General features: G+C 52.7%; 49 protein-coding genes and 1 tRNA gene (2 of these 50 only partly in view). 18 read left to right on the top strand and 32 right to left on the bottom strand.

Annotated features, from left to right (window positions below; all coding sequences use genetic code 11):
- Positions 1–907 carry the 5' portion of a M61 family metallopeptidase gene (locus BLR09_RS14860; RefSeq protein ID WP_093203757.1) on the bottom strand. 833 nt of this gene lie to the left of the window's left edge, so only the first 907 of its 1,740 coding nucleotides appear in the window; it begins with the start codon at positions 905–907; its stop codon lies beyond the left edge, outside the window.
- A gap of 262 nt (positions 908–1,169) precedes the next feature.
- Between BLR09_RS14860 and BLR09_RS14855 the strand changes: the two genes are divergently transcribed.
- The 5 genes from BLR09_RS14855 (at position 1,170) to BLR09_RS14835 (ending at position 9,696) form a co-directional block, all read left to right on the top strand.
- Complete coding sequence (locus tag BLR09_RS14855) at positions 1,170–4,178, top strand: tetratricopeptide repeat protein (protein WP_176785561.1); 3,009 nt, start codon at positions 1,170–1,172, stop codon at positions 4,176–4,178.
- A 48-nt stretch (positions 4,179–4,226) separates the two neighbouring features.
- Positions 4,227–5,927 (top strand): TonB-dependent receptor, encoded by a 1,701-nt coding sequence (locus BLR09_RS14850; RefSeq protein WP_093203751.1) that lies wholly within the window; start codon positions 4,227–4,229, stop codon positions 5,925–5,927.
- Positions 5,928–6,200: 273 nt separating this feature from the next.
- A complete protein-coding gene (locus BLR09_RS14845) occupies positions 6,201–7,301 on the top strand; it encodes an HU domain-containing protein (protein WP_093203749.1) in 1,101 nt (366 codons plus the stop codon).
- Between the two features lie 127 nt (positions 7,302–7,428).
- Positions 7,429–8,352, top strand: a complete 924-nt coding sequence (locus BLR09_RS14840) for a hypothetical protein (RefSeq protein WP_143011103.1) — start codon at positions 7,429–7,431, stop codon at positions 8,350–8,352.
- Positions 8,353–8,409: 57 nt separating this feature from the next.
- Positions 8,410–9,696 (top strand): bifunctional folylpolyglutamate synthase/dihydrofolate synthase, encoded by a 1,287-nt coding sequence (locus BLR09_RS14835; RefSeq protein WP_093203744.1) that lies wholly within the window; start codon positions 8,410–8,412, stop codon positions 9,694–9,696.
- 185 nt (positions 9,697–9,881) lie between these two features.
- On the opposite strand, the gene gap is transcribed toward BLR09_RS14835, so the two are convergent.
- Entirely contained in the window at positions 9,882–10,877 is a 996-nt protein-coding gene (gene gap / locus BLR09_RS14830) for a type I glyceraldehyde-3-phosphate dehydrogenase (protein ID WP_093203741.1), read from the bottom strand.
- Between the two features lie 473 nt (positions 10,878–11,350).
- Here gap and BLR09_RS14825 point away from each other — a divergent pair, with 473 nt between their 5' ends.
- From BLR09_RS14825 to BLR09_RS14815, 3 genes are all read left to right on the top strand, one after another.
- Complete coding sequence (locus BLR09_RS14825; RefSeq protein WP_093204255.1) at positions 11,351–12,169, top strand: 2,3,4,5-tetrahydropyridine-2,6-dicarboxylate N-succinyltransferase; 819 nt, start codon at positions 11,351–11,353, stop codon at positions 12,167–12,169.
- A gap of 311 nt (positions 12,170–12,480) precedes the next feature.
- Positions 12,481–12,912 carry a helix-turn-helix domain-containing protein gene (locus tag BLR09_RS14820; RefSeq protein ID WP_093203738.1) on the top strand — a complete coding sequence of 144 codons (432 nt, stop codon included), beginning with the start codon at positions 12,481–12,483 and terminating at the stop codon, positions 12,910–12,912.
- A 785-nt stretch (positions 12,913–13,697) separates the two neighbouring features.
- Positions 13,698–14,171, top strand: a complete 474-nt coding sequence (locus BLR09_RS14815) for a pyrophosphohydrolase domain-containing protein (protein WP_093203736.1) — start codon at positions 13,698–13,700, stop codon at positions 14,169–14,171.
- A 212-nt stretch (positions 14,172–14,383) separates the two neighbouring features.
- Here BLR09_RS14815 and BLR09_RS14810 read toward each other — a convergent pair whose 3' ends face one another.
- Positions 14,384–15,466, bottom strand: coding sequence for an AAA family ATPase (locus BLR09_RS14810; RefSeq protein WP_176785559.1), 1,083 nt, complete (start codon positions 15,464–15,466; stop codon positions 14,384–14,386).
- A gap of 229 nt (positions 15,467–15,695) precedes the next feature.
- On the opposite strand from BLR09_RS14810, the gene BLR09_RS14805 reads away from it, so the two are divergent.
- The gene (locus BLR09_RS14805) at positions 15,696–16,205 is read left to right on the top strand and encodes a GNAT family N-acetyltransferase (RefSeq protein WP_093203730.1); all 510 of its coding nucleotides are present in this window, start codon (positions 15,696–15,698) and stop codon (positions 16,203–16,205) included.
- Positions 16,206–16,581: 376 nt separating this feature from the next.
- On the opposite strand, the gene BLR09_RS14800 is transcribed toward BLR09_RS14805, so the two are convergent.
- The 6 genes from BLR09_RS14800 to BLR09_RS14775 form a co-directional block, all read right to left on the bottom strand.
- Positions 16,582–17,139 carry a DUF4256 domain-containing protein gene (locus tag BLR09_RS14800; protein ID WP_093203728.1) on the bottom strand — a complete coding sequence of 186 codons (558 nt, stop codon included), beginning with the start codon at positions 17,137–17,139 and terminating at the stop codon, positions 16,582–16,584.
- A gap of 13 nt (positions 17,140–17,152) precedes the next feature.
- A complete protein-coding gene (locus tag BLR09_RS14795) occupies positions 17,153–17,599 on the bottom strand; it encodes an SRPBCC domain-containing protein (RefSeq protein ID WP_093203725.1) in 447 nt (148 codons plus the stop codon).
- Between the two features lie 204 nt (positions 17,600–17,803).
- Entirely contained in the window at positions 17,804–18,385 is a 582-nt protein-coding gene (locus tag BLR09_RS14790; RefSeq protein WP_093203723.1) for a YdeI/OmpD-associated family protein, read from the bottom strand.
- A gap of 7 nt (positions 18,386–18,392) precedes the next feature.
- Positions 18,393–18,776 (bottom strand): DoxX family protein, encoded by a 384-nt coding sequence (locus tag BLR09_RS14785; protein ID WP_093203720.1) that lies wholly within the window; start codon positions 18,774–18,776, stop codon positions 18,393–18,395.
- A gap of 3 nt (positions 18,777–18,779) precedes the next feature.
- Complete coding sequence (locus BLR09_RS14780) at positions 18,780–19,247, bottom strand: SRPBCC domain-containing protein (RefSeq protein ID WP_093203718.1); 468 nt, start codon at positions 19,245–19,247, stop codon at positions 18,780–18,782.
- Positions 19,244–19,579: an ArsR/SmtB family transcription factor gene (locus BLR09_RS14775; protein WP_093203715.1), complete on the bottom strand. Its 336-nt coding sequence runs from the start codon at positions 19,577–19,579 to the stop codon at positions 19,244–19,246. Before BLR09_RS14775 ends, BLR09_RS14780 begins: the two co-directional genes overlap by 4 nt.
- A 690-nt stretch (positions 19,580–20,269) precedes the next feature.
- On the opposite strand from BLR09_RS14775, the gene BLR09_RS14770 reads away from it, so the two are divergent.
- Positions 20,270–20,584: an isochorismate lyase gene (locus tag BLR09_RS14770; RefSeq protein ID WP_093203713.1), complete on the top strand. Its 315-nt coding sequence runs from the start codon at positions 20,270–20,272 to the stop codon at positions 20,582–20,584.
- Between the two features lie 71 nt (positions 20,585–20,655).
- Here the strand turns inward: BLR09_RS14770 and BLR09_RS14765 are convergent, their stop codons facing one another.
- From BLR09_RS14765 to BLR09_RS14755, 3 genes are all read right to left on the bottom strand, one after another.
- A complete protein-coding gene (locus BLR09_RS14765) occupies positions 20,656–21,942 on the bottom strand; it encodes a spondin domain-containing protein (RefSeq protein ID WP_093203710.1) in 1,287 nt (428 codons plus the stop codon).
- A 170-nt stretch (positions 21,943–22,112) separates the two neighbouring features.
- Positions 22,113–22,628 (bottom strand): transposase, encoded by a 516-nt coding sequence (locus tag BLR09_RS14760; RefSeq protein ID WP_245689933.1) that lies wholly within the window; start codon positions 22,626–22,628, stop codon positions 22,113–22,115.
- A 4-nt stretch (positions 22,629–22,632) separates the two neighbouring features.
- On the bottom strand, positions 22,633–23,097 hold the full coding sequence (locus BLR09_RS14755) for a MarR family winged helix-turn-helix transcriptional regulator (RefSeq protein WP_093203708.1): 465 nt from the start codon (positions 23,095–23,097) through the stop codon (positions 22,633–22,635).
- Between the two features lie 167 nt (positions 23,098–23,264).
- Between BLR09_RS14755 and BLR09_RS14750 the strand changes: the two genes are divergently transcribed.
- Positions 23,265–23,807 (top strand): GNAT family N-acetyltransferase, encoded by a 543-nt coding sequence (locus BLR09_RS14750; protein WP_093203705.1) that lies wholly within the window; start codon positions 23,265–23,267, stop codon positions 23,805–23,807.
- On the opposite strand, the gene BLR09_RS14745 is transcribed toward BLR09_RS14750, so the two are convergent.
- From BLR09_RS14745 to gyrA, 3 genes are all read right to left on the bottom strand, one after another.
- The gene (locus BLR09_RS14745) at positions 23,785–24,471 is read right to left on the bottom strand and encodes an aspartate/glutamate racemase family protein (RefSeq protein WP_093203703.1); all 687 of its coding nucleotides are present in this window, start codon (positions 24,469–24,471) and stop codon (positions 23,785–23,787) included. The genes BLR09_RS14750 and BLR09_RS14745 overlap by 23 nt on opposite strands.
- 227 nt (positions 24,472–24,698) lie before the next feature.
- Positions 24,699–26,174, bottom strand: coding sequence for a tetratricopeptide repeat protein (locus BLR09_RS14740; RefSeq protein ID WP_093203700.1), 1,476 nt, complete (start codon positions 26,172–26,174; stop codon positions 24,699–24,701).
- Positions 26,175–26,336: 162 nt separating this feature from the next.
- Positions 26,337–28,979, bottom strand: a complete 2,643-nt coding sequence (gyrA, locus tag BLR09_RS14735) for a DNA gyrase subunit A (RefSeq protein WP_093203698.1) — start codon at positions 28,977–28,979, stop codon at positions 26,337–26,339.
- 99 nt (positions 28,980–29,078) lie between these two features.
- Here gyrA and BLR09_RS14730 point away from each other — a divergent pair, with 99 nt between their 5' ends.
- A complete protein-coding gene (locus BLR09_RS14730) occupies positions 29,079–30,884 on the top strand; it encodes a metallophosphoesterase (RefSeq protein ID WP_143011102.1) in 1,806 nt (601 codons plus the stop codon).
- A gap of 77 nt (positions 30,885–30,961) precedes the next feature.
- Here the strand turns inward: BLR09_RS14730 and BLR09_RS14725 are convergent, their stop codons facing one another.
- The 3 genes from BLR09_RS14725 to BLR09_RS14715 form a co-directional block, all read right to left on the bottom strand.
- Positions 30,962–31,252, bottom strand: coding sequence for a hypothetical protein (locus BLR09_RS14725; protein WP_143011101.1), 291 nt, complete (start codon positions 31,250–31,252; stop codon positions 30,962–30,964).
- A gap of 13 nt (positions 31,253–31,265) precedes the next feature.
- Positions 31,266–32,582, bottom strand: coding sequence for a GAF domain-containing sensor histidine kinase (locus BLR09_RS14720; protein WP_093203690.1), 1,317 nt, complete (start codon positions 32,580–32,582; stop codon positions 31,266–31,268).
- A 371-nt stretch (positions 32,583–32,953) separates the two neighbouring features.
- On the bottom strand, positions 32,954–33,694 hold the full coding sequence (locus BLR09_RS14715; protein WP_176785558.1) for a CPBP family intramembrane glutamic endopeptidase: 741 nt from the start codon (positions 33,692–33,694) through the stop codon (positions 32,954–32,956).
- A gap of 270 nt (positions 33,695–33,964) precedes the next feature.
- On the opposite strand from BLR09_RS14715, the gene BLR09_RS14710 reads away from it, so the two are divergent.
- Entirely contained in the window at positions 33,965–35,683 is a 1,719-nt protein-coding gene (locus BLR09_RS14710; protein ID WP_143011100.1) for a tetratricopeptide repeat protein, read from the top strand.
- Positions 35,684–35,772: 89 nt separating this feature from the next.
- Here BLR09_RS14710 and BLR09_RS14705 read toward each other — a convergent pair.
- The 3 genes from BLR09_RS14705 to BLR09_RS14695 all read right to left on the bottom strand — a co-directional run bounded on the left by BLR09_RS14705 (position 35,773) and on the right by BLR09_RS14695 (position 39,306).
- Positions 35,773–35,845 (bottom strand) — tRNA-Thr (locus tag BLR09_RS14705).
- A 181-nt stretch (positions 35,846–36,026) separates the two neighbouring features.
- Positions 36,027–36,845: a hypothetical protein gene (locus BLR09_RS25310; protein WP_143011099.1), complete on the bottom strand. Its 819-nt coding sequence runs from the start codon at positions 36,843–36,845 to the stop codon at positions 36,027–36,029.
- Between the two features lie 352 nt (positions 36,846–37,197).
- Positions 37,198–39,306: a DUF349 domain-containing protein gene (locus tag BLR09_RS14695; protein WP_093203680.1), complete on the bottom strand. Its 2,109-nt coding sequence runs from the start codon at positions 39,304–39,306 to the stop codon at positions 37,198–37,200.
- A gap of 165 nt (positions 39,307–39,471) precedes the next feature.
- On the opposite strand from BLR09_RS14695, the gene pdxH reads away from it, so the two are divergent.
- Together pdxH and BLR09_RS14685 are read left to right on the top strand one after the other, a co-directional pair.
- Positions 39,472–40,116, top strand: coding sequence for a pyridoxamine 5'-phosphate oxidase (gene pdxH / locus BLR09_RS14690; RefSeq protein WP_093203677.1), 645 nt, complete (start codon positions 39,472–39,474; stop codon positions 40,114–40,116).
- 89 nt (positions 40,117–40,205) lie between these two features.
- Positions 40,206–41,330 carry a glycoside hydrolase family 88/105 protein gene (locus BLR09_RS14685; RefSeq protein ID WP_093203674.1) on the top strand — a complete coding sequence of 375 codons (1,125 nt, stop codon included), beginning with the start codon at positions 40,206–40,208 and terminating at the stop codon, positions 41,328–41,330.
- 112 nt (positions 41,331–41,442) lie between these two features.
- On the opposite strand, the gene BLR09_RS14680 is transcribed toward BLR09_RS14685, so the two are convergent.
- A complete protein-coding gene (locus BLR09_RS14680) occupies positions 41,443–42,540 on the bottom strand; it encodes a glycosyltransferase family 4 protein (protein ID WP_093203671.1) in 1,098 nt (365 codons plus the stop codon).
- Between the two features lie 109 nt (positions 42,541–42,649).
- On the opposite strand from BLR09_RS14680, the gene ygiD reads away from it, so the two are divergent.
- The gene (gene ygiD / locus BLR09_RS14675; protein ID WP_093203669.1) at positions 42,650–43,477 is read left to right on the top strand and encodes a 4,5-DOPA-extradiol-dioxygenase; all 828 of its coding nucleotides are present in this window, start codon (positions 42,650–42,652) and stop codon (positions 43,475–43,477) included.
- A 133-nt stretch (positions 43,478–43,610) separates the two neighbouring features.
- Here ygiD and bshB1 read toward each other — a convergent pair whose 3' ends face one another.
- The 7 genes from bshB1 to BLR09_RS14640 all read right to left on the bottom strand — a co-directional run bounded on the left by bshB1 (position 43,611) and on the right by BLR09_RS14640 (position 51,476).
- Entirely contained in the window at positions 43,611–44,330 is a 720-nt protein-coding gene (bshB1, locus tag BLR09_RS14670; RefSeq protein ID WP_093203666.1) for a bacillithiol biosynthesis deacetylase BshB1, read from the bottom strand.
- On the bottom strand, positions 44,330–45,406 hold the full coding sequence (locus BLR09_RS14665; RefSeq protein WP_093203663.1) for a peptidoglycan DD-metalloendopeptidase family protein: 1,077 nt from the start codon (positions 45,404–45,406) through the stop codon (positions 44,330–44,332). Before BLR09_RS14665 ends, bshB1 begins: the two co-directional genes overlap by 1 nt.
- 105 nt (positions 45,407–45,511) lie before the next feature.
- Positions 45,512–46,585 (bottom strand): peptidoglycan DD-metalloendopeptidase family protein, encoded by a 1,074-nt coding sequence (locus BLR09_RS14660; protein ID WP_093203660.1) that lies wholly within the window; start codon positions 46,583–46,585, stop codon positions 45,512–45,514.
- A gap of 128 nt (positions 46,586–46,713) precedes the next feature.
- Complete coding sequence (gene trxB / locus BLR09_RS14655) at positions 46,714–47,676, bottom strand: thioredoxin-disulfide reductase (RefSeq protein WP_093203657.1); 963 nt, start codon at positions 47,674–47,676, stop codon at positions 46,714–46,716.
- 116 nt (positions 47,677–47,792) lie between these two features.
- Positions 47,793–49,742, bottom strand: a complete 1,950-nt coding sequence (locus BLR09_RS14650; protein WP_176785557.1) for an OmpA family protein — start codon at positions 49,740–49,742, stop codon at positions 47,793–47,795.
- Positions 49,739–50,320 carry a 7-carboxy-7-deazaguanine synthase QueE gene (locus tag BLR09_RS14645; protein ID WP_093204250.1) on the bottom strand — a complete coding sequence of 194 codons (582 nt, stop codon included), beginning with the start codon at positions 50,318–50,320 and terminating at the stop codon, positions 49,739–49,741. The genes BLR09_RS14650 and BLR09_RS14645 overlap by 4 nt, the downstream gene beginning before the upstream one ends.
- A gap of 130 nt (positions 50,321–50,450) precedes the next feature.
- Entirely contained in the window at positions 50,451–51,476 is a 1,026-nt protein-coding gene (locus BLR09_RS14640) for an FUSC family protein (protein WP_093203652.1), read from the bottom strand.
- 72 nt (positions 51,477–51,548) lie between these two features.
- Here BLR09_RS14640 and BLR09_RS14635 point away from each other — a divergent pair, with 72 nt between their 5' ends.
- On the top strand, positions 51,549–52,478 hold the full coding sequence (locus BLR09_RS14635) for a glycoside hydrolase family 43 protein (RefSeq protein ID WP_093203649.1): 930 nt from the start codon (positions 51,549–51,551) through the stop codon (positions 52,476–52,478).
- On the opposite strand, the gene BLR09_RS14630 is transcribed toward BLR09_RS14635, so the two are convergent.
- The 3 genes from BLR09_RS14630 to BLR09_RS14620 all read right to left on the bottom strand — a co-directional run bounded on the left by BLR09_RS14630 (position 52,475) and on the right by BLR09_RS14620 (position 57,238).
- Positions 52,475–53,209, bottom strand: coding sequence for a class I SAM-dependent methyltransferase (locus BLR09_RS14630; RefSeq protein WP_093203646.1), 735 nt, complete (start codon positions 53,207–53,209; stop codon positions 52,475–52,477). The two genes, BLR09_RS14635 and BLR09_RS14630, sit on opposite strands and share 4 nt — an antisense overlap.
- 86 nt (positions 53,210–53,295) lie before the next feature.
- Positions 53,296–55,569: an NADP-dependent malic enzyme gene (locus BLR09_RS14625; protein WP_093203644.1), complete on the bottom strand. Its 2,274-nt coding sequence runs from the start codon at positions 55,567–55,569 to the stop codon at positions 53,296–53,298.
- 382 nt (positions 55,570–55,951) lie between these two features.
- Positions 55,952–57,238 carry a citrate synthase gene (locus BLR09_RS14620; RefSeq protein WP_093203641.1) on the bottom strand — a complete coding sequence of 429 codons (1,287 nt, stop codon included), beginning with the start codon at positions 57,236–57,238 and terminating at the stop codon, positions 55,952–55,954.
- A 198-nt stretch (positions 57,239–57,436) separates the two neighbouring features.
- Between BLR09_RS14620 and pepT the strand changes: the two genes are divergently transcribed.
- Positions 57,437–57,671, top strand: partial view of a peptidase T gene (gene pepT, locus BLR09_RS14615; RefSeq protein WP_093203639.1) — the beginning only. 1,022 nt of this gene lie beyond the right edge of the window; the window shows 235 of its 1,257 coding nt (coding positions 1–235); its start codon is at positions 57,437–57,439; its stop codon lies off the right edge, out of view.

Below are 57,671 nucleotides of genomic sequence, written 5' to 3'. Positions count from 1 at the left end.
TATAGTTCTCCTCTTCGTAGTTAAACGGGCCGAGTTCTACCGGCCGGATACGTTTGACATTCCACAAATGAAAATACTCATGCGCAACCAGACCCAGAAAGTGGCCATAAGCTGCCTCATTCGCGTAGGTATTGCGGTGGGTATGCAGCGTGGTAGACGAAAGGTGCTCCAGACCGCCGCTTCCGTTTTGGGCCGTATGATGGACAATGAACAGGTACTCCCGGCAGGGATGCGGCCGGTTTACGACTGTCGCCGCGGCCTCACAAATCCGGATATAGTCAGATAAAAGCTTTGACTCTGAGATGGTTGCATATTCACCTACCATCGCGACGCGGTGCGGAATCCCACAGGCCTCGAAAGTCCATTCGGTGTGATTCCCGATTTCAATAGGGGAGTCTGCCAGGATATCGTAGTTCGCAGCGAGGTAGGTATGCATTTTGATCGCCGGCAAGGCGACGGAAACGGTATTCCAACCCTCATACGGGCGGATGGTCAGGGTAGCGGGCTCGTTCCGAAACTCTTCTGCATAGGCAAAAGTGGCCGCTCCGTTGGCGTAACCGTGTTCGCTGTCGAGAAAATTGGTGCGGACGGTCAGCTCGTTGGCATACAACTGATAGGTCACCCGGAGTTGCCCGGCGGTTCCCACCGGAATGCGCCAGGCGTTTTTCCGTATTTTTTTGACTGAAACAGGCAGATCATCCACAAAAGCAGACAGGGAATCAATATGCCGGGCATATTCCCGGATCATATACGACCCGGGAATCCAGACGGGCATCCGCAGATCGAGGTAGCCCTGCGCCTGAATAGCAGGATGTTGGAGATCTGAAAACAGTATTTCCACCTGAAAATAATGGGTGGAAGGCTCAGGCATCGAAAGCGTATAGTGAACGGAAGGCAAATCGTACATGGAACGTTAAAACCGCGGAGAAAAAAGAAAAACGAAAACGACGAAGCGCCGAAACATACGGTTTTGTTTTTCTTTGCGTTAAGAGCGTGAAAATAAGCCATGACATCTGTGTCTCGCCAGTTCGGGTTTCACTTTTTTACTTCTTTTTAACCATCACCGATTAGTTTCGGGCATTTTATTTCCAGGTACCGCGGACGACGAATCCATAATGGCCTGTGTATTTTTGAATTTCGACCGGATGTTTCTAAACCACGATTTTCCTATGCGTGTTCGCCGCTTGTCCCTTTTGGGATCATGCCTGCTGTCTTTCTACTCGGCGGAGACTGTCTTCGCGCAGAATACTACCCAGTATACCTCTTCCGACGCGCTGTATCAGGCAGGCGTCGAGTTTATCGAGAAGAAAAATTACGCTTCAGCATCTCAGGAATTCAAGCGTTATCTCCAGACGAACAAGGGTTTACTGGCGGCAAATGATCTCAACGCCGTCAACGCGGAGTATTACATCGCCATGTCGGCGCTGTACCTGAACTACCCGGAAGCGGAAGTACTGGCCGAGCGTTTCGTCAAAAATCACGGAGAGCACCCGAAAGCGCGGCAATTGTATGGAGATCTCGGCGCATACTACTACAACGCCGGAGACTATGCCAAGGCCATTCCATACTTGCAGAAAGCCTATGGTCCCGACGCCTCCTTTAAGCTCGGCATGTCCCTTTACTACACCAACCGCTACGACGAAGCCCTGAAAGCCTTCGGTCAGGTACTTGGGAGCCAGTCGGAATATGTATCGGCGGCGAGCTACTACTCCGGCGTTATTCGTTTTAAGAATGAGGATTATGCGGGAGCGGTGGAAGATTTCCGGCGAATTGAAAATTCCCGCGAATTCGGAAACGAAGTACCCGGCTGGATTGCGCATTCCTACTACCGCCAGGGACAGTACGACAAATTGGTGGCCTATACCGAGCCGATTCTCCGGCAGGGACCGAAATCGGGCAAGAAACTGGATGAGCTGTCGCTGCTGACGGCCGACGTCTTTTTTCAGAAAGGCAACTACGCCAAGGCCGCTGAATACTACAAGTACCATACCAATCTGAAAGGCGGGCGCCTTCCGGCTGCCGCCGCTTACCGGTATGGCTATTCCCAATACCGCCTCAACGATTTCAATGGCGCTATCGCCAACCTGAAGCAACTCAGCTCCTCTAAAGATACGATCGGGCAGTATTCCTCTTACTACCTGGGAATTAGTTACCTGAATACGGATAACCTGTCGGCTGCAGCCGGCTCGCTTGATCAGGCACGCAAGCTGAACTATAACGCAGCGGTGAAAGAAGATGCCTCGTTCAACCATGCGAAGCTTCAGCTTGATATGGGGAACGGCGCCGGAGCAGTCAGCGAATTCGACGAATTCCTCAAAGCTTTCCCGAATAGCTCTTATGTGCCTGAAAGTAAGGAACTTAGAGGGGAAGGCCTGTTGCTGTCCAACAACTACGCGCAAATTCTGGATTACCTCGAAAAAGAGCGAAACCTGTCTCCGAAACAACGAAATCAGTACCAGCAAGCTGCTTACAACCTGGGTATTAACGCTTTCAATGCCGAGCAGTTTGACAAGGCGATTGGTGCGTTTGACAAAGCCACGAAGTATACCGACAACCGGGATATCGCCGCTGCCGCGAAGTTTTACAAGGCGGAAGCCTATTCCGCTCAGCATAAGTATGAGGAAGTTATCCCTCAGTATAATCAGCTGATTGCCAGTACGGAAAACTCCCGCCTGGTACCGGACTTCCGCATTCGCAGCCGCTATGGTCTGGGGTATGCTTATTACAACACCAAAGACTATGACAAGGCAGCCACGCAGTTGAAGGCTTATACCGACGCCGTACGGGGACTTCCCGCAACCGACCGGCGCAATTATGAAGATGCCATGATTCGCCTTGCCGATACCTACTTGGTAGCCAAGCGGTACGACGAAGCGAACAAGATCTACGATCAGGTAGTAGTAGCCGGCAAGAGCGATAAAGATAATGCGTTGTACAACAAAGGGTTATCGTTGCTTTATGCGGGTAAATACGCCGAAGCGAAAACGACCCTCAGCCAGATGCTGAACCAGTATCCGAACTCACCATATTCGGATGACGCGATGTTCCAGTTGGGGATGGTTGAACTGAATCAGCAGAATTACCCCATTGCGGTTCGTCAGTTTACCCGCGTGATTCAGGAGCGGCCGAATAGTCCGATTCTGCATGCGGCATTCCTGCAGCGCGCAATTGCCAATTCCAACCTGAAGAAGTACGACGAGGCAATTGCGGATTACAAAATTATCCTGACCAAATACGCCGGTTCGAAGAGCGCGGAATCTGCGTTGCTGGGGGTGCAGGACGCCTTGAATGCAGTAGGTCGCCCGGAAGACTTTGCCCAGATTCTGAAAGGGTATGAGCAGGGTAATCCGTCGGATGAATCCCTCGAAAAAATCAAGTACGAAGCAGCGAAGAACCTGTATTTCAGCGAGAAATATCCTCAGGCGGTTGAAGCGCTGCTCGAGTTTTTCCAACGCTATCCGGGAAGCGCCTACCTGCCTGAAGCAAACTACTACCTGGGCGACTCCTACTTCCGGACCGAGGACAAAATCAGCGCGCTCCGCTATTACAACAAGGTAATCAGTGAAAACAAGACCTCATTTGTAAACCGGGCGGCACAGCGCGTCGGCGAAATTGAGTTCCAGAATCAGAATTACCGGGGCGCAGTCCGTGGATACCAGGTATTGTACCGGGCCGCTGCGAATAACAAAGACAAGGTTGCTGCCCAATTAGGTCTGATGGATGCGTACCTCGCGCTGCCGAAGCCGGATTCCGCACTGATTTATGCGAAAGAGGTGATCAACGGGGATAATTCTGTCACCGGCGCCCGCAACCGCGCGCAGTTGACGGCCGGAAAGATTGCACTCGCAAAAGGAGACAACAAACGCGCCATCGAAGAATTCGAGAAAACGGCGAAACTGGGCAAGGATTCGTACGGAGCAGAAGCGATTTACAATGTGGCAGCGATTCTGTTCAAAGAGAAAAAGTGCAAGGAATCCAGAGACAAAATCATCAACGAACTCAAGGAACAGTTCAGCGATCAGAAATGGATCGATCAGGGCTTCCTCCTGCTTTCCGATGTGTATGTCTGCCTCAATGAGGGGTATCAGGCCAAGGCTCTCCTGAACACGATTATCGAGGGAGCTGAAGACAAGGCCGTAGTCGAAGAAGCAAAACGGAAACTGGCGCTTATTAAGTAGTCCCCGCACGAACCGAATCCGAAAACGTATTTAACTGTCTGACATCGAATGTTTTATCATAAAAAAGCTATCCTTCAGTCACTGCGCGTCATGGGGCTGGTGAGCCTGACGGTCTCCGCTTTCGCCCAGACGAAGGGAAAAGTTAATCAGGGAGAAGGGGAGATCCAGTCGGGGGAAATTGACATCGTCCGGGAGCGGAAAATCAACCTGACTACCCAGCACCGGAACATTGAGAAGATTCCTCAGTCACAGAACGCCCGTCCTGACAAGCAGCCGCTGCGGTACCAGTTCACGGATCAAAAACTGATTGTGGGCCCACCCAAATTTAACCCGGTAGCGACGGAACTGCCTAAGTCTCAGAACGAACAGGCGTTGTATAACTCCGAAGTGAAGGTAGGCGCCGGCAACTACGGCCGTTTTCTGGCGGAAGCCAATATCAATTCCCGCGCGGATCTGCCTTATGGCGTCAGTATCAAGCTGAAGCATAATTCGACGGCGAACGGGCCGGTTGACGGCAAAAATTCTGCTACCAGCCAACAATTGATCCAGCTGGGCGGCAAGTATGTCACCAATAATCTCAAGCTGGACGGAAACCTGGGGTACGACCGGAATCAGTTTTACTTCTACGGGTACAAACGGACTGCTGACGTCCCGACGCGGGAGAGCATCAAGCAGGTTCTGAATAACTTTACGGCGGGAGTCGGACTGGAAAACACCAAGAAGGACGCCCTTATCGACTATTCGATCAAAACGAAACTGCGGGCCCTGTCGAGCTTTACGGAAGCGAGCGAATACGACTGGGGTACGAACCTGAAGGCCACTTTCCCGGTAACGGAAAACTTCCTGGCGCACCTTGCCGGAGATGCTTACATTACGCAACGGGCTGATTCTCTGACGAATAACCGGAATCTGTTCCGGATTAAGCCGACGTTTCAGTACCGGACCGACCGCTTCAGTATCATTGGGGGAATCAACGTCGTACACGAGACGGACAACCTCAATACCCTCGCCAAGCCGACGCATGCCTATCCGGTAGTGACGATTGATTTCCAGCCGCTGGAGGATATTCACCTCTTTGCAGGGTATGAAGGGGATGTGCACCGGAATACCCTGGCCAGCCTGCTCGACGAGAATCAGTGGCTGGCTCCGAACGTCACCCTGCTGAATACCGAGAAAGTCCGTGATATCTACATCGGTACGAAGGGCGCGATCAAGGGAGGCTTTAACTATGAAGCGAAAGTGTCATTCGGCGGGTATCGGAACCTGTATTTCTTCAATAACGCCGTGAAAGACACAGCCCGTTTTGATGTTTTGTACGACAGACCGGCGGATAATGGCCTTTCAAACGTGATCAATGTTTCCGGTCAGATCAACTACCAGCACCAGGATTGGTGGCGGTCATTCCTTAAGTTCGATTTCTTCGGGTATGACCTGAAGCAACTTGACAAAGCCTGGCATCGTCCGACCGTGACGGCATCCTGGAATAATACCGTGACGTTCAAGCAGAAACTGATTATCAGCACGGATTTCTACGTGATCGGAGGGCTGAAGGGTCAGAACCCGGTGACCATGGCGGAGCGGAAACTGCCTACGATCATCGATCTGAACCTGAAGACGACGTACCTGGTTACCGATCGGATTTCCGGTTTTGTCGGTGTTAACAACATCATCGGAAAGAACTACGAACGCTACCAGAGCTACCGTCAGCAGGGCGTCAATTTCCTTGCCGGCCTCTCGTATCAGTTCTGAGAAATTTTTCGCCAGAAAAGAGCCGCTTCCGGAGGGAGCGGCTCTTTTTTTGTAACCGGCTGACAAACAGAAAATTACCGGCATTTCGCTCGCGTGATTCTCCGATCTTGCGGAAGTATTTTTCTCTTTTTCTTCTGGGAATGATTGTTTTCCGGATTTGACTTTTGCCGCGGGTTCGTGTACCTTTAAGTATCAGAAGAATTCCCTTCGAAAGAAATCTTTTGATAATCAGTCTGTTACAAAAGTGGTTCAACCTCAGACGCATAGTTGAAGATGACGACGATTCCGGAACATGTGAAAAATTTGCTTTTTGAGCAGGATTGTGTGGTAATACCTGATTTCGGGGGATTTATCGGCAATTTTGATTCGGCTACTTTTTTGCAGGACGGGCAGGTACTTCCTCCCCGGAAACGCTTGGTTTTCAATGAGATGCTTCAGTTCGACGACGGCCTGTTGTCGAGCTATGTAGCGACTGCCGAACATCGTTCCCGGGAGGAAGTCAAAACCCGGCTGCGTGCCTTCGTCGAGCATGTCCGCTCCGAAATCCGTCAGAAAGAACACTACCGTTTTGACCAGCTGGGAATGTTTACGCTCAATTCGGAGGGTAAGCTGGTTTTTGCTCCGGAAGGAAAAATCAATTTCCACGGCGACAGCTTTGGTATGCCCGAGCTGACGCCTGCTTTCGTACGGCAGACGCGCATAGCGCCGGTGGCCCGCCCGGCAGTGCTGGAGCCGGAAATCGAGGAAGTTGAGCAGGAGGCAGTCATTCGCCCGCTACCTACGCGTCGGAAATGGCTTTCCTGGACGGCTGCGTCGCTGGTTGTGGTGGTATTGGGGATCTGGTTTACCGGTCGTACGACCACGCTCTCGAGCATGAACCCTTTTTCGGTGTTTGATTTCAGTTGGGCGGCGAAAAAGAAAGCAGCGGCGCCGGTCGTCGCTCCGAAGGTGGAAAAAGCCAGGCCTAAGGCTATCGTGGCACCGAAGCCGACCGAATCTGCTACTGCGAAGTTCGAAGCGCCGGTAGCGGAAGTACCGAAAGCACCGGAAATCAAAGAAGAAATAGTAGAAAATCATACCAAATTCCTGGTCGTGCCTTCCCGCGTGAAATTTGTCGAAAGCGACGCGGCGGTTGAAAAGGGGTATTATATTGTCGCCGGCAGTTTCGGTGGTGTGAAGTACGCGAACCGGATGAAGACGCAGCTCGAGAAGGACGGTTATGCTGTACGTCTGATCAAACCCCGGACGAAGGGCCTGGTGAAAGTAATTATCGGAGAAAAATTAACTTCAGCGGAAGCAGCGCAACGTGCTGCACAGAAGCTGGGTACCCATTTCCACAACAATCTCTGGATCCTCAAATCGGTCGGAGAATAGTTGCATTTGCCGGATTTGGTTGTATTTTCGAAACCGGACTGTCTGACGGCCCGGTTTTTTCATGCCGGAATACGAATGTCAGCACACATTCGTTGTAAAGGAAAATTCAGGTATCGTGTCTCTTATTATGAACACTACTTTGCTGATCGAAGAAGAAGAACGGAAGAACCGCTCACAAGCATTTTTGTGGACGACGGTGATCTATGTTCTCCTTTTTCTGCTGCTCTGGCTGGTTGGAATGTGGAAGCTGACGCCTCCGCCCGAACCGATGGTAGGCATTGAACTGGCCAATCTCGGCAACGGAGCCCTGGGCAGCGGGGATATTCAGACACATAACAAACCCAGTGCGATCAAAAGCCGGGTGGAGTCAAAGCCGGCAAAGGAAGAAGCCAAAGTCGAGAAAGTACGCCACCGCGAAGAAATAAAGGAGGTTGCTCCGAAACCGACGCCTAAAGCTGTCGAAGCACCTTTGAAAACCTCGAAGGTGGAAAGTCCGGTCAAGGTGGTTCCGAAGCCGGAGCCGAAGGAGGTAAAGGAAGAAGCAAAAGTTTCCGCCCCTCCGAAAGCAGTGGCGAAGCCCGTAGAGCAGCCTAAAGTCGATTCTAAGGGACTTTACGGAAAAGCGAAGTCCAACGGTACGACAGGTACCAGTGACGAGCCTGGAGGCAACAATAACGGCCCCGCCGGTGGCAAGGGAGTAGGTGATTACGGCAGTCCGGATGGAAAGGTCGACGGAAAGGGCCTATATGGAAAAGGCAATGGCGGGGGTGGCGGCAGCGGGGGCTCCTCGCTGAGCATGACCGGGTGGACCTGGACACGCAGGCCGTCTCCTTCGGGGCTGAACTCCGACGGTAAGGCCGTAATACGCATCAAGGTGGATGAGAATGGAAACCTCATTTCGAAAACCGTCGTAGAAGCAACGCTGAGCCCGGCGGATGTACGGAAGTTGTTGCAGGAAATTGAGAAGCTGGATTTCGTTCCGACCAACTCTTCCGGTTCACGGCCGTCCAGTTCTTCCGGAACAATCACGTTTGTGGTACGTTCTCAATAGGAAAAGAACATAATCGAATGCATACCATGCGTACCTTTGCCGGGTACGCATTTTTTTATGACTTACCAGGAAACCATCGATTTTCTCTACCAGCAATTACCGGTGTTTCACCTCATCGGGAAGGAAGCTTTCAAGCCCGGGCTGGCCAATACCGAAGCCCTGATGGAGCTGACGGGCAACCCGCATCGCCGATTCCGTGCGATTCACGTGGCCGGTACGAACGGGAAGGGGAGCACCTCACACATGCTCGCTTCGATTCTGCAGGAAGCGGGGTATAAAACCGGCCTGTATACTTCGCCTCATCTGAAAGACTTCACCGAACGCATTCGGATTAATGGACAACCCATTGAAAAACAGCAGGTTGTGTCATTTGTGGAGACCTACCGAATGTATATTCAATCAATAAATGCATCGTTTTTTGAGTGGACGGTAGCCATGGCTTTCCATGAATTTGCCCGCCAGGAAGTGGATATCGCCGTAGTGGAAGTGGGAATGGGTGGCCGCCTCGATTCGACGAACATCATTACCCCGTTACTTTCTGTCATTACGAATATCGGATGGGATCACGCCGATGTCCTGGGAGATACCCTGGAGAAAATTGCGGGCGAGAAAGCAGGTATTATCAAGCCGGGTATACCGGTGGTGATCAGCGAACACGGTGAAGACGACGTCTTCCGGAAGAAGGCGAAGGAAACCGGTAGCCCGATCTTCTTCGCACCGGATTCTTACCGGGTTATGTCGGAAGAAGTAAACGGCGGATTCCGGAAAATGGAAATTGACGGTCCGCATGGCGCCCAAACGATAGAACTGGATCTGACAGGAAGCTATCAACGCAAAAATGTACTGGGCGTTTTGCGTGCTGTGGATGCGCTGAACGATGCAGGATTCGAAATCTCTGCAAATACGCAAACGTCAGCGCTCAGGCAGGTGGTTAAATTATCCGGTTTAAAGGGGCGTTGGCAGCAATTGGGTACTGATCCTCTGGTGTTTTGTGACACGGGACACAACGAACCGGGTATCCGGGAGGTACTGGAAACGGCAGCATCTATTTCGCACCGGCAACTATGGTTAGTGCTGGGCTTTGTAAAAGACAAAGATTTGGGCAAGATTCTTCCCCTGTTTCCGAAAGATGCAAAGTACGTATTCTGTCAGCCGTCTACGTTTCGCGGACTGGCTGTCTCGGATTTGGTCGAAAAGGCAGGGGCTGCGGGGTTGGCTGCCGAGTTCTTTACGCCGGATGTAAACGATGCTTTGCGGTATGCCAGGGAACATGCTGATCCAAATGACCTGATCGTCGTGGGAGGAAGTACGTTTGTTGTAGCCGATTTGGCAGAATTAGAATAGGACCGTTAGGCTACTAGCATTGTTCCGGACGGCAAGTTCGTAAGGTGAAGAAATAGGACGCCGTATAGGGCCTTTCTGGCGCGTTCAGGGCTACGTAAACTGGTGCGATGGCCGAACATCAAACCGGCTCATAAAAAAAGGATTCCAGGTACCTGGAATCCTTTTTTTATCTATTCGAAAACGAATTATGCGCCCAGTTTCGCAACGAGGTCAGCAACACGGCTGGAGTAGCCGGCTTCGTTATCGTACCAGCCGACGATTTTCACCAGGGTACCTTGTGAAGACGTCAGTTCTGAATCGAAAATGCAGGAGTGCTGATCGCCTACGATATCGGCAGAAACGATCGGATCCGTTACATAAGAAAGGATGCCTTTGAGGGGACCTTCTGCAGCGGCTTTCACGGCAGCATTGATCTCTTCAGCTGTAGCAGCTTTCTTGAGAACGAGGGTGAGGTCGGTTACAGAACCCGTCGGGGTCGGCACGCGGAGTGCAGAACCGTCGAGTTTGCCTTTCAGGTTCGGGAGAACCAGACCGATGGCTTTAGCAGCACCGGTAGACGTCGGGATGATTGACAGCGCGGCAGCACGTGCACGGCGGAGATCGCTGTGCGGTGCATCCTGAAGATTCTGGTCAGCCGTGTAGGCGTGAACCGTCGTCATATAGCCCTTCTCGATGCCGAACGTATCGTCGATGACCTTCGCCATCGGCGCAAGGCAGTTCGTCGTACAGGAGGCGTTAGAGATGATTTTATCGTCAGCGGTGATGGTATCGTCGTTCACGCCGAGTACAACGGTTTTTACGTTGCCTTTGGCGGGAGCAGAGATAACGACACGCTTGGCACCAGCGGTGAGGTGTTGTCCGGCACCGGCTTCGTCTACGAAACGACCGGTAGATTCGATGACCACGTCGACGTTGAGTTCACCCCAGGGGAGTTGCTTGGGATCGCGCTCAGCATAAGCGTGAATCTTCTGACCGTTAACCGTGATGCTTTCCGAATCAGATTCAACGGTTCCGGGGAATTTGCCGTGGATAGAATCGTATTTAAGGAGGTGAGCAAGCGTAGCGTTGTCTGTCAAATCGTTGATAGCAATTACTTCGATGTTTTCCTTTTCCAGCAGGCGACGGAAGGAGAGCCGTCCGATGCGTCCGAACCCGTTGATTGCGACACGAACTTTGGTCATGTTGAAAATAGATTATGGTTTCCGGGTGCAATATTAAAGAAATAAAGGGGAAAACAGAGGGACGGAGGGAATAATTGGCGCGAGAAATTTAGCAAACCAGAAGAGAATAGAATTAGCAAAACTAAGTAATTAGTAACTTTTACTAACGTAATTTAGCTAACTTTCTTATCTGCTAATGCGTGTTTCCTTTATTTTACTAAATCCTCTCCCTGCCTGTTCGTTCTTATCTATTCTTTTTGCTCATTTTTAGCTCTTCTTTTCTACGCCAAATAATATTCTGTTTTATCGGGCTCCATCTCTTCAGTATTTCTTATAACTCTATTAATATACTTAAAACCAGTACTTTATCACTGAAAAGATCGAGTAGGAGGTGAGGTTCTTTTTTCACGGTTTCTGAAGAAACCGTGATGACAAAATGTCGTATCGATACTTTCCGTCATTCCTTCTACCTTTACAAAAACATTACAAACCGCATGAGTACGCTACAAACCACCATTGAGCAAATCTGGGAAGATCGCCAGTTGCTAACCACACCTTCTGCTAAAGATGCCATTGCTGAAGTCATTGAGCAAGTTGATAAAGGTACCCTCCGGGTAGCCGAGCCGTTGCTAAACGGGGACTGGCAAGTCAATGAATGGGTTAAGAAAGCCATCGTCCTCTATTTTCCCCTGCAGCAGATGAAAGTCGAGGAAGTTGGAATTTTCCAATACCACGACAAGATGAAGTTAAAGACCGGATACGATGCCCTCGGCGTACGGGTCGTACCGCCGGCCGTTGCCCGTTACGGTTCCTATATCTCAAAAGGCGTTATTCTGATGCCTTCTTATATTAATATAGGTGCCTATGTTGACGCCGGCACGATGGTGGATACCTGGGCTACTGTAGGCTCCTGCGCGCAGATCGGAAAGGACGTTCACCTCAGTGGCGGCGTTGGTATCGGCGGCGTGCTGGAACCCCCTCAGGCGGCTCCGGTGATTATCGAGGACGGCGCCTTTATCGGGTCGCGCTGTATCGTTGTAGAAGGGGCCAGAATCGGCAAAAAAGCCGTTCTGGGAGCTGGCGTAGTCATTACGGGTAGCTCCAAGGTAATCGACGTTACGGGTGATTCTCCGGTCGAATACGTGGGTCGTGTACCGGAAAACTCCGTCGTTATTCCGGGCTCGTTTACGAAGCATTTCCCGGCCGGCGATTACCAGGTACCCTGCGCCCTGATTATCGGCAAGCGGAAGGAAAGCACAGATCTCAAAACATCGCTGAATCAGGCGCTGCGTGAGAACAATGTAGCCGTATAATATAACTGACAGGAATGTAAATTCGGAAGGAGAGGCCCCATGCTTCTCCTTTTTTTGTGTCCATCTGTAACGTATCCATTTGTAATTGAATCGGGTGTTCCTTTTGTAATCTTCCAACGAAAACACTGGTTTACAATCGTAAACCACGCTGATTATCAGCAATTCCAGCACCAATTCACATTTTACAATCGTAACAATCCAAATGTAACTTCTATTTCCAAGTGTGAATTTAATTTTGTTTATCGTTTTCCTTGCATTGTTTACATTGTTGAAATACATTTGTGCATCCGCACTAGTCACAATTGTATATTATGAGCGACAAAGAAAAAGTCCTGCACCTGTTGGAGTCCAAGAATTTGACCGCTGCCCAGTTCGCCGATGCCATTGGAATCCCCAGATCGAGCATTTCGCACATATTATCGGAGCGAAACCGCCTCAGTATGGACATTACGCGCAAGATCGTGAAGCATTATCCGGAGGTGACCTTCGAATGGCTCTGCGATGAAAATCCGGCCGCGCCTGTCCAGGCAGCCAAAAACCAACCTCAACCTGCTTACAGTCAATCCTTTAGGTCCGAATTCCCGTCCAATTCAAGGCCGCCAGAATCGCCCAGAAAGAACGGAGCTGCACCGAAGGTCGATTGGTTGCATTCTCGCGGGGAGGAAACTGCGCACCAGGAAGGGAAACATGTCGTCAAGATGATCGTTTTCTATTCCGACCAAACCTGGGCTGAAATCATCTGATCCCATGCACCCGAATGATGTGTTCGGGTTTTTCTTTGTATGAAATTATAATTGAATATTCATTCGAAATGATCCGAACAGAACGACCCATTTATGGGTGAGGGCGAGTTCGCTCCTGGTGGTTGAGCGGGTCGAAACCACCGGCTAGTTCACAAAGGGGCAGGGGACGTGGAGCATGGTGTTGGAAAAGGACCTCAAAAGTTGCCATGACAGCCGCTGCCATCCAGTGGTTGAGCGGGTCCAAACCACCGGACGGTATGCCCAAACCAACAACTATACTTCTTAGCGGTTAACGCTCTTTTCACGGAAATATTCAACTTTGAAATCGGGAAATACGTTGCCGTTTTACTTGCCAGCCGGTCAGCTTTTGTCTTGGTCATCTCACGAAACAGCTTCACCCAGTACCTTCAAGACATACGAGATCCAGTATCCATTTTTGTACTTTTCCCTGAAACGCTTTCCCCGAAATCCCATCTTTTCAGTACTCTCAGGACCGCGGTCCTGACTTCTCTCCACTCATTCATTTCTGCGAAACCGTCTCTTGACACAAGCCCGGATAACCGGTTCCATATCACATGATTAGCAAAAGAGGGCCGGAGGTGTTCCACGTGGATAATAAGTAGCTAATACCGAGCCACTTAACTAAAAAACACCTGTGGAACGCCGCAAATGCACATTTGAACAGGCAAAGGGTAGGCGCGGGGCTGTATCTTTGCGTATCTTCGGAGAGCTTTCGGACACCTGCCGAGAGCCTGTATTCAACATAAAGTAGGTTATCAGACAACATGGAACCCTTATATTCTTTGAGTCAAGTCGCTGAATTTCATCGTACTTTTCATGCTCCTGTTTTACCGGATCCACAAATTCCGGCCGATAAACGGGCCAAACTCCGATACGATCTGCTCGCGGAAGAATTGAAAGAATTCTGGGAAGCTGTGGAAGCAAAGGATATCGTTGGTGTCGCGGACGCGCTCTGCGACCTGCAGTACGTCCTATCCGGCGCGGTGCTCGAGTTCGGCCTGGGAGAGAAGTTCACTGCCCTCTTCAACGAAGTCCACCGCTCCAATATGAGCAAAGCCTGTGAGACCGAAGCGGAAGCTCAGGCCACCGTCGCCTACTACCTCGATAAAGACGGTACCCAGGCCCACTACCGCGAAGACAACGGCAAATGGCTCGTTTTCCGGGATGCCGACCACAAGACGTTGAAATCCGTTAATTACTCTCCTGCTGATCTGGAGACGATTCTGACGAACGAGTAATCTCCTGACCCCGGAGGGGTCTAATGTCATTGACCCCGGGCGTTTTGCCCGGGGTATTTCCCTCACCTGTGCTCGTTTCGTTTTGGGTCCCGGGGCTACGCCCCGGGTTATTAACGTTTGACCCCTTCGGGGTCGGTGGCGGGTACGACTTTCCAGGCATAAAAAAGTCCGCAGCGTGGGCTGCGGACGGTAGTAAACGATCCTATTCTGCTTCAGAAACCCAGTTTTCGGTCAACGGGTACTTCTGCAAAGTTCTCTTCTCCTGCATTATAGAGCTCTGCCAGCGTCACCGGATGCGTAAAAGACGGCTCCTTGCCGATCTTTTCGGCCAGTTGGTTGGCCTTGTCGGTATCGAGCGCGCGGAAGGCATAGCGGGCAATCAGGCGCCCTTTACGCAGAATCGCCTGATCGATGTTCCGGAGGTCGGTATTAAAGGTACAGACGATTTTGAAGCTCAGGGCGTCCGCCAAAAGGCCATCGCCGATGTTGAGCAGGTTGGTCAGCCCGCTCGACGCCCCGCCCATCTTCTGCTCGCGGGGTTTGAGGAGCTCTTCGCAGTCTTCGACGATGAGAATCGAATCCCGATAGTCGGTGATAAACGGGATAAACTCCGGCGAGGCCATGAAATCCATCAAATGCGGCGGCAGGAAGATGATCTTCTTGTTGAGCGTCGAGATCAGGTAGCGCAGGTACGTCGTCTTTCCGGTGCCGGGAAGGCCGTGCAAGAGCACAATTCCGTTAGAATTGGGTTCTTTGAGGAATGTCTCGATGCGTTCGTGTACGGGCGAGAAATCGTCGTTGTAGTTGGCCCTCAGGTCGATGTCATGCTTGCGGATCTGGAAGGCTTTCAAATCGTACCCGTAGTCGTTCCGCATGATCATGTTGAAGAGATCCTGCTGGTTGGGCTGGGACTCTTCCATGCCCCGGAAACACGCCAGGACGTCTTCCACATCCGCTTCTGAGACGGCCGGCCCTGAATATATCTCAAAATTGTGGTAGTTGGACGACACCCAGAACTGCTCCCGGATCTGTACCGCAAACTCCATCAGCCGTTTCGGGTGCTGGGGATTGGGGGCGATACCGGGTGAGTGCTCGTGAAAGGTCCGGTAAATCAGCGACTCGTCCGACAGGTCGAAACGCTCCCGCAGGGCATTGAGCATGATCTGCCGGTCCACGTTCTTGACATACCGGTGTATCGTCGGCAATACATTAAAACAATGGTAAAAGAACCCGTGCAGGGATACCCCGTCGGAATCGATAAGGCTGAGATCTTTGGGAGGATAGATGAATTTCATGGTGATAGAGAGGATCGACTCCAAAATAGACATTTTTTTAAGAAGTCAGGGTACCACTTTCTCATCGGCGCTCAACCGGTCCCGCAGATACGTTGACGATCAAGTCATTCCGGACACTGCTCTCTGTTCTCTATTTCATTTTCATACCTCGCTGCATGGGAGAGTACTTAACCATTGCTAGTTAGATTATCCTATATTACATTGCGGTTCTTCAAGCCATGACAAACCAATGATCCTTACCCAAGTCACCCCGGGCGACCTGAAAACGCTTCAGTTGCTCGCCTCCGAAACCTTTGCCGATACCTACGCCGCCCTCAATACCCCCGAAAACATGGAGCGGTACCTGGAAGAAAAGTTCAACGACGGGCAACTGCACCGCGAACTAACCGACCCGAATTCATTCTTTTATTTTGTTTCGGAAGGAGACGAAATCCTCGGATACCTGAAACTCAATACCGGCGCATCTCAAACCGAGCCGCAGGATCCCCGAGCCGTGGAGCTCGAGCGTATCTATATCCGGAAGGAACACCAGGGGCGGCAGCTCGGCGTCGTCCTGTTTGAAAAGGCCGTGGAAGTAGCCAGGGAGCTGAACGCTCCGTACCTCTGGCTCGGCGTCTGGGAAGAAAACCCGAAGGCATACCGCTTTTACCAACGTATGGGCCTGGTACCCTTTGATTCCCACGTATTTAAGCTCGGGGACGATGAGCAGACGGATATTTTGATGAAGATGGAATTGTGAAGGCAGTTTTCAGTCTTCGGTTTTCTGTTTTCAGTTGGGAAGGCGACCGTCTTCCCCTCGGGGTGATTGAGCTACGTCGAAACCACCCGACAAATCCGGTTGCTGATCTTTTGTCTGCCAATCGACTCGCCACGCTGGTTTCGACGTAGCTCAACCACCGGCTATGGCCGTAGAGGTAATGGTTTGGACGGCAAACTGAAGATGGAATTGTGAAGGCGGTTTACTGTTTTCTGTTGGGAAGACGGTTGCTGATCTTTTGTCTGCCAATCGACTCGCCACGCTGGTTTCGACGTAGCTCAACCACCGGCTATGGCCGCAGGAGGTAACGGTTTGGATGGCAAACTGAAAACCGTAGACTGTAAACCGAAAACCCTATTCAGACTCTCAAAAGCCCCCGAAACCCCCGCGAGCTGTAATACGACTGCGCGCCGTTGTGATACACAAAAACGTGTTCGTAGCGGCGGTCGCCAAAGAGCGCACCACCGTGCTGACGGATGGCGGGCGGGGTGACGATCCAACTGGATGTTTTGGTATCGAATTTGCCAAGCTCCTGAAGGCGACGGTATTGGGCTTCGTCGAGTAATTCAATACCCATTGCAGCAGCGATATCAACGGCGCTGTCGTGCGGCTTGTGTTCCTTCCGGGAATCGAGTGCTTCGCGGTCGTAGCACACGTTGCGGCGACCTTTGGGCGTTTCGGCTGAACAATCAACAAAGAGGTATTCGCCTGATTTTTCATCCCGGCCAATCACGTCCGGTTCGCCTTGTGTTTCCTCCATTTGCTGAAGGGACCATAGCTTGTCCGGACGCGCTTCCAACCGGGCCTGAACATCCGGCCAGGCTATATCCGGGTGCCGGTGTTTGTGCTTTTCAAAGCGGGTTTTGAGGAGTTGCAGAAGGGTATTCTTTTCTTCGGAAGTGAGGTGTTTTTTCATGGCTGACAGCGTCTTATTTTCCCTGAAGCTGAAGCAGATACGCCTGTAGTTTTTCCACGTTTTGCTGAAGCCCCTGGTCGGCCCGGAATACGCGTACGACGGTCTCGAATAATTCGGCTGTTTCGAACGTCATCGTCCACTCCAGCAGGGTTTCCTGCTCTCTCGGTTCGAAGACAATCGTCGCCAGGTAATTCGGATTATAGTGCTGCAGGACAATCTTTTGATACGGTTCTATTTCCTGGAAGATACTCTTGTTCGGATATGTCTTTCCGTCCGGACCTTTCATGGTCAATCGCCAGACGCCGCCGGGTTCTACGTCCATCTGGTGAATCTCGTTGGTGAAGCCATTCGGTCCCCACCAGTTTGCAATGTGCTGTGGCTCAGTCCATACCCGCCATACAACCTCAATCGGCGCAGGCAGAAAAGCGGTAATGGTGATTTCGCGGTTGGAAGATGACATGAGAATCAGTGGTTTAGAGTTGGAAGCTTAGAGTTGGGCAGTGCCCGATGGTTGAGCTACGTCGAAACCAGCGTGGCGGGTCGAATGGTTGATATAAGTTCAGGAATTGGCGCGTCGGGTGGTTTCGACGTAGCTCAACCACCCCAGGGGAGGGAAACGTCGGCAGCCTTCATAACTGAAAACAAAAAACTGAAAACCGAAAACTCACTCGTCCTCCAGACCTTTCCCATCCAATATTTGCGGGATGTATTTTTCGACGCGGGCCTCGCGGGTTTTCGCCTGTTTTGCCGCACCGAAGTAGAGCAGATATCCCTTTTGCCGACCGGGCGTAAGCGATTCAAAAGCGGCTTTCAGTTGCGGAGAGGCATCGAGTTTCTGCTGAAATTCTTCGGCCACGTGGAAATCGGCCGTCGTTTTCATTTCGACTTTCAAACCGGCCCGTTCCACTTCAATCGCCTCATATACATAGGCTTTGATCGTAGCCTCAAGATCGATGATTTGCTTCAAACTGGTGAAGCGCATCTGCCGTGCCGCCTGTACGTTTTCAGTCTGTTGAATAAGCAGTCCTTCCGGATCCGCTAACAGCGCGCCTTTCGGAAAAAGAATGGCACAATAGTCCTTGAAATCGTGGATCAATACCACGTTTTTCTGCTGGTACATGTAGCAGGCGACACCCCATTTCGGCGCTTCGTCCAGCCCGCAATCCAGGATGATTTTACGCAATTGCCTGACTTCCTTTTCCCACTTTTCGGTGCCGACGAAATAGAACTCGGTCTTCGGATTCATGTGTGTATCAATAGGTTGAGGATATCAGCTTCCGGTCGGTCGGGCGGAAATACCACGACACAATCGTCAGCGTCAGCAACAGTAGCGAAGGGAAGATCTCCTTCACCGGATTTCCGAAAGCAATATGCGAATAAATCGCGCCGCTCATCGAAAAGAAGAAGCCGGCGTAGGCCCATTCTTTCACCAGCGGGAAGCGGGGTACCAGAATGGCAACCGCCCCCAGAATCTTCCAAACGCCCAGCAAGGGCAGAAAATAGGGTGGGTACCCCAGTTTGACGACAAAATCGACTTCTTCTTTCACACCCAGCAGCTGCACGCCGCCCGTCGAGACCATTCCCAGCGCCAGCCAGCCGGTCGAAATCCAATAAATAATTTTGTTTCGTTTTGACATGGCTCAGGCGAGTTGAGAGACGATTTCCTGTAAACGGTTGTGCGCCATGTTGAGTCCCTGGCGAAAGGGGAGCTTCAGCATCTGGTCCCGCAGGGCGACGGTTTCATAGACCGTATGCATGCGGAGCCGGCTCGTCCGGTCTGTCACCGCTTCAAATTCCAGAATTTCCAGCTGAACACCAAACGGGGCATTGTCCATCTCAAACGTCCGGATGATTTTCTGATCCGGCAGGAATGTATGAATGGTACCGTGTGCACTGAAGACGATATTCCCCTGAGGGTCAGTCGTTTCAAAGCGCCAGCTGCCGTGCGCTTTGTTTTCAAGCTTGCGGACGTTGGTACTCATCCATTGTTCGAGCAGGGCGGGCTCTGAATAGGCTTTGAAAAGCAGCGACAGGGGCAGGTCAAACTCCCGGTTGATGAAGAGATCGTGCTGGCCCTCAGCAGCCTCGACGGTGGTTTTTTGTGTCATGATTTTTGTTCGTTTTGTGCCTGATAGGCTTTCATTACGGCTTCGAGTTTATCGAAACGGGCTTCCCACATGAGGCGGAAGGGCTCTAGAAAATCTGCTATTTCCTTCATTTTCATGGGATTAAGGTGATAGATCATTTCCCGTCCGCTGGCTTCCTGGCGCAGTAGCTCACACTCGGTGAGGATTTGCAGGTGTTTGGAAACCGTCGGCCGGGCGGTGTCGAAATTGGCGGCAATAGCGCCGGCAGTCATGGCCTGGGAAGCAACCAGCAACAGAATGGCCCGTCTGGTCGGATCGGCGATGGCCTGGAAAACATCTCGTCTCAGATTCATTATGTAGCTATTTGACTACAAATATATGCGAAGTCATTTGACTACACAATAGTAACTGGAAAAATTTCGCGTTTAAGTAGATATGGTTTTCGGTTTATCGTTTTCGGTTTTCTGTTTTGAAGGGCGAACGAGTTTTGTTAAAACCATAACAGTGCAACGGAATGCCCTGAAATGCGCGATAGCCGGTGGTTGAGCTACGTCGAAACCAGCGTGGCGGAAACATCAGGGATTCAAAAGATCAGTTATTGAAAAGTTGCTCTTGAAATCTTGTTCATCAACAAACTCGCCACGCTGGTTTCGGCGGAGCTCAACCACCGGCTATGACCGTCGCAAGAAACAGGAGCACACCCAACAGAAAACTGAAAACCGCAAACTGAAAACTCCCAAAATCGATTTCCCGCAAAACGGCCCACAGATCGATCCTTTTTGCCTGTTCAAACGTGATCGCTATTTGTTTCATAATTTATATTATGTTAAATAATATAAGGAATGGCCCCTGCAGCGATGACAATTCGTTAACGATTCCTAAATGGAGTATTGCTCCTTTTCATGGATGAGGTCTTCAAATGATATTCACCTGGCAATAAAAAAAATACTCCTGCTCCTGTCGCCGCGGACACTATTCTGTCTGTTATTATTGCCGGCTCATCTGCCCGCCGGAAACCGGTAGCTCTGCAGATACCTATTACCATGCACACTCCAGTCCAGACACCCGATGCCTGCCGCAACATGGACGAAATCCGGCAAGCTATCGATGCCCTTGATCATGAAGTAATTACCTTATGGGCACGAAGATTCGAATACGTCAAGGCAGCCGCCAGATTCAAAACCGACGAACAGGCGGTCCGCGCACCCGAGCGCTTCGAAGCGATGCTGGTTCAGCGCGGACAATGGGCTCAGGACCAAGGTCTTAACCCGAAGGTTATCCAAGAGCTCTACCGGAACCTGGTTTCTTACTTCATCGAGGAAGAATTAAGCCATTGGCAGCAACCTCCTGCCCGCTAACGACGGCGTGTTTTTGACAGAAGCTTCGCAAAAGCTACTGCCAAAAACACGCTGATAGTCAGTTAAGTACTCTACTGCAATGTCACCTTCACAATACTTCCGATCGCCGGCAGCGTCGTGAATTTGTTGGGATTGGGTACCGGCCCGATGGCTTTGCTTTCGGCTAAAGGCGTTCCGGCAAGGTTAGCCTGCGTGACACCCGCTCCGGGAAACTGGTCAACCGCGGTACCATTGTCATAAAGCGCTATAGAGTTCGATACATCTCCTACTACACTTCCGTCGATGTCATTTCCACTGGTAGCGAAAAACCAATCGTTCGAAAAGCCATACATGGTGGCGATAGCGATCCGGTCTCCCGGTACCAGCGAAAGCATCTGCGCTACTTTTCCTCCGGCTCCGCCCCCAATCCGCGGCAGCAATACCGTGGAGGTCGGCTCCTTCAGGACATACACGCTTTTGACACCGCTTTTCCCTTTCAGGGCGGCCGCCAGGATATCCGCATTTCCCTTTTGGGCCAGATCCTTCAGGCCTTCTCCCCTGTCGTTTTCACCGGTTTTGTAAAACGGATTTGTATTTCCCTGATATACAACGACTAAAACAGGCGAAAGCGGTGTAAAAATACCCGTTTGCGCCGTCAGCGCGGCGCTCATCGGGGCAATATCCCCTGCCTCTGCGATACGCGTCAGACCTTCCGAAGTGGCTTTTCCGCTGGCATAAATCGGTTCGGGCGACAGCAAATTACCACCCGCAACGTACGAGATCGCCCAGGTACCCGGACTGAACGGCGTCTCGTTGGCCGTGCCTCCGGATTTGTTGCTGATTGTCACGGTAAAAGTCGAATTCCCCTCATACTTGAGCGATACATTCATCAGCTGGGAAGCAGGCAGGAACGCATGGCCATACTCATCCATACCGTTTACTTCTTTCACGTTCTGGAGAGTGGCTTCGGCGGTACCGGGATGAACCAGCTTCGCCCCCGGGGTATCATTCACCCGTGTGCCGTTGTCCCATAGTTTGATTTGCGTGGAGACGTCGCCCGTCACGGGCACCCCGTCGTCACCATACAGTTTGATACCCGGATTCTCCGGAGCAAAAAACAGATCATTGCTCCATCCGTACATCGTCGCGAAGGTCAGCCGCTGGTTTTTCGCAGCCGAAAAAGAAAAGGAGACAGACTGTCCCGGCAGAATAACCGGTGGCGTGCCGGTACCCATGAACGTCCCCGACTCCACCAGCGGCTTGCTGTCCAGTACATTTTCGATGGTTAAGGTTTTGGTAGTCGGCTGTACGTCGTCGTCCTTGGAGCAGGCCGAAAGAAGGAAGGCTGCGGCCGTCAGCCCGAGCAATGATCGTATCATCTTTTCAGTGTTTTGCGTGATGGAATGATGCAAAACAAAAAAGACAGTATCCCCGGGGTATCACCGAATCATAACAAAAGTGTCACGGCTGTGCCTCGGGGCAGCATAGTGCAAAAAAGGGATGCAGCAACATGGCTGCATCCCTCCGTCTTCATGGCTTTTACGTAGTTTTATCCCGATATCCGCATACCAAAAACACGAATACATAACGGGATCATTCCTATCGAAACGGCGATAAAAATCGCTACCCGTACATAATTCAGGAGCTGCCAGCGGGCTGTCCGGCTAACGAGGTCGACCGTCGACGGGCCTGTCTCCGCTATCTTCTGAAAGGCAATAATATTCGGAGCAAAAAAAGCCAGCGTCCAGATCCGGACGGCCACGTGGACGGCAAACAGAATCAGCAACCCGTTTCTTACCGGATCGAGTTTCCAGCAAAAGACGATCGCCAGGATAAATGCGACTTCATGGACAGAATGGAAGATTATCCAGAAGGTTTTGAGACTGACTCCCCTCCCGTCCAGCAACAACGCAAAATTCTGCGGCGAGGCAGCCCATTTGGGCACAAACACCAGTGTTTCAAAGATCTGTGCACCGTTCATCAGAAAATACAGCAACGTGGTGATGCTGAGCCATAATTCCGCCCGGGTCAGGTATGTAGTCGTCATTTCTTCCATTTTGATCATAGGGTCAACGGTTTAGCTCGTTCGTCATTTCCTTCATCAGGATCGTGGCGCCGGTGAAATAGCGTTCAATCGCCTGCAGTTCCGTCTCCGAAAAAGTAGTGGTCAGTTCGGCTGTCCGGCGTTGCAGTTCGGCGAAAATCGGTTGCAGCAGCTTCATGCTGTTTTCAACGTTCGGGACGATGATTACCTTCCTCCTGTCCTCTTGTGTAAACCGCCTCTCCAGCAGGTTTTTCTTCTCCAGACGATCGATCAGACCGGTCACCGCTCCCGTGGTCAATCCTGTCAGTTTCGCGATGTCCCCTGCTGTCAGTTCAGTATGTTGAAGGATCAATCCCAGATACTTGTGATCGGCGCCAGACAACCCGACCTTCCGTGCAATGGCTTCATGCATCAGAATCGAGGTGTCGGAGTATTGCCGGCTGGCCTTTCTGAAGGCGTCCAGCCGTTCGCTTTTCTTTTGACTATCCATAGAATAAATATCTTAGCTGCAAAGATAAATAGATTTAAAGATATTATGCAAATGATGCCGGAAATGCTTTTCCAGTCCGGCATCATTGCTTCGTTTTATGAATACCCTTATTTTTCAGCGGGTACTCGCTCTTCCTTCATCTGAAAATCAGATCACTCCGAACCCCTATGCTGTCTTCCTTCCGATTTCTGGGTACTGCTGACGCGGCGAGCTATCGCGCACTCCGGCTGGAGTGCCTGCAGACGGCCCCGGACGCCTTCGGGTCACGTTATGAAGATGAATTACAGGCTGTAACACTCAAGTTCGACCCGGTACTTCAGGGTCGCCAGCCAAATGATTTCCTTGCCGGAGCGTTTGTCGGCGACCAATTAGTAGGTATGTGTGGTTTTATCCGCGAAACCCGGGCCAAGTCGCAGCACCGGGGAGACATCAGCCATTTTTTTGTTTCCAGACCGGGTATGGGAATAGGCTCGGACCTACTCCACTATACTGTAAATCAGGCATTTGCACAACCGGACCTGGACGTGATTACGCTCGGCGTCGTCGCCGGAAATGAAAAAGCCATCCAACTGTACCAAAACGCCGGGTTCACGACGTATGGCCAATTGGATGACTACTACCGCTCGGAGGACGGAAAATCATGGAGCCTGATTCAGATGGTGCTGACCCGGGCAGGATACGAAGCGTCTATTCCACCGAAAAACGAATAGCTGCTTCGGAATGAATACGCGTCGTGTCAAATACCGGCACGGACACATCCTGCTGGCTCAGCAACAAAGGAATCTCGGTACAACCCAGAATAATCCCCTCCGCTCCTTTTTTGATAAGTCCATCGATAATGGCCAGGTAGCGGCTTTTCGTTTCTTCCCGGATAATGCCGCGACCCAGCTCTTCTTTAAGCGTTTGCTGGATATAGTCCCGATCGGTTTGGCTTTCCGGAACAAACGCGTCGATGCCCTGCGCTTTCAACCCGTCCAAGTAAAAAGACATTTCCATCGTGAATTTTGTACCAAGTAGTCCAACTTTTTTCAGGCCTTCGCCGCGAATCGCTGCTGCCGTCGCCGGTACAATATGGATAAGCGGCACGCCGAGTACGAGCTGGTCGGCCACCGCGTGTGCCGTATTGGCGCAGAGAACGATCCCCTCCGCACCTGCCGCCTCCAGCCGCTTGCAGGCCTCCTGAAGCAATCTCCGGCTTTCATCCCAGTTTCCCCCCGTATTGTTTCGCTGGAAATCATTGAAATTCAGCGAGTAAACGATACACTCCGCAAAGTTCAGTCCGCCAAGCCGGGCGTTGATTCCTTCGTTGATGTACCGGTAGTAATCGACCGTCGATGTCCAGCTAATGCCGCCGAGGAGTCCGAGACGTTTCATTCCGTTTTCAATTTTCAGTTTCCCGTTTTCAGTTTTCAGTTTTCAGTTTACGAAACGCAGCGGGTATGTTTTGGTTCGGATCGGATCGATTCGTTTGCCATTTCTTTCCCGGCAGGAATGTCCCGGGTTCTCTTTAACTGAAAACAGAAAACCGGAAACTGAAAACCCTTGCAAACAAAAATCCCCGCAGGTTCACTGCGGGGATTTCCAAAAAGACTAAACCGGAATTAGTTCAGCGCGCTGATTTTTTCATCGTACGCGGTTGACTTTTCGAGTTGCTTCAGGATGTTGTACGTCTGAGCAAGGTTCGTCTTCAGGTCTTCTTCCTTGCGGACAGACCAGGCTTTTTCGAAGAAGGGCAGCGCCTGCTTGAACTTGGCGATAACCTGCTCTTCGATGGCCTTACCTTCTTTGTTGTAGGTATTCATGTCCATGGCATCTACTTTGCCTTTCTGAACAACACCTTCGTTGAAGAAGAAGACACCCATCTGGTAGTTCGCATCGTAGTTATTTCCGTCGATGGCCAGTACCTTCTCGTAGTTGGCTTTTGCCTGGTTCTTTTCATTTTCCCACTTCGCGGTCAGCTCAGCAACTTTCTTCTGGCTTTCAGCGAGCTTGGATGCGTTTGCCTGATCGGCAGTGGCTTTTTCCTGGGAGGCAGAAGCAAGTTTCTTCTTCGCATCGGCCAGCTTCGTTGTTACGTCGGTCAGCTGGCGCTTGAGTTCCTTATCTGTCGGCTTCTTCTTAAGGGCAGCCGTCAGACGGGTCACTTCGTCGCCGAAGAGTTTTACATCTTCTTCCGCTGCTTTCACTGCTTTACCGGAATCACCGGCTTTGCGTGCTTCGGTTTCGTATTTCGACAGCTCTTCGCGGGTCGTCTGAGCAGCGTTGTCATACAGAATACCCAGGTTCACGAGGTTCTGGGCGTTGCTCGGATCTTTGTCAACAAGGGCTTTCAGGTCCTTGATGGCGTCTTCGGTACGACCGGACTGGAGGTAGATGTTGATCTTCTCGTTTTTCAGGTCTTTGCTGTCCGGGTTGGAAGCAATACCCTTGTCGAGGATCTTGATCGCTTCCGCATCGTTCTTTTCTCCCCGGTAGATGTTGGAGAGCGTATAGAAGATAACGGGATCTTTGCCGCCGAGTTCGAGGTACTTCGTGAAGCCTTCCTTGGCCGAAGCGTTATCGCCTTGCTGCTGGGCAACAATACCGGTGAACATCGCTGCCGTGGTATCACCCGGCTCGATGACCATGGCGGTCTTGAGCAGCTTGAGCGCGTCGGCGAAGTTCTTGTTCTGGTACTTGGCATTGCCCTGACCTACGAGGCCATAGTACAGGCGAAGTTTGTCTTTGGCTTCCTTGTCTTTCGTGATGGCCTTCTGAGCATCCTTGGCGGTGCTGCCCAGTTTTCCTTCTTTCGTATCCATCTCGATGGCCTTCTTATAGGCTTCGTAAGCGCCCAGCGAAGACATCGAATCCAGGGAAGAAAGCTTCGGGTCGGTAGCGAGACCTTCGTACACCTGTCCTTTTACGAACCAGGTTTTGGCTTTGGTTGAAGATTTCGGATCCTGTACCGCTTTATCTATCTCCTCCTTTGCCTTGTCGAGCTTACCGCTTTCCAGGGCCATAATCGCACTATTCTGGCCGTAAGCAGAAGCTGATAACAGGCCTACTAAAAAGGCCGGAAGAACGAGTTTCTTCATCTTGGAATACAATTGTTGGTTTAGTTACTACGCGAAATAAACAATTTTATTGATTGCGTGAAAACCGGGGCGGGATTTCCCCGGGCACCCTGCGACCAATCCGGGCCTTCCGCCGACAGTATAAAAAAGCCCCGGAGACCTGTCGTCTCCAGGGCTAAAAAATCATGCCTCCGGTGTTGCTTCGGGAGGGGTTCCCGGTGCTTCGCCTTCCAGGCCTTCGGTTTGTTCCTCTTCTTCTTTCTCGATTTTCGTGATCGAAGAAATTTCGTCGCCGTTGCGAAGGCTGATCAACCGGACACCCTGCGTATTCCGGCCCATTACCCGCAGGTCAGCCACCGCGAAACGGATCGCGATACCGGACTTGTTGATGATCATCAGGTCGTCATTGTCGGTTACCTGCTTGATTGCCACGAGCTTACCGGTCTTATCGGTCACCTTCAGGGTAGTCACCCCTTTGGCGCCGCGGTTGGTCAGACGGTAATCTTCAATATCCGAACGCTTGCCGTAGCCTTGTTCGGATACGACGAGCAGCTGCGCCGTCGACGGATCTACGACGCAAACCATGCCGATTACTTTTTCACCACCGGCCAGTTCCACGCCCTTCACCCCGGTAGCGGTCCGGCCCATCGGGCGAACTTTCTCTTCGTTGAAACGAACGGCACGGCCGGCGTCTACGGCGATGATGATTTCGTTCGAGCCATTGGTCAGCGCAACGTCAAGCAGGCGGTCGCCTTCGTTGATGTTTACAGCGATGATACCGTTCTGCCGCGGACGTGAATAGGCTTCCAGCGAAGTCTTCTTCACAATACCCTGCTGGGTACACATCACAATGTAGTTGTTATTGATGTAATCCGGATCGGAAAGCGTCTTGACGTTGATAACGGCCCGGATCTTCTCGCCTGACTCAATGTTGAGCAGGTTTTGGATCGGCCGTCCCTTCGCCGTCTTATTCCCTTCCGGAACATTGAACACCCGCATCCAGAAACACCGCCCTGCGTCGGTAAAGAACAGCAGGTAATTGTGCATGGTGGCCGTAAAGAGGTGTTCGGTAAAGTCCGTGTCCTTGGTCTTGACGCCGCGCGCACCTACGCCGCCCCGGCTTTGGGTACGGTATTCGCTCAGCGCGGTACGTTTGATATAGCCTTCGGAAGAAATGGTAATGAGCATTTCCTCGTCGGCGATCATGTCTTCGATCGAGAGCTCGTCGTCCGCATGTGAAATCTGCGTCCGGCGTTCGTCGCCATACCGGGCTTTCAGTTCGGCAAGGTCATCCTTGATGATGCCGTACTGGCGCTCCTGGCGGGCGAGGATATCTTCGAGATCGGCAATAAGCTTGATCAGGTCGGCGTGTTCTTCGACGATCTTGTCGCGCTCCAGGCCGGTCAGGCGCTGGAGACGCATTTCCAGAATGGCTTTGGCCTGCGCTTCGCTAAGAACAAAGTTCTGATCTTCACCCTGGAAGGTATCGACAATCTGCAGCGTCCGGTTCGGATTGGCGAGGAAGGCTTTTTTCTGATCAGCCGTCATGAAGTCGCCATTCATCAAGCCCTGCTTCGCTACTTCCGGATCGCGGGAAGCCCGGATCAACGTAATGACAGCGTCAAGGTGATCGAGGGCTACCAGCAGACCTTCCAGGATATGTGCCCGTTTCCGGTTTTCCTTCAGGTCGTACTTCGTGCGGCGGACAATAACATCCAGCCGGTGATCGACATAGTGCCGGATCAGGTCTTTCAGGTTCAGCGTCATCGGCCGGCCTTTGACGAGGGCGACGTTGTTGACACTGAAGGCCGTTTGCAGCGGCGTATGCTTGTACAGGTTATTCAGGACGACATTCGGAACCGCTTCCTTCTTTAGTTCGATAACGAGACGGATACCGTCCCGGTTAGAACTCTCATCCCGGATGGCAGAAATACCTTCCAGCCGCTTGCTCTCTACCAGTTCGGCGATTTTCTCCTGAAGAACCGCTTTGTTGACCTGGTAAGGCATATCGGTAATAACGATCTGATCCTTACCGGTTTTCGTTTGTTCGAACGTGGCGTTGGCGCGGATAACGACCCGGCCCTGACCGCTTTCAAACGCTGAACGAATTCCGGAAAGACCATAGATCGTACCTCCCGTCGGGAAATCCGGACCCTTGATGTAGTGCATCAGGTCGGCCACGGTTACTTCCGGGTTATCGATATACGCCGTAATCCCGTCCACGATTTCCGACAGGTTGTGAGGCGCCATGTTGGTGGCCATCCCGACGGCAATACCTGCCGAGCCGTTGAGGAGGAGGTTCGGAATCTTTGCCGGAAGTACCGTCGGTTCCTTCAGGGAATCGTCAAAGTTGTTCTGAAAATCAACGGTATCCTTGTTGAGGTCGGCCAGCATTTCCTCCGCGATCCGCTTGAGACGCGCTTCGGTATAACGCATAGCCGCCGGGGAGTCGCCGTCGATGGACCCGAAGTTACCCTGCCCGTCGACGAGCGGGTAGCGGAGGGACCATTCCTGCGCCATACGAACCATCGTGAAGTACACCGACGAATCGCCGTGCGGGTGATACTTACCCAGTACTTCACCCACAATACGGGCTGATTTCTTATAGGGCCGGTTGTAATTGACGCCGAGTTCCTCCATTCCGTACAGCACGCGGCGGTGCACCGGTTTGAGGCCGTCACGAACGTCAGGTAACGCACGGGAAACAATCACCGACATCGAGTAGTCGATGTAGGCACCGCGCATTTCATCTTCGATGTTAATGGGAATGATGTTACCGGAGTTACTACTTTCTTCGGGGAGAAGATCTTCTGTGGTATCAGCCATTTGAATTCAATTTTCCCTTATCTCACGCAGGGATTCCTACTTTTAAAGAAAATCAAAAATACTTATTTTTCACCTTTCTTTCAAGTAATCTATACGGAAATGGAGCACCGGTATTGTCCGAGCCTTATCCTTTTGTTCCTGATTGCCTTCGCCTTTCAACTGCATACCGTTTCGGCCCAAACGCTCACCCGGGGGCCCTACCTGCAGAAAGTCACTAAGAATCAGGTCACTATCCGCTGGCGTACAGACCTGCCCGTGAAGGGATGGGCTACCCTCACCCCCGCCGGATCGCAAACGCCGCTGACGTTCACCGAAAATGAGGCCGTCACCGATCATGCCGTCACGGCTGCATCCCTTACCACCGGTACGCGGTACAGCTATGCCGTAGGCGCCGGCACGGTGACCTTTAAACAGGGAAACGACCTCGTCCTGGAAACGGCCAGCGACGCCGGTAAGACCCGTATCTGGCTGCTGGGCGACTTCGGCAACGGCAGCGACCGGCAAAAGCGCGTTCTCTCTGCCTATGAAGACTACCAGAAAAAAGCCGGCTCTCCCCGTACCGATCTCTGGCTCTGGCTGGGCGATAATGCCTATGGCATCGGTACGGAGCAGGAATTCCAGGATAATACGTTCAATGTGTATGGAAACCATCCGGTGATGCTCCAGACGCCGTTCTATGCCGTCCCCGGAAACCACGACTATGCGCTCAACTACGACCTCCGCAAAACGCATCAGATTCCGTACCTCCGCCTGATTTCTCCGCCGTCTGACGGAGAAATGGGCGGCGTGCCTTCCGGCAAGAAGGAATACTACTCGTTCAACTTCCGGAATATCCATGTCGTGGCATTGGATTCCTATGGTTTTGAAACCCCGGCTGACCAGCGCGTCTTTTATCCCGAAAACCCGCAGGTAACGTGGCTGAAGAAAGACCTGGAAGCAGCGCGGAACAATCCGGCGATCCGGTGGACCATTGTTCTCTGGCACCACCCTGCCTATACCTATGGTTCTTACAACTCGGATATTGACCCGGAACTGGCCAATATCCGGCAAAATCTTCTGCCCGTGCTGGAGCAGTATCCGGTAGACCTGGTTTTCTGCGGGCACAGCCATGTGTACGAACGCTTCCGGATGATGAAAGGACATTACGGAGTCGGCAGTACGTTCCAGCCGGCCAAACACATCGCGCCGGGATATACCAATGCGGCCACAACCGGCAAGTACGAAGGAAGCGGCTGCCCATACGTAAAGAAAACGGGCGGAGAAGGAACGATCTATGTCACCAATGGTTCGGGCGGCGCCGGAGGAGGTTCGCAGCCGGTGTGGCCGCATCCGGCGCTGGTATACGGCGAAAACAAGGGCGGATCTGTGGCGCTCGAAATAAACGAGAACCGGCTTGATTACCGCTGGATTTCGGAAGACGCCGGCGTACGTGATCAGTTCACCCTGTTCAAAGACGTCTCGAAAAAGAAAGAACTGACGATCAACTATGGCGATTCGCTCCGCCTGGCAGCGTCCTGGGAGGGAGCATACCAGTGGTCAAACGGAGAAACAAAAGCCTCCGTCAGCGTACGACCTTCTCAGAATCAGACTTTTATCGTCAGGGATAACGCGGGCTGCCTGGCTGACACGTTTGCGGTGAAAGTACTCCTTCCGCTGGGGTCCGATCCCGTAACGGCAAAAGACGTGACCGTATCGCCCAATCCCGGAAAAGGTCACTATGCTGTTTCTTTCCCGCAGGGCTTTAACCGGCTGGATGTATGGAGTACGGAAGGCCGGCTGATCGAAGAACATACCCTTTCCAGCTCTCCGTTTCCCCTCAACCTGATCCACCGCCCGGCAGGCGGCTACATCCTGCGGTTATCGGGTACGGGAGGGGTGAGAACGGTGCGGGTGCAGAAGGAGTAGTGCATGGGGCAAAGGTCGAAAGATTTTGGGTTAACTGGTACATTATCAAGATATTAACCGGCCCTATGCCCCCTGCCCTACACTTTCTCCCACGGCAGCAACTTCTTAAACTTCTTCTTCGACTTGGGATCGTTGTTTTCCCGGTAGAGGCTCTTCTCCTCCGCCTCGCCACGGCGGTTCTTCATTTTCCAGGCGAAACTATGGGTGGGGGAAGAAAAGATGGATCTGCCCCGGTAGATACGTCCTTCGTGACGGTGTTCCATCGTCACATGGCAGCTCTTCATCGGGCATCTCGGCGCCCAGCAGGAGCTCAGAAAAGCCATACAGGCTATCAGCAATACATACTTCATCCAAACGTGCGTTTTCAATACCTACGCAAATTTAGGAAGCTTCGAAAGCAGCCGGCACTTTCGGCAGGCAAAGTGAGAAGAAAAACCGCGACCCGGCGCCCGGCGTGCTTTCAACCGAAACATGGCTTCGGTACAGCCCGGCGATAAGCTGCACGATCGACAGCCCGAGGCCGGTACCTTTGAACTTCCGGGTAGTATCGGCGCCGGCCTGCGAGAATTCCTGAAAAATACGCGCCCGGGCTTCTTCCGACATACCAATACCGGTGTCTGCTACTTCAAACCGGATCGTGGCTGATTCGGTATCTTCCTGATCGAGCTGTAACGACAGCCGGACCCACCCCGCCTCGGTAAACTTCACAGCGTTTGACAGCAGGTTGCTCAATACCTGAACCAGCCGTGTCGGATCAGCGAGCACATACGCAGGAATGTTATCCGGAAAATCCGTCACCAGCTGCACCGACTTTCCGTTGGCCAAAGGCAGGTAATTATCGGCTACTTTTCCGGCCAGGCGGCGCAAATCCACCGGAATCTGCTCCAGTTTCACCTTTCCTACTTCCAGCTTGCTGTAGTCGAGAATATCGTCGAGCAGGCTGTGAAGCGTCTGCGCCGAAAACTCCAGAATATCCACTACTTCTTTGGCATCCTGACTCAGGTCTTCCATAGCCAGCAAATCGCACGCCCCGATAATCGGGCTGAGGGCATTGCGGATTTCATGGCTCATGGTCGACAGAAACCGGGCCTTATCGTCTTTTGCGCGCTCTGCTTCGTTGCGGGCACGCTCCGCCTCTTCCCGTGCGACTTCGAGGTGGCCGTTGAGGACGAAGAGCGACTGGCGGGACCGTTCCGTCTCCACCGAAATCCGCCGCAGTTCCATCAACATGACGACCTGCTGGGCGAGGTCTTTCAAGGACTCGATCTGGCGGTCGGACAATTGCTTCGGTTTTTCATCGATGGCGCAAAGAGTCCCCAGCGGATACCCGGAGGGTGTAACGAGCGGTACGCCGATGTAGAAAATCACATGAGGATCACCTGTTGTATAGGGATTATCGTGGAACCGGGCATCCTTCCGCGCGTCTTCGACGATGAAAGGGCGGGTCGGTTCGAGAATGGCGTGTCCGCAGAAAGAATACTCGCGGGGTGTTTCCAGTTCGACAATACCCTGCTTTGACTTAAACCACTGCCTTTTTTCATCCACCAGGGTAATCAGGCTGATGGGCGTATCGCAGATTGTCGACGCCAGACGGGTAATCGCATCATAAGCCACTTCAGGCAGGCTGTCCATGATGCGGTACTCAAATAACGCAGACAGACGCTGGTTTTCGTTAGGGGGAAAGGGCGGTATAATCATACGTTTTCAAACTCCTGGCCGAGGCCGTTGACGCAGGTAATCGCATAAAAAGCGGGTGATGACGCAAGATACGCGAAAAAAAGGAAGCGCCGGTCGCTCCGCTTCACCGGAAAAGGGTTGTCCCGTTCTCCGCTTTCTACCCAAAAACAGCAGTCCCCCATTTGCCGGGGTTGTACAGATAGTCGGCTGTTCCGACCTTCGCCCTGTTTCCAACCCAGACCTTCCATGCAGGATCCTACTCTTCTATACCTGATTCCCGGCAGTCTCGTTGCCGCTGTATTTGCAGTCTGGGCCGTGAGGAAAGCCTACAGTCCGCCGAAAGATGAATGATTGTTGGGGTTTCCCGAGGTTTAGCAGGCATGCTGAGAAACCTATCTCCGGGGGTATTTCCACAACCATACAATCGCGAGTCCGTAAGCGACGAAGTAGGCTGCATAGCCCCATTGCTCTGCGGCCGGTTCGTTTCCGGGCAAAACATGCCATTGCCAGATTCCTTTGCCATCCTTCTGGCCAAACGCCCACTGCCCGAAATTCCAGATCAGGTGTATGCCGAGCGGCATGGCGATTCCTCCGGTACGGATGGCCGCCGTCATAAACAAAAGGGCAGCGACTCCGACGCCAAACAATGCCTGCCACCAGGCCATGCCGCCCCAGACGTGCTCAAGGCTGAACAAGGCCGCCAATACGGTAAAGGCATATGGGATGCCGTTCGAATCCACCAGCCTGCGCAGGGGATATCCGCGGAAAGCCAGTTCCTCCCGCCAGGCTACGAGGCTATACAAGACCAATTTGCTCAAAATTGCCGCCGGTATGGCGCCCCGAAAGGTCAGCGACGCTATTCCCGACAAACCGAGGACCATTTCCTGAAAGAGTACCAGACAAGCCCCGATCAGAAGTCCTGCGCCGAACGGCCGGAGCGATGCCGCCTGCGGAACAACGCCGAGACTTGCCAGCGGCACCCGCTCCCATCGGGCAAACACCACGGTCAGCAGCAGGGTGAGCAAAGCGGCCGAACCTATGGAGAGAACCTCCTGCGCCGGAAATACGGCTGAGGCCAGAACAAGTAGGCAGACCGTCAGGCCCCAAAACAAGAGTATACGTACCGTCGTCATTTTCGAAGAATGGTTAGCTGCCTGCAAGGTGTGGTGTCCGGACAAGACTTCATGACTTGTCCGGATAAGCGGAGCAAATTCCGTATAAAGTCCAGGCATTGGATGAGGAATATTGCACCTTCCCGCCTGATCGTTGCCGATTACTCATAATTTATTGATTATCAGGAAAAATATCGGTAACTACGAATCGCTTTCCACCTTCCCGACCGGCCATCACCGTAGACCGGATGAGACCTATTCTGATCTCCCTACACTACTCACGGCACACCTATGAGCGCATTTCGAGGTTGGATTTTCTGCATTCTGCTGACCTGTCTTCAATGCGGAGACAGGCAGCCGTCATTCAAAGCCCCTTTGCTGAAGGGGTTGGGAAATTACACGGTTCCGGTAACAACTGCATCGGATGCCGCCCACCGGTTTTTCAACCAGGGTATTATCCTCGCTAACGGCTTTAATCACGGAGAAGCCGAACGCTCTTTCCGGGAAGCCGTACGGCTCGATACCTCCTTTGCCATGGGGTACTGGGGAATCGCATATGTACTCGGACCGAATTTGAATTCGGCGAATAACCTCGGGACAAACCAGGACCTGCAGGACGCGCTTGTACGTGCCGAGCGCCATAGTAGCCAGGCGTCGGCTTGGGAACAGGCACTCATACGGGCGTCGCGCATTGCGTTTCCGGCAGACAGCGCTGCCTATAATCCGGAGGGATTCATCACCGCGCTGAAAGAAGCATATGAGAAATACCAGGGTAACAGCTTTGTTGCCACCTTGTACGCTGAATCGCTGATGAATGCCCACGCCTGGGATTTTTACGAACGAAAAGGCGGAAAACCGCGCCCCTGGACGCCGGAAATCCTCACCCTGCTCGAGAAGATTCTGGTTGCCGATCCCGAAAATCCGCTCGCACACCACCTGTACCTGCATGCGACGGAAGCGGGAAGCGATTTCACGGGTGCATTAAAAAGCGCTGACCGCCTCAAGACGCTCGTGCCTGCCGCCGGTCATCTGGTGCATATGCCGTCTCACATTTACATCAACACCGGCGACTACCACGCAGGCTCGCTTTCGAACGAGGAGGCCGTTCAAGCGGACAGTGCGTACGTCGCCGAATGCCAGGCGCAGGGATATTATCCTCAGCTGTACTACACGCATAATTACCATTTTCTCGCGGCGACAACCGCGCTGGAGGGCCGGGCGGCCCGTTCCATCGAAGCGGCATTCAAGGCCGCGAGCCTGGTCGACAGGCAATACTATCACAAACCCGGTTATGAAACGGTTCAGCATTACCTGACGATACCGGATCACATTCTGGTGAAGTTCGCGCAGTGGGAGAAGATACTATCGCTTCCGGAGCCCGATACCGGTCTTGCCTATCCGGCGGCAATTCGTCATTATGCCCGGGGGATGGCCTATTCAGGCCTTGGTCGACCGGCAGCGGCGGTCCAGGAATTACAGGCCCTTCGCCGGTTGACCCAATCGCCGGTTATACAGCGTCAGATGATCTGGGGAATTAATAAAGCGGCTGATGTCTGCCGGATTGCCTCTGCGGTACTGGAAGCGGAGATACTTCAAAAGAAAGGCAATACGGCAAAAGCCATTCCGCTGCTAAGGGATGCAATCGCGGTTGAAGATGGCCTCCGCTATAACGAGCCGCCGGATTGGTTCTTCTCTGTCCGGCATATACTGGGTTCCCTTTATCTCCAAAGCGGTGATCAGGTCAACGCCGAACGCACGTTCCGGGAAGATCTCGTACAGTGGCCGAAGAACGGATTTGCGCTGAATGGACTGGCCGAAAGCCTCGTCGCCCAGGGGAAATCAAAGGAAGCGCAGGAAACACGCAGTCAATTTACAGAAGCCTGGAAATATGCCGACGTCCGGTTGAAAGGTGCTACTATTGATCCGGCCCAGAGAAAGGATTTGGTGCTGAGGGTGGAGCCCGGGGCTACGGGGGAGTTGCTGGCGCTGAGTTTTGGGATATGTCGATAGGAGACGATACTTACTCGAATGTGGGCGAGTTTGTGGGTTACCCAAAACAAAAAAGGTTACGACTCACATCGTAACCTTTTGTTTTCAAGAGCCCCCTGTCGGGATCGAACCAACGACCTACTGATTACAAGTCAGTTGCTCTACCAGCTGAGCTAAGGAGGCCTCTTCGTTTCCGGGATGTTTTTTCCCTTAACGTGCCGCAAAATTAGGGTTTTCATACCCCCTTGTCAAGCAAACTACCGGAAATTTGTGCTACTTTTTTGTAATTGACTGAGGGTGAATGCATCAAAAAGCCCAGCCAGTCGGCCGGGCTTTCGTATAAATTAGAATTTAGTTCGAAAAATTACTTCCTGCGAACATATGTCTTGTTTCCTTTGGAGTTGTAATAATATTGCCCTCCTCTGGGCCCGGTATGGATAGTAGCCCCAGTTGTTGGTGTAGAGTACCGGGTTCCTCCCGAATATCCTGAATTCGAACTTCCTGTAACCGCAGCCTTTGTATTATTCTGTAAATAAGCTCTGCTAACCCCGTATGAATCTCTTTTATACTCCACTTCATCAGAGGGATATAAAAATAGGCTAAGAGGCCTTTTTTTTTCTCGTTGTAAGTATTCGCCGTAAATCATGGTGTGACGGCTGATTTCCTTGGTTCGGATTCCGCAGCCATATACATATACATCAAGATTCTTATATCTAACTCGAGTTTGCGCAGCTGACAGACGGCTTTTTTCGAAGAGTAATACACGGATAGTGTCCTTGACTGGAATTACTTTATAAATATTGCTTGTTTGATTCTCTGACATATAAACTTCTATTGGAGAGGTAACAAGAAGTGTGTATTCGACAACATTAGAAGACCGAAGAATTTTATCCTGTTCTTCGAGAACCTTCTGAGTATAATCTTCTTTCGTTATCTTTTCGCTAGCTGCATATAGAGGATAAACGCCGGGCGATATGTTAATACGATTTTGAAACTCTGACTCTATATCATTCTTTTCGAATTTTTGGCTGAATACCGTTGACGTCCGAGATCCGAGCCCCCATACGCTAAGCTTGAACCTCTTATAATACACATCATTTGTTGCAGGTGAAATCTCCTCATTCTCCCGGAGAATAACATCCACAGTATCCCCGACAGGAATATTTCTATAGCGTTGTAACATTGTTCGGCTCTCGTACACTTCAAGCGGCGTTATAACAAGCAGCTTATGGTGAATCACATAGTCCGGATTTCGACCCGACCGAGTTACTCTGTTGCCAGACGAAGCACAAGACCATAACCATGCCGATATACAACAGAAAAGTAGCGAATAAAGTAATTTTCGGAAAAGGATTAAATGTGTCATCTGTGTGTAGGTTTTTCTGATAATAGTCGGGCAAAACCCTCCTTATAGCGAATTTACCTACACCTATTTCATTAAAGCAAGCTGGAAGAAGTCCTACGAAATAGTTATTAATTCCAACCCCTTAAAATAAGAACAAACAAAAAGCCCGGCCGACTGGCCGGGCTTTCGTTTATTCCTGATCTTCTGCTTCCCGCACCACCCGAAGCTGGTGCTGCAGTTGCTCGAGTTCTTTTTTCGATTTCTCGATGCGCTTTTCGAAATCGCCTTTGATCTTGTCGGCGTTTTTCGAGCGGGCGAAGAAGGCAAGGTTGTTCTCCAACTGGGCGATTTCGTCTTCGAGGGTACGGATTTTCCGACGGATGTCGTTTTCCCGTCCGCGAAGATCCACGTTTCCGCCACGGCCCTTTTCGCTCTTCACCATTTCGACTTCGCTTTCAAGGACGATCTGCTCCTTCTCATGCGCGCTCAGCTTACCCATCGCCGAGACGAACGTATTCACCGCCTTGATGTAGCGCTGCTGGATGTTCTGCATCTCCTTCCGGGGTACAAAGCCGATCTCGCTCCAGCGAGCCTTGAAGGCATTGAGTTTTTCGAGGTCAGGCTCGCCGGATTTGGCTTCGTTCTCGATCTCGTCACACAACGCTTTCTTCTTCGCCAGGTTTTCTTCGTATTCGCGCTCGACGCCAGCATTTTTGTTACGCTTTCTGTCGAAAAACGCATCACATGCTGTCTTGAAACGATCAAAAATCTTGTCACGCATTTTCTCCGGGACGTGTCCAATGGACTTCCACCGGCGCTGCAACTCGATTACTGTATTGGTAGCCTCCGCCGAATCGTCGCCGCTTTCCAGCAGCGCTTCCGCCTGCTCGCAAAGGGCCGTTTTCTGCTTGAGGTTTTCCTCACGCTTGGCTTCAAGCTGACGGAAAAACTCGCCTTTATTCCGGAAGAAGGTTTTGATATCTCCCCAGAATTTCTGGCTGATTTCCCGGCCTTTCTCACGGGGCAGCGGGCCTTTTACGGCATTCCACTGATCCTGCACGGCAAGCAGTGCTTTCGTCTTGTCGTTCCACTCGTTGATTGAGCTGGAATGGAACGTCGTAAAGGTCTCGGCGAGGGCGGCGATTTCCTGTTTCAGTTTGAAAATCTCTTCCGCCTGACCGCGCTGTGTTTCGTTTTGCTCGCGTTTCTTGCCGTAGAGTACATCCAACGCCGTTTTAAAGCGGCGCCAGAGTTCTTCGTTTACCTCCCGGGGCGCCGGGCCGATGTGCTTGAATTCCTCGAAAAGCTCGTTGGCTTCGTCCAGCATTTTGCCGGAAACAGCCTCGCCGCCGGTTACGGTTGCGACGGTCTTTTCCACGCGCTCGATCATTTCGATCTTCTGCTGCATGTTCCGCTTCCGGTCCAGCTCCTTGAGTTCGAAATAGATATTGCGGTTGTTGAAGTAGCGGTCTACCAGCGCATGGTAGGTCTGCCACAGGGTATTGTTATGCGCCGAAGGAATATTCCCGGCGGCCTTCCAGTCGCTTTGAATCTGCTTGAACGTATCCCAGCTTTTCTCACCGGCGCCGCTCTTTTCCTCGTTTTCGACGAGCTCACGCAGTTTGTTGAGCAGTTCGGTCTTCCGGGCGAAATTATCCTCCCGGGCCTTTTCTGCCTGCTGGAATTGCTTGTTACGTTCGGAACGGATCTGGCCGAAAAGCTGATCCAGCTTCTGCGTCAGGGTATCTCCCTTGAAAGAGAAACCGTCTTCATCGCCGCCTTCGGCGATAAACTTCTGCAGGGCCTCCTGACGTTCGGCTACTTTGAGATGATCGACGACAGGTTTTACTTCCCGCAGGAGTACGTCAACCGATTTGAGGTCCGGAGCGCCGTCACGCACGCTTTGAAGTGTGTTTTCCAGCAGGGACGTCAACTCAGCCTTCGAAAGACTTGAATAATCGGGATGCTCTGACAGCTCTTCCTCTGCCTGTTCGGCCTGCTCTGACACTGCAGGTGCTTCCGTTTCAACCGGGGCCGCAGCAGGCGCTTCTTCCGGAGCAGCCTCAGCCGGCGCTGCGGCCTGTTCGGCTACAACCGGCTCCTCCGCCGGCGTTTCCTCCGCGGGTGCTTCTTCGGCTACTACTTCAGGGACTTCCCCTTCCGCCGCTACTTCCTGTGATCCGGTACTCTCTGTCGCTTCCTGTTCAGGCTGACCTTCGGCGGCCTTCGCAGATGCAGCGTCATCGGCGGGCTTTTCTTCTGGAGTTTGCCCTGGGGTCAGTTGGTTCTCGTCAATCATCTTAAATGCGTTACCCATTGATTGGAAAGGCAAAAATAGAAGAAATTCGCCACGGCCTGCGCCGATCAGACTATTCCCGCTTTTTTCAATGGTATTTTTATCGGAAAACGCGGGTTATTTTACTTTTGGCGATTATTTACCGGCCACCTGCCAATCAGATAAGCCATGTCAGCTCCTACTCTTGATTTGTCCGCCCTGCGTGAAAACTACTCACGCGGTAGCCTTGATCCTTCCGACGTGCTTCCGGACCCGCTCCGGCAGTTCGAAAAATGGTTTGAAGAAGCGCGTGCTTCCGTTATCGCCGAACCGAACGCCATGCATTTGTCGACCCTATCAGCCGACGGCCGTCTTTCCGGCCGCATCGTCCTCCTGAAAGGCGTCGACACGGGCTTTACCTGGTACACCAACTATGAAAGCCGGAAGGGTCACGATCTCCTGGCCCACCCCCAGGCGGCACTCACTTTTTTCTGGCCGGAGCTCGAGCGTCAAATCCGGATCGAAGGTCCCGTCGGTTTCGTTTCTCCCGAAGAATCAGATCAGTATTTTGCCGTACGTCCCCGCGGAAGCCAGATGGGCGCCTGGGCGTCAGCGCAGAGTACCGTCATTCCCGACCGGACCTGGCTCGAAGAGCGGGAGAAAGAACTGGAAGAACGTTTTGCCGGGCAGACCGTTCCCCGGCCGCCTCACTGGGGGGGGTACCGCCTGACGCCGACATATGTTGAGTTCTGGCAGGGAAGACCTTCCCGTCTGCATGACCGCGTCGCATATACACGCGATGGAGACTGGCGGATCGAACGCCTTTCCCCCTGACGATCAGGGCGCAGCAGTTATCGCTGCGCCTTTTCTTTTTAAGGGAATCGAGCAATGGAATCGGTCTTTCAGCGGAACCTCTATTCTGCATGAAAAAACTCATCCTCCCGCTCCTGGTGCTCGCTTCAACGGGCGCCTTCGCCCAATCTTACTTTTCCCGCTGGCCGAAGGGTACTTCGCCGACTGAAATCGGTACACGGGTAACCGAGCGCTTTATCGCCACCCCGCATACCAATTTCAACCGTCCCGGGCCACCCAAATTCATTACTTACCCGGAAACCTGTACCTGGCTCGGCGCATTAACGTTCACCCGGCTCGCCGGAAACAAGGCACTCAATACCCAACTGGCCGAACGGTTTGAACCGCTTTTCGGTGCCGAAGAGAATCTCATTCCGCCGGTACTCAATGTGGATTACGCTGTTTTCGGATCTGTGCCGCTTGAGCTGTTCCAGCAAACGGGAGACAAGCGATACCTGACACTTGGTCAACGCATTGCCGATGAACAGTGGGGCAAACCATCTCGTGAGCAGGTCAAAAAAATCCTGCCCGCTATCCTGCCCTGGCTCGACAAAGGACTCAGCTGGCATACCCGTTTCTGGATCGACGATATGTACATGATTACTGCTCTTCAGACGCAGGCCTATCGCGCAACCAAAGACAAAACCTACCTCGACCGCGCCGCAACCGAAATGGTTGCCTATCTCGACGAATTGCAGCAAGCCAACGGACTCTTCTACCACGCGCCGGACGTCCCGTACTTCTGGGGCCGCGGCGACGGCTGGATGGCCGCCGGTATGTCTGAACTCCTGCGGTCGATGCCGAAGGACCATCCCGCCCGACCGCGTATTCTCAAAGGTTATCACACGATGATGGCGTCGTTACTGAAATACCAGGACGCCGACGGGATGTGGCACCAGCTGATCGATGACCCGAATTCCTGGCCTGAGACGTCTTCCACCGGTATGTTCACCTTTGCTTTCGTAACCGGTGTGAAAGAAGGCTGGCTCGATGCCAAAACCTACGGCCCTGCCGCCCGGAAGGCGTGGCTGCGGTTGATTACGTACCTCAACGAGCAATCGGATATCCGGGAAGTATGCGAGGGGACGAATAAGAAAAATGATCACCAATACTACCTCGACCGCAAACGCGTGACTGGCGACCTTCATGGTCAGGCGCCCCTGCTCTGGTGTGCAACGGCATTCCTCCGCAAATAAATGTCTGTGTATTCTGTGCTTTCTGTGTGAACATACTTTTCTTTTTTCTCACAGAAAGCACAGAATACACAGAAAAGTAGTGAGACGGCTGCCCTTTACCAGGCAGCCGTTTTTATTTGAAGGATTCGTAAATGTCCAGTAATTGCCGGGCGGCGGTCTCCCAGGAAAAAGCTTCCGCGCCCTCGATGCCCCGGCGGATCAGCCCGTCAGCGAGCGCGCGATTGCTATAGACCTCCCGGATCGCCGCAGCGATGGCCGAAGGCTGCGAGGGATCCACCAGCAGCGCCGCATTGGCCGTAATTTCATGCATCACGGAGTGATTGGAGGCAATCACCGGGACGCCGGAAGCCATCGCTTCCAACACCGGCAAACCGAAACTATCACGCAGGGAAGGATACAGAAACAGAGACGCGCTTCGGTAGATGGAAGGAAGCTGGTCTCTCGGAATATACTCCGAGATCAAAATCCGGCGGATCAGTGCCTTACGACCGATTTCGGCGAGTACCTCCTCCAGATAACCGCGGGTGATGTCCGCTACTACCAGGCTTACTTCCGGGTATTCGTCGGCGACCTGCGCGAACGCTTCCAGCACATTTGCCGTATTCCGTTTGGGGTCCGTACTGCCGAGAAAGAAGAAATAGGGCGTCGTAAACGGAGGCTCCGGGCGACCGGTGCGGAAGACCTCCCCCGCTCCGCCGGCTATAACCTTTACGGTACCCGCATCGATCTCCGGAAACTTTTGAAGAATATGATTCCGCTCTACCGCTGAACCGGTAATGATGCAATCGGACTGCTCGACAATTCGCGGGACAATCCAACGCTTGTACCGGCTGCCGAGCTGCTGATAGCGGGTAGCCATTTTCGCCTTTTCGTCCATGAAAAGTACGTCGTGCAGGGTCAGTACCAACGGAATATCCCGGCGCACAGGCGCTGTATTCCCGGTGCAATGCAGCAAATTGATCCGGAACCGGCGCATGTACCGCGGCAGCTGTATCTGCTCCCAGTGCATGGAATTGTAGGCCGGAATTTCGGTGATATGGAAGTTGGACGCCGGTGTATAACAGGACCTGTCTTCGTCCGGTTTAACAAAAATAAAGTAATCGTTCCGGCGGTCGATCTTCTGAAGGGCATGTATCAACTCAAGTGTGATCCATTCTACACCGTACTTGGCCGGACGGAACAGTCGTTGAGCTTCAATACCAATTTTCATTTCCGGGAATGAATGTTTTCCTGTAAATAATGTTTATACATTAAATGTACAAACAAGTAATTTGGTAACTTTGTCAGGCGGCCAGCCGTCCTTAACAGAATAGACTTATATGAATCTGCACACGCTTAAACAGACCACGGACGCACTCGGTGCAACTGACCGGATGCCGGTCCTGTTTATCGGGCACGGTTCGCCGATGAACGGGATTGAAGATAATGTATTTAGCCAGAACTGGCACGATCTGGGGAAAGAACTTCCCCGGCCGACGGCCGTATTGGTGATTTCGGCGCACTGGCTGACCAACGGGACCCATGTCACGGCGATGGATCATCCGCAGACGATTCACGATTTCCGGGGATTTCCGAGGGAGTTATTTGAAGTGGAATACCCGGCGCCCGGCGATCCGGCTCTCGCCCAGGAAACAAAATCGTTGATTCATAGTACCAATGTTGGCCTTGACCACGATTGGGGCCTCGATCACGGCACATGGTCGATCGTCCGTCACATGTATCCTGAGGCCAATATCCCGGTTCTTCAGTTAAGCATTGACTATGCGAAACCTGCCTCCTATCACTATGCGCTGGCGAAAGAGCTGGAAGCGTTGCGCAAAAAGGGCGTTTTGATCATCGGATCGGGGAATATGGTCCACAACCTGAGAATGGTTGCCTGGGATCGCCTTCAGGAACCGGAATTCGGGTTCGACTGGGCAAACGAGATAAACGAAACGTTCAAAAAACACATACGCCAGCACGAGCATCAGGCTTTGATCGAGTACGAGCGACTCGGTCCGGCCGTACGACTGGCAATTCCTACACCTGACCACTATTATCCGCTGCTGTACACACTAGGATTGCAGCAGAAGGGAGATGATGTTCGGTTTTTTAATGACAAGGCCGTCGGCGGCTCACTGACCATGACGTCCGTCGTTCTTTCCTGAAACCGGTTCTCCCGAACAGCAAAGGGGCTGCCTCACCTGCATGAGACAGCCCCTTTCTTATTTTCTGTGTATTCTGTGCTTTCTGTGAGAAAAAAAAAATATATTCTCACAGAAAGCACAGAATACACAGACATTATTTCAGTGAGAACAGACTATCCGTTCCCAGCTGCCGGTAGCTCGTAAACCCTTCCCCGAATTCAGCACCGATCTGGTGGCCGGTTTCCCGCCACCGCGCAATCAGGAAATCGAAAAATGCTTTGCTGGAGATATAAGACGTGGGCTCGCCGCTTTCCGGGTTGTAAAACTGGCTGCGGTAAGCCTTGACGCTTTCCACCTTCTTTTCCCAGAACTCGCTGATATCCACAACAATATCCGGCTTGATATACCGGTCCTGAATGTAGTGAAATACCTGCCGGGCACGCCAGGGCTGTTGCGGTGTACCGTCGGGTTCGAAGGTTTCAATGCGACGGAGACCACTCAGAAAATGCGCTGTTTCTGCCAGCGCTGCTCCCTTTCCGTGGTCAGGGTGACGGTCGTCAATGGCATTGGCGATGAGCAAATCCGGCTGATACCGGCGGATAACCTCTACTACTTTTAACTGATGAGCTTCGTCGTTGACGAAGAACCCATCGCGGAATCCGAGGTTTTCGCGGGCGGAAATCCCCAGAACCCGGCCGGCTTCTTCGGCCTCCTGCAGGCGGATTTCGGGCGTGCCCCGGGTACCGAGTTCACCCCGGGTGAAGTCAACAATACCGACTTTCTTTCCATTGGCAATTTCGCGGGCCAGGGTCCCGCCGCACGACATTTCTGCATCGTCCGGGTGAGCGGCCAGCACAAGGATATCCAGTTTCATTAGCGCAATCGTAATTTCTGTCCGATTTGTAAGCGTGTTGTACGTAATCCGTTTAATTCTTTGATACGGGCGATGGAAATACCCGAACGACGGGAAATCTCGTCCAGCGTATCGCCTTTTTTGACAGCATACCAGTCGGTTTCCCGGTATTCGATCTCTTCGTCCGAGTCACCTTCCTCCTGCTGGTCGGCCGCTGTCAGCGGCTCAAATTTCTTTCCGGTGATGTAACTGAACACCCGCGGCGTCAGCAAATAGGTATCACTTCGGATATAGTTTTCCGGAAAAGCAAAGATCTCCAGCGGGTTGAAGGGATAGCCTTCGTACCGGATTTCAAAGTGGAGGTGAGAACCGGTGCTTCGCCCCGTATTACCTCCCCTGCCAATGACATCACCTGCCTTAACTTCCTGACGGGGAACAACCAATTGTTTCGATAAATGTCCGTAAACCGTCTCTAATCCGTTGTAATGACGGACGACAACATACCTTCCAAAGCCACGACCTTCGTAACTAACTACGCGAACCTGACCATCAAACGCCGCCCGAACGGGGTCTCCGGTGACCAGATCCAGGTCTATCCCCTTGTGCCAGCGGATTTGCCGCCAGCCGAATACCGAGGTGGGAATATTCTTATCCATCGGTACCGACCAGTACTGCTGTTTCGTGGAGTCATAAAGCTGAATGCTGATGAGGTCGTTAAAGTTCCGGATGTCATACCCATAAGGGTTGACGTGGTGTTCGTCCCATATCCGGAAGTGCTCGCTTACCCGTGCCCAGGATTCCGAATCGCGGGGACGTATTTCCTGCCGGGTTTCGACCACGAACTGGTCGGTTTCCAGTTGGGCGTCATTCAACGTATCAACGGCGCTGCGGGTTGTCGGACTTCCCGGCTTCAGCGGCTGGAATTCATTCATTGACCGCACTCCCGGAACGGAATCGCGTACTATTTTGCGCGGCGCCGGTTTACGGATGGCTTTAATGGAGGGCGTTTTCCGGAAGACGCCCCGCTCCTGCGCAATGGCGGGAAAAGCAACAAGCGTAATTCCGGAAAGGAGAAACAGCGTACGAAAAAAAGACATTCTTCATGACCTGTCGGGCATAGCAGCCCGGATTGATAATTCGTTCAGGGAGAAAACGGCAAGAGAAGCCCCTTTCGGGACTTCTCCTCCATCCGGTTGTTCTGATTACTTCACTCTCAGCTTCTTGCCGATGCTGAGGGCGCTTCCGCGCAGGCCGTTCAGGCGTTTGAGCGCCGTGATCGTGGTGCCGGTACGGTGCGCAATTTCCGACAGCGTGTCACCTTTCCGAACCCGGTACCAGCGTACCTGACGGAATTGGCGGGACTTTTCGCCGGTTTTGTATTCGTATTGCAGACGGCCGCCACGCAGGTAATCCCATACGTGCGCCGTCAGAATGTAATGATCCGATTTCAGGGCATTTTCCGGAAACTTATAGAGTTCCAGCGGATTGAAGGGATTGCCTTCGTACCGGGTTTCGTAGTGCAGGTGAGGTCCGGTACTGCGCCCGGTACTCCCGCCAAGGCCGATTTTTTCGCCGGCCTTGACAAACTGCCCGGATGAAACCAGCTGGCCCGACAAGTGCCCGTACAAGGTTTCAAGCCCGTTGTAATGCCGCACGACGATGTACTTTCCATACCCGCCGCCGTCAACGCTCACCACCCGGACCTGTCCGTCAAACGCGGCATAGACCGGGTCTCCGGTATCAAGATCCAGATCGACCCCGCTGTGCCACCGGCCCCACCGCCGGCCGAACTGTGACGTCAAAAGCCCCTTTTCGAGCGGCGCAGCCCAGAATTGCTTCTTGGCTTCGTCGTACAACTGCAGGTCTATCGTTTCGTCGAATTCGAGGGGATTGATGTTATAGGGATCGATCGTATTCGGATCCCAGATCGCGAAATACCGGTGTGTGGTAACCCAGACACCCGAGGAATCGTCGAACACCTGCTCTTCCGTTTCCAGCGGAAGCGGCTCGGTCTTGTCGTCGATTTTCGTCGTATCCATGTTGCTGACAACCGGATTCAGCGGTTTTTTAGGCTCCAGCTGTTCCGAAAACCGAAGCTTGGGGGTAGCTTCTTCCTCCAGTTCAAACTCATTCCCCGCCTTCTTTTTTTCGGGAGATGACTTTGGCTTAATACTGGGTGCTTTCTTGAAGAGCCCTTTTTCCCGCTGCGCAAAGCTTTCCGGATGAAAGGAAAGGCAGAGACCTCCAACGAGAATAACGGTCCAAAATTTCGTCATGTGAACACTCTATTTCAACGTTCTCAGGGTGTGGCGCTTTTGCCAGACGGGCACCCCAAAAAAAGGCGGGGCTTTCGAGAGAATTCCGGCTCCGAAAGCCCCGCCGTCTGTATCGTACTGCTACCGGCTTAACCTTCCACCACGGCGGCGGGCATTTCAATTTCTGCCAGCCAGCGCTCCGCATCCAAAGCCGCCATACATCCGGTACCGGCAGCCGTGATGGCCTGACGGTACACGTTGTCCTGAGCATCACCGCAAGCGAAAACACCCGGGACATTGGTACGGCTACTTCCGGGAACGGTGCGAATGTATCCGGTAGTATCCATGTCGATAAAATCTCTGAAAATATCCGTGTTCGGCTTGTGACCGATGGCGACGAAAAAGCCGGTAACCGGCAGTTCCGTGATCTCACCGGTAACGGTGTTTTTCAGGCGGGCGCCGGTCAGGCCGCTCTCGTCTCCGAGAAGCTCCTCGGTTTCCGTATTCCAGAGAATCTCCAGGTTCGGGATGGATTTCACCCGCGCCTGCATGATCTGCGAAGCACGGAGTTCGTCGCGGCGTACCACGAGGTATACTTTCTTGCAAAGCTTCGCGAGGTAGCTGGCTTCTTCGGCGGCGGTATCGCCACCTCCCACGACAACTACCTCCTGATTGCGGTAGAAAAATCCGTCGCATACGGCGCAGGCGGAAACGCCGCGGCCGTTGTAAATATCTTCTCCGGGAAGGCCCAGCCACTTGGCCGAAGCACCGGTTGAAATAATCACTGCGTCGGCGCTGATTTCATGGGCATCATCGACCCATACTTTCTTCGCCAGCGGATTGGAAAAATCAACCTTCGTTGCCAGGCCGTACCGAATCTCGGTACCGAAACGACGCGCCTGTTTTTCAAGGTCCTGCATCATTTCCGGTCCGGTAATACCTTCCGGATAACCCGGGAAATTCTCTACTTCAGTAGTGGTAGTCAGCTGACCACCCGGCTGGGCGCCGGTATATAGCACCGGTTTCATTCCTGCGCGTGCTGCATAAATAGCGGCAGTATACCCGGCAGGTCCGGAACCGATAATGAGGCAATGAATATGTTCTGATGACATAGAAAAACGGGAGATAACGACCTCTTTGCAACAAAGTTGCTAACACAAAAATTGCCAATAAAGGCCGGAAAGACAAGATTTATTTGAGACTAATTGAAAATCAATGGGTTAATGCACTACAGGATTTTAACTTCAATGCGTCTGTTCAATGCACGGTTCTCCTCCGACGTATTGGCCTGTACCGGCTGGGTTTCTCCGCGTCCTACAGCTTTAATCCGCGTTGCAGCGATCCCGTGCGCGATCAGGTAATCTCCCACAGAACGGGCCCGGCGCAGGGAAAGTTCAAGGTTACTTTTGTCGTCCCCAACGTCGTCTGTATGGCCGGAAACCTCCAGGGTAATGGCCGGATTTTCGTTCAGCAACCGCACGAGTTTCTGTAATTCCGCCTCGGATTTGGGTTCAAGGTCCCACTTTCCGGATTCAAAGAAAACGTTCTTCAATACCTCCCTTCGGTCCTTCTTTACCGGCTCCAGGTCGATGTTGAGTACTTTGTCGCCACCACTACCGGAGTAGTCAAATGTCAGGCTTTTGTAGAGATAGCCTGCTTTCTGGACGAATACGGCATACTCGTTTCCTTCCGCGAGAACGGCGGTATACGTTCCGGTCCGGGCATCGCTGGTCAGAAGCGCGTCGGTTGATCCGCTCTTCAGGTTTACCAGTTCCAGGGTCGCAGCGAGTGGTTTACCGGTTCCGGCTTCCCGCACCAAGCCCTTGAGTACATTGGCCTTTCGGAAACGTTTGGTCAGTTCTTCCGGGACGTCCAGCTCCCACAGACGGGACTGACGCCTGTCCTGATGCAGGCGTTCCTCCTGAGAATAAAGGCCTTTCTTTCCGTCAGAAGTAATGAAGAGCGCGGACTGATCTTCAAAATTATTGATCGGATACCCGACGTTTTCCGGCGCACTGAAGCCGCTGCCATTCCAATCACTCATCCAGATATCAAATCCACCCATGCCGATCCAGCCGTCCGATGCGAAAAACAATGTCCGGCCGTTGGCGTGCAGAAACGGGGATACGTCGTCCTCCGTCGTATTAATCGCCGCTCCCGCGTTCACTGCGGGCGTCCAGTGCCCGGTTGAATCCTTCCTCGCCATCCAGATATCACGCTTTCCGATACCACCCGGCCGGTCAGAAGCAAACAGCAGCCACCGCCCGTCGGGAGACAGCGTCGGCTGGGACTCCCATTCTTTCGAATTAATCGCCGGACCGAGGTTTTCAGGTTCACTCCACTCGTTTCCGGCGCGGTAGGCTATATATAAATCGCAGTTTCCGAAACCCCGCTTGAGACGACTCTGACAAACGGTAAAAACGAGCGTCCTGCCGTCGGCTGAAAGGCTGGCAGTACCTTCGTTTTCGCTGGTATTGATCGGCGCGGGCAGGGCTTTCGGCTTCGACCAGCCGTCCTGCGTCTTCTCCGACAAGTACAGGCTCTCGTCTCCGTTCTCTATTTCGATACCTGTAAAAAGCAGGTTTTCCCGGTCGGCCGTCAGTACCGGAAAATACTGGGATTCAAAGCCGTTAACCGTCTCCGGCAAGCGCCGTACCTCTATTTTCAGCGGCTTTTGCATGGCCTGCAAGGCGAATGCACAAATGTCCCGCATCCGCGTCACGCGTTTGGCCGTGATGCGCTGCAGGGGTGTTGGTTTGGCAATACCGGCCTGCAGGGTGAGGAATTTTTCGAGAAAAGGCGCTGCTTTTTCGTACTGACCGGCGCGCAGGTAGTAATTGCCGAGCCAGCTATACGCCGGCTGGATTTCCGGCGCGTCAGGTTTGAGAGATACAGCCTTTTCGTAATACTTTGCCGCGGCGTCCATGTTTCGGTCGAAAACGGCCAGCTCCCCCATTTTTATGTATGCCTCCGCATAGGATGCGTCCTGTTCGATGGCTTTGGCATAGTATCTCCCCGCCTCCGCCAGGTTGCGGTCGGCAAGGGCTTTCTGTCCTTTTTCGTAGGATTCTACTGCCCGTTTTGATTGCGCCATTCCCGGCAATACCGCCAGAAAGAAAGTAGACCCGAACACGCACATCCGCCAGAATCTGGCAGACCGCGGCACACGATACGTCATGGAATCTGCATGTATTTGTGCGTCTGTAACGATACCCTCCATTTCGGATTGTCCTTCACGTACTCAATAATTTCCGGAAGCATCAAATCCTGGCGACTCCACTCCGGCTGAAGCAATAACACACAGTCGGCTGACACGCGTGCTGCATGTTCTTCCGCAAAAGCAAAGTCAGATTTATTGTACACAATGACCTTCAGTTCGCTGGCCTTGTCATAAATATCGGAATGGGGTTCTTTGAATTTTTTCGGAGAAAAGCAGATCCAGTCCCACGAACCGGTGACGGGATACACGCCGGAGGTTTCGATGTTGGTCTGAAATCCGGCTTCCTGAAGCGCCGAAGTCAGTTCTGCCAGGTCATGCATCAAGGGCTCGCCTCCGGTTATTACCGCCAAACGGCCGGGATAGGCCAGCGCGCCATCCACGATTTCCGTGACAGCAAACGACGGGTGTGCGTTCACGTCCCAGCTTTCCTTCACATCACACCAGTGACATCCTACTTCACACCCGCCCAGCCGAATGAAGTATGCGGCTTTACCGTTGTGAAACCCTTCCCCCTGCAGGGTATAAAAGGATTCCATGACGGGTAATTTTTTTGCGGTAACGGGAAATTCAGCTATGGATACAGACATCGTTTTCGTTTGACTTTTTCAGCGGCAAAGATAACCTCATCCCGACGGAAACCGGTTTCTCCGCCCGGGAAGTTCCCCGTCAGGCCTTCTTCCGCCGCCAGAAAAGAAGCCACGAACTCATCAGCACCAATAGCCCTCCCATCAGCGTATACGCAGTCCGTTCAAATGCAACGACAAAGGAGTTGGTCGACGACCGGCCGATAAGCAGCACGATGTATACCGTCAGAAAAATACAGGCTACCGGATAGTTGTGCTTGACAATCAGCAGGAACGTAAACAGGCACAGAATCAGCAGCGGCATGGAAATAACCGGCTGCGGGTGCAGCGTCAGAATCGCGCTGCCGATGATACAGCCGATAAACGTCCCCAGAATCCGCCCGCCGACGCGTTTCAGCGTATCGGCGTGGTTATCCTGCAAGACAATAATCACCGTCAGCGGAATCCAGTAGGCGTGCATGGCGTGTACTCTATTTACTATAAAAATACTGATAATCAACAAGATAGTAAGTCGTAAGTTATACCGCCACAGGTCTGTTTTGAGATTGGTGACCAATTCCAGGTCTACTGGTAGTTTGCGTTTGCGCACCCTGCGGCTTTTGAGGCGGACCAGCGCTGATTGCGGCGCAAAGGCCGAAGGCCACGCCTTCCACATAATAGCCTGAAGGGCGATGCCGACCAGGCCGCACAGCGCAACGCCATACAATGCCGTCAGGCCCGGCTTCAGCGCCAGCGTAAAGAAGTAAATCGCCGAGGCCGGCGCATTGATGTTACGCCAGTCGTCCGGAAAAAAATGCCGCCAGTACGTCAGTGCGAGCGAGAGCAGGATCACGCCTACCGCGGCGTTGACCATATGCCATGCGCCAACGATCCCCCACGCCACAGTCCCGATCAGAATCAGCCATACATAAGCCAGCATTTGCAGGCGCTGCGTCGGCGTACCTTTCACCCGCACGCTCATCATGCATTGCATTACTACTACCAGAAATCCAGCCACGGGGTGAAATACCGGCAATTGCGCCAGCAGCAGTCCCACAGTAACCCCTAACGTCGGCAGAGCGGCGTTTTCCAGATCGGTTCGGGTGACAGGCGGTACGTGGACTTTCATTATTTTTCGGGGGACATAGCAACCTCACAGTCCGGCTTTCTATTTTCCCTCAATTCCTTCTTTTTTCCAAACATGCGACGCATCTTCCTTTTGCTTTTTTTCCTGTCGGCGTATCGCGCCACCGCCCAGGTATATGTCTTTTCTTATTTCGTCGACAACGGGCAGGACGGCCTGCACTATGCCGTCAGCCGCGACGGGCTAAACTGGAAAGCCCTCCGAAACGGCGCCTCATTTCTGACTCCGGCCGTCGGAAAAGACAAACTCATGCGTGACCCGTGCATCGTCAAAGGCCCGGACGGCACCTTTCACATGGTCTGGACCAGCGGCTGGTGGGACAAAATCATTGGATATGCGTCGTCAAAAGACCTGGTAAACTGGTCGGAACAAACCGCTATTCCTGTCATGGAGCACGAGCCGGCGGCGAAAAACAGCTGGGCCCCTGAAGTGTACTATGACAAGGCGTCTAAGAAGTTCCTGATTTATTGGGCGACGACCATCCCCGGCCGTCACAAAGACGTAGCTGACTCCGAGCGGGAAAAGGGACTGAATCACCGGATATACTACACGTCGACGAAGGATTTCAAGGTCTTCACGCCTACCGCGTTGTTCTTCAATCCCGATTTCAGCGTCATTGACGCCACGATCCTCCACCGCGGAAAAGACTACTACCTCTTCCTCAAAAACGAAAATCCTAAACCGGCTGAAAAGAATATCCGGATTACCAAAGCACCCAAAGCCGAAGGTCCGTACCCGACACAGGTATCCCCTCCGATCACCGGAAACTACTGGGCGGAAGGCCCGACGGCGGCTGAAGTCGGGGACTATGTTTACGTATATTTCGATAAATACACCGAACACCGGTACGGCGCCGTCCGGTCAACCGATATGGAGCATTGGGAAGACGTTTCTGATCAGGTCCATTTCCCGAAGGGCATCCGCCACGGTACGGTCATCCAGTTGACTGAAAAGGAGTATGCGGCGCTCAAAGCATTCGAAAACTAGACCCGGCCCATCCGTAGGAATACCGGAAAAGTAACCGTGATTACCTCTCCTGCCGGCCAGAACGGGCTTATCTGGGCGATCAGGTCCGGAACCGGGTTCTCGCCATACTGGCTGATGTATCCCTGGACGCTGGACCAGCTCGAGAAATACCCGCCGAGCTCCTCCAGCGTCCAGTTTTTGACCATCGCGAACTCGGGAGCCGGTATTTCCTGAAGCGGGAAGGGAATATTCCGGTATTTTTCCTGAATGTGTTTCCGCTCCGGCGCCCAGAACGGCCCGACAATGTTCTCGTAGAAATCAAGAATCAGCGGATCTACCTCCGGGGAAATCTCCAGCAGTTCATACCCCCATGCGGCGAAGAGCGCACCCGGTCGGCTGACGCGTTTCACTTCCTCAAAAAACGGCCCAAAATCGAACCAGTGCAACGCCTGACCAACAGTAACAAGGTCAAACGTGCCGGCTTCAAACGGCGTAGTTTCGGCTGGCGAGAGCTGGTAATGGACATTGGGTCGCGGAATAGCTTCGGCCAGTTGTTTCTCGCTGATATCGGTGGCCTCCACCGTCGTAAAATAATCCGACAATACAGAAGCTACCTGACCGTTGCCCGTAGCGCAGTCCCACGCTGCGCGCCGCATCGGCACATATTCCAGGATAAAATCAAATAGTTCGGTCGGGTAAGTGGGCCGGTACCTGGCGTAGAGGTCCGATTGCCGGGAAAACAGATCTTTCATATCGGGTGTGACTGGCCGTTTCCCAAACAAACAAAAAATCCCGGCCACGTCTCCGTGCTGCCGGGATTTTTCTCGTTAAAATTTCCTTATTTCTCCTGCGCTTCCGCCACCGCAATCGCCACCATGTTGACGATTTCGCGAACGGTACTACCCAGCTGGAGAACGTGAACCGGCTTTTTCAGACCCAACAAAACAGGACCGATATACTCCAGTTCACCGACTTCCTTCAGGAGGTTGTAGGCAATGTTTGCCGCCGACAGGTTCGGGAAAATCAGCACGTTAGCGCCTTCTTCCGCCAGTTTGGAGAACGGATACTGTTCTTTCGTCAGGTCGGTATTGAAGGCAAGGTGTGCCTGCATTTCGCCTTCTACTACCCAGTCCGGGCGTTTTTTCTGAAGGATATCCGTGGCTTTCCGCATTTTTTCGGCGTCTTCGCCATCGGCAGTACCGAAGTTGGAATAGGTCAGCAACGCGATACGGGGCTTGATACCCATGCGTTCGACAGCGCCGGCAGTCAACTCCGCGATTTCAACGATTTCTTCGGCGGTAGGATTGAAATTAACCGTCGTATCTGAGAAGAAGAGTGGGCCTTTTTTCGTCAGCAAGATGTACATCCCGGAAACCTTCTGTACTCCTTCGCGGCGGCCGATGATCTGAAGCGCCGGGCGTACCGTATCCGGGTAGTTCCGGGTCAGACCGGAAATGAGGCAGTCTGCCTTACCGGTATCCACCATCATCGCACCGAAGTAGGTACGGCGGAGCATCACCTGCTCGGCGTCGGTCGGACTGACACCGCGGCGCTTCCGCTTTTCGTAGTACTTAGCTGCGAATTCCTGCGCCATCGCATGGTTCTCTTCGGCATGGAGGTCGATGATTTCGACGCCGTCGAGTTCCAGGCGGTTTTCCTTGATCAGGGCTTCGATTTTGGTCTTGTTTCCGAGCAGAATCGGATGGCAGATACCGTCGTCCAATACCTGCTGAACGGCCTTGAGAACCGTCTGGCTTTCAGCGTCGGCGAAGACTACCTTCTTCGGATCTTTCTTGGCTTTGTTGACAATCGCACGGGTCAGCTGGTTGTCCTGTCCCAGGCGTTTCGCCAGAATCTGCTCGTAGGCATCCCAATCCGTGATAGGCTGGGTAGCCAGGCCGGATTCCATCGCGGCGCGGGCAACAGCCGGAGCGACCGTCGTAAGCAGCCGCGGATCCATCGGCTTCGGAATGATGTAATTCCGGCCGAAGGTCAGGTTTTTCTCGTTGTAGGCGATGTTGACGATATCGGGAACGGGCTCCTTCGCCAGCGCGGCAAGCGCGTGCGTTGCCGCGAGTTTCATCGCTTCATTGATACCCGTGGCCCGAACGTCGAGCGCGCCGCGGAAGATATACGGGAAGCCGAGTACGTTATTGACCTGGTTGGGGTAATCGCTGCGGCCCGTCGCCATGATGATATCAGGGCGGCATCCGGTAGCCTCTTCATATGCGATTTCCGGGGTCGGGTTCGCCATCGCAAACACGATCGGATTTTCGTTCATGGTTTTCACCATCGCCGCGGTAACGACGTTGCCTTTGGAAAGACCGATGAAGACGTCCGCGCCGACGAGCGCTTCTTCCAGCGTCTGAATATCGCGTGACGAGGCGAACATACGCTTGCGGTCATCGAGGTCGGTACGATCCGCACGAATAACCCCTTTGGAATCGCACATGACGAAGTTCTCGACCTTCGCACCCAGCGCCAGGTACAGCTTGGAGCAGGAAATCGCGGAGGCGCCGGCGCCGTTGACGACGAACTTCACTTCGCCGATTTTCTTGCCCACGACCTCGAGCGCATTCAGCAGGGCCGCGCCGGAAATGATGGCGGTACCGTGCTGATCATCGTGCATGACCGGAATCTTCAACTCGTTCCGCAGGCGCTCTTCGATTTCGAAGCACTCGGGAGCCTTGATGTCTTCGAGGTTCACGCCGCCGAAAGTCGGCTCGAGGATTTTAACCGTCTGGACGAATTCGTCGACGTTTTTGGTATTGAGTTCAATATCGAAGACATCGATATCGGCATAAATCTTGAAGAGAACGCCTTTCCCCTCCATCACCGGCTTGCCGGCTTCCGGACCGATGTCACCCAGACCGAGTACGGCTGTACCGTTGGAGATCACGGCTACGAGGTTTCCTTTGGCGGTGTACTTGTATACATCTTCGGGGTTGTCGGCAATGGCGAGGCACGGTTCGGCTACGCCGGGGGAATAAGCCAGCGAGAGGTCGCGTTGGGTGGCTGTTTCCTTGGTAGTGACAACTTCAATTTTTCCGGGTCGGCCTTTCGAGTGGTAATCGAGGGCGTCTTGTCGACGAAGATTCTTTTTCTCCTCCATGTTGAATGAATTCGTTTTTGGGGAAGAGCATCAGGGAGCAAATGCCTCCTGCTGCTCAACAGAAGTACTTTAGGGTCGCTAAGGTAGTGTATTTGCAACGACGTTAGACCCGTTTTTTTACCTTTCTTCCGGGCAGATGGGCTATCCGGAAACAGGAAAAATTCCGGCCTTCCGGGCATCTTCAGAAGGAATCGGCGGACGTTTGAACGCTTGAAAAAACATCGTTCGGTATTCTTCTCTGACCGGATAGTATTATTCTCCGGAAAAGAAGAACAAGCGCCATAAAAAAAAGACCTCCCCGAACCGAGAAAGCCTTTCCCATAAAAGCCATGAAAAAGTAAAAACAAAGGCCATGCAGAAAATTCCGCATGGCCTGGTAAGACTATCGTTGTTCGATGGGAACAAACGGACGGAGCGTCGAGCCGGTGTAAATCTGCCGGGGACGACCGATGGGTTCTTTCTGGGTACGCATTTCTTTCCATTGCGCGATCCAGCCCGGGAGGCGGCCCATGGCGAACATAACGGTAAACATGTTCGTCGGGATGCCGAGTGCCCGGTAGATGATGCCGGAGTAGAAATCGACGTTGGGGTACAGTTTACGTGCGATGAAGTACTCGTCGTTGAGTGCTGCTTCTTCCAGCCCTTTCGCGATTTCGAGGACGGGGTCGTTGACGCCCAGCTTCTCGAGTACGTCGTACGCTGCTTTCTTAATGATTTTCGCACGCGGGTCGAAATTCTTGTACACCCGGTGTCCGAAACCAAAGAGGCGGAAGCCTGTCGTCTTGGCATTTTTTGCCATTTCAACGTACTTGCCGACATCTCCGCCGTCGGCCTTGATGGCTTCCAGCATTTCGATTACTTCCTGGTTGGCGCCGCCGTGCAGCGGTCCCCAGAGCGCGCCGATACCCGCCGAAATAGACGAGAACAGGTTGGCGTGGGAAGAGCCTACGAGGCGTACGGTCGATGTCGAGCAGTTTTGCTCGTGGTCGGCATGCAGGATCAGCAGTTTGTTAAGGGCCGAAGAAACCACCGGATCTACCTCATACTTCTCAACCGGCAGCGCGAACATCATGTGGAGGAAGTTCGAGCAGTAGTCGAGTTGGTTTTGCGGATAGTTGACCGGGTGGCCCTGGGATTTTTTGTAGCTCCAGGTCGCGATGGTCGGTAGTTTGGCCAGCAGCCGGATGATGTGAAGATCCGTCTGATCCGGGCCCTTGTCGTCATACGACTCCGGATAAAACGCGCTCATGGCGCTGATCAGCGAAGAAAGCGTACCCATCGGGTGGGCATTTACGGGGAAACCTTCAAAGATTTTCCGCATGTCTTCGTTGACAATCGTATGCCGGCGGATCGCATTCTCAAACTTCGAATACTGTTCGGCCGTCGGCAGGTCACCGTAAATAAGCAAATAAGCGACCTCGAGAAAAGTCGCTTTTTCCGCCAGATCTTCGATGCTGTAACCCCGGTAGTGGAGGATTCCTTTTTCTCCGTCGAGGAACGTAATAGCGCTCTTGGTTGCCCCTGTATTCTTGTAGCCTGAATCAATGGTGATGTAGCCCGATTCGTCGCGAAGCTTGTTGATATCAAGGGCTTTTTCGCCCTCTGAACCGACTACGATGGGAAGCTGGTACTTTTTACCTTCTACGGAGAGTTCTGCAAAATCGGACATAAAGCAAAAATTTATTTGGCTGTTGCCATGAAAGAGAGAGGCATCGTTAGGCCACAGCGAAAATACACAAAAACATATCACCCGGCACCGGGCACAAAAATAAATTTGAATCAACTAAAAAAGCCTTTACCTATCCGCAAAAAAACTTGCTAATTTGCTATATAGTTTCCAGGCTACATTCTATCATTCTGATAATCAATGAGTTTAAGTTCTTATCCGTTTACGGTCACCGAGCGCTTCCTCCGGTACGTTCAGATCGATACCCAATCCGACCCGCATTCCGACACCTTCCCTTCTACCGAGAAGCAAAAAGACCTCAGCCGGCTGCTGGTTCAGGAACTGCAGCAAATGGGCATCGCCGATGCTGTGATGGATGAATACGGGTACGTCTACGCGACCATTCCCGCGACCTCGGCCAAGCCGGGCATCCCCG

Origin of the sequence: Siphonobacter aquaeclarae (genome assembly GCF_900103285.1) — a bacterium.
Lineage (GTDB): Bacteria > Bacteroidota > Bacteroidia > Cytophagales > Spirosomataceae > Siphonobacter > Siphonobacter aquaeclarae.
Note: the sequence above shows the minus strand (reverse complement) of the source record. Positions and strands in the feature narration are given on the sequence as shown.

What these genes read in the sequence shown, in the direction of transcription:
- BLR09_RS14855 (WP_176785561.1), top strand. Translation starts at nt 1,170, where the DNA reads ATGCGTGTTCGCCGCTTGTCCCTTTTGGGATCATGCCTGCTGTCTTTC.
- BLR09_RS14850 (WP_093203751.1), top strand. Translation starts at nt 4,227, where the DNA reads ATGTTTTATCATAAAAAAGCTATCCTTCAGTCACTGCGCGTCATGGGG.
- BLR09_RS14845 (WP_093203749.1), top strand. Translation starts at nt 6,201, where the DNA reads ATGACGACGATTCCGGAACATGTGAAAAATTTGCTTTTTGAGCAGGAT.
- BLR09_RS14840 (WP_143011103.1), top strand. Translation starts at nt 7,429, where the DNA reads ATGAACACTACTTTGCTGATCGAAGAAGAAGAACGGAAGAACCGCTCA.
- BLR09_RS14835 (WP_093203744.1), top strand. Translation starts at nt 8,410, where the DNA reads ATGACTTACCAGGAAACCATCGATTTTCTCTACCAGCAATTACCGGTG.
- gap (WP_093203741.1), bottom strand. Translation starts at nt 10,877, where the DNA reads ATGACCAAAGTTCGTGTCGCAATCAACGGGTTCGGACGCATCGGACGG.
- BLR09_RS14825 (WP_093204255.1), top strand. Translation starts at nt 11,351, where the DNA reads ATGAGTACGCTACAAACCACCATTGAGCAAATCTGGGAAGATCGCCAG.
- BLR09_RS14820 (WP_093203738.1), top strand. Translation starts at nt 12,481, where the DNA reads ATGAGCGACAAAGAAAAAGTCCTGCACCTGTTGGAGTCCAAGAATTTG.
- BLR09_RS14815 (WP_093203736.1), top strand. Translation starts at nt 13,698, where the DNA reads ATGGAACCCTTATATTCTTTGAGTCAAGTCGCTGAATTTCATCGTACT.
- BLR09_RS14810 (WP_176785559.1), bottom strand. Translation starts at nt 15,466, where the DNA reads ATGAAATTCATCTATCCTCCCAAAGATCTCAGCCTTATCGATTCCGAC.
- BLR09_RS14805 (WP_093203730.1), top strand. Translation starts at nt 15,696, where the DNA reads ATGATCCTTACCCAAGTCACCCCGGGCGACCTGAAAACGCTTCAGTTG.
- BLR09_RS14800 (WP_093203728.1), bottom strand. Translation starts at nt 17,139, where the DNA reads ATGAAAAAACACCTCACTTCCGAAGAAAAGAATACCCTTCTGCAACTC.
- BLR09_RS14795 (WP_093203725.1), bottom strand. Translation starts at nt 17,599, where the DNA reads ATGTCATCTTCCAACCGCGAAATCACCATTACCGCTTTTCTGCCTGCG.
- BLR09_RS14790 (WP_093203723.1), bottom strand. Translation starts at nt 18,385, where the DNA reads ATGAATCCGAAGACCGAGTTCTATTTCGTCGGCACCGAAAAGTGGGAA.
- BLR09_RS14785 (WP_093203720.1), bottom strand. Translation starts at nt 18,776, where the DNA reads ATGTCAAAACGAAACAAAATTATTTATTGGATTTCGACCGGCTGGCTG.
- BLR09_RS14780 (WP_093203718.1), bottom strand. Translation starts at nt 19,247, where the DNA reads ATGACACAAAAAACCACCGTCGAGGCTGCTGAGGGCCAGCACGATCTC.
- BLR09_RS14775 (WP_093203715.1), bottom strand. Translation starts at nt 19,579, where the DNA reads ATGAATCTGAGACGAGATGTTTTCCAGGCCATCGCCGATCCGACCAGA.
- BLR09_RS14770 (WP_093203713.1), top strand. Translation starts at nt 20,270, where the DNA reads ATGCACACTCCAGTCCAGACACCCGATGCCTGCCGCAACATGGACGAA.
- BLR09_RS14765 (WP_093203710.1), bottom strand. Translation starts at nt 21,942, where the DNA reads ATGATACGATCATTGCTCGGGCTGACGGCCGCAGCCTTCCTTCTTTCG.
- BLR09_RS14760 (WP_245689933.1), bottom strand. Translation starts at nt 22,628, where the DNA reads ATGATCAAAATGGAAGAAATGACGACTACATACCTGACCCGGGCGGAA.
- BLR09_RS14755 (WP_093203708.1), bottom strand. Translation starts at nt 23,097, where the DNA reads ATGGATAGTCAAAAGAAAAGCGAACGGCTGGACGCCTTCAGAAAGGCC.
- BLR09_RS14750 (WP_093203705.1), top strand. Translation starts at nt 23,265, where the DNA reads ATGCTGTCTTCCTTCCGATTTCTGGGTACTGCTGACGCGGCGAGCTAT.
- BLR09_RS14745 (WP_093203703.1), bottom strand. Translation starts at nt 24,471, where the DNA reads ATGAAACGTCTCGGACTCCTCGGCGGCATTAGCTGGACATCGACGGTC.
- BLR09_RS14740 (WP_093203700.1), bottom strand. Translation starts at nt 26,174, where the DNA reads ATGAAGAAACTCGTTCTTCCGGCCTTTTTAGTAGGCCTGTTATCAGCT.
- gyrA (WP_093203698.1), bottom strand. Translation starts at nt 28,979, where the DNA reads ATGGCTGATACCACAGAAGATCTTCTCCCCGAAGAAAGTAGTAACTCC.
- BLR09_RS14730 (WP_143011102.1), top strand. Translation starts at nt 29,079, where the DNA reads ATGGAGCACCGGTATTGTCCGAGCCTTATCCTTTTGTTCCTGATTGCC.
- BLR09_RS14720 (WP_093203690.1), bottom strand. Translation starts at nt 32,582, where the DNA reads ATGATTATACCGCCCTTTCCCCCTAACGAAAACCAGCGTCTGTCTGCG.
- BLR09_RS14715 (WP_176785558.1), bottom strand. Translation starts at nt 33,694, where the DNA reads ATGACGACGGTACGTATACTCTTGTTTTGGGGCCTGACGGTCTGCCTA.
- BLR09_RS14710 (WP_143011100.1), top strand. Translation starts at nt 33,965, where the DNA reads ATGAGCGCATTTCGAGGTTGGATTTTCTGCATTCTGCTGACCTGTCTT.
- BLR09_RS25310 (WP_143011099.1), bottom strand. Translation starts at nt 36,845, where the DNA reads ATGTTACAACGCTATAGAAATATTCCTGTCGGGGATACTGTGGATGTT.
- BLR09_RS14695 (WP_093203680.1), bottom strand. Translation starts at nt 39,306, where the DNA reads ATGATTGACGAGAACCAACTGACCCCAGGGCAAACTCCAGAAGAAAAG.
- pdxH (WP_093203677.1), top strand. Translation starts at nt 39,472, where the DNA reads ATGTCAGCTCCTACTCTTGATTTGTCCGCCCTGCGTGAAAACTACTCA.
- BLR09_RS14685 (WP_093203674.1), top strand. Translation starts at nt 40,206, where the DNA reads ATGAAAAAACTCATCCTCCCGCTCCTGGTGCTCGCTTCAACGGGCGCC.
- BLR09_RS14680 (WP_093203671.1), bottom strand. Translation starts at nt 42,540, where the DNA reads ATGAAAATTGGTATTGAAGCTCAACGACTGTTCCGTCCGGCCAAGTAC.
- ygiD (WP_093203669.1), top strand. Translation starts at nt 42,650, where the DNA reads ATGAATCTGCACACGCTTAAACAGACCACGGACGCACTCGGTGCAACT.
- bshB1 (WP_093203666.1), bottom strand. Translation starts at nt 44,330, where the DNA reads ATGAAACTGGATATCCTTGTGCTGGCCGCTCACCCGGACGATGCAGAA.
- BLR09_RS14665 (WP_093203663.1), bottom strand. Translation starts at nt 45,406, where the DNA reads ATGTCTTTTTTTCGTACGCTGTTTCTCCTTTCCGGAATTACGCTTGTT.
- BLR09_RS14660 (WP_093203660.1), bottom strand. Translation starts at nt 46,585, where the DNA reads ATGACGAAATTTTGGACCGTTATTCTCGTTGGAGGTCTCTGCCTTTCC.
- trxB (WP_093203657.1), bottom strand. Translation starts at nt 47,676, where the DNA reads ATGTCATCAGAACATATTCATTGCCTCATTATCGGTTCCGGACCTGCC.
- BLR09_RS14650 (WP_176785557.1), bottom strand. Translation starts at nt 49,742, where the DNA reads ATGACGTATCGTGTGCCGCGGTCTGCCAGATTCTGGCGGATGTGCGTG.
- BLR09_RS14645 (WP_093204250.1), bottom strand. Translation starts at nt 50,320, where the DNA reads ATGGAATCCTTTTATACCCTGCAGGGGGAAGGGTTTCACAACGGTAAA.
- BLR09_RS14640 (WP_093203652.1), bottom strand. Translation starts at nt 51,476, where the DNA reads ATGAAAGTCCACGTACCGCCTGTCACCCGAACCGATCTGGAAAACGCC.
- BLR09_RS14635 (WP_093203649.1), top strand. Translation starts at nt 51,549, where the DNA reads ATGCGACGCATCTTCCTTTTGCTTTTTTTCCTGTCGGCGTATCGCGCC.
- BLR09_RS14630 (WP_093203646.1), bottom strand. Translation starts at nt 53,209, where the DNA reads ATGAAAGATCTGTTTTCCCGGCAATCGGACCTCTACGCCAGGTACCGG.
- BLR09_RS14625 (WP_093203644.1), bottom strand. Translation starts at nt 55,569, where the DNA reads ATGGAGGAGAAAAAGAATCTTCGTCGACAAGACGCCCTCGATTACCAC.
- BLR09_RS14620 (WP_093203641.1), bottom strand. Translation starts at nt 57,238, where the DNA reads ATGTCCGATTTTGCAGAACTCTCCGTAGAAGGTAAAAAGTACCAGCTT.